The sequence below is a fragment of the Microbacterium sp. K36 genome (assembly GCF_004794355.1).
Classification (GTDB): Bacteria; Actinomycetota; Actinomycetes; order Actinomycetales; family Microbacteriaceae; genus Microbacterium; species Microbacterium paraoxydans_D.
In genome coordinates, this window is the sequence record NZ_SSDN01000079.1 from 1 (window position 1) to 57245 (window position 57245).

Sequence of the window (57245 nt, forward strand, 5' to 3'; positions counted from 1 at the left end):
CACGAGCATGCAGGCCCAGACGGGGCGGGTCTCGCCCGACCCTTTCGAGCCGGTGGACCGCACCGCCGCGCCGGCACCCGCGGTGTCCGCCGCGGGCCCCGTCCCCTGATCCGTGATGGTCATCATCGTCCTCCTCGTCCGGCGGTCGTCGCGGGGACCGCGCCCGTCTGCCCGCCGTGGGTCTGCCAGAGCGCCGCGGCCTCCGCACGCCGTCGGCGCTCGAGGACCGGGTCGGCGACGGGGATCGCCGCCATGAGCCCGCGCGTGTACTCGTGCTGCGGATTCGCGAAGAGCGCGTCGCGCGCGCCGATCTCGACGATGCGGCCCTGCTGCATCACGGCGACCGTCGAGGACATGTACCGGATCACCGCCAGGTCGTGGCTGATGAAGAGGTAGGTGAGGCCGAGCTCGGCCTGCAGCTCCCGGAGCAGATTGAGCACCTGCGCCTGGATCGACACGTCGAGCGCCGACACCGATTCGTCGAGCACGAGGAAGTCCGGCTCCAGCACGAGCGACCGGGCGATGGACACGCGCTGGCACTGCCCGCCGGACATCGAGCGCGGCAGCCGGTGCGCGAACTCCTCGTCCAGGCGCACGCGGTGCATGGTCTCGCGCACCTTCTCGGCGCGGGAGGCCCGGGTGCCGATGCCGTGGGCGCGCAGCGGCGCCTCGATGATCTGCGCGACGGTCTGCCGCCGGTTCAGGGCCGAGAACGGGTCCTGGAACACCATCTGCATGCGCTTGCGCAGCCGCCGCAGCTCCTCGCCGCCGAGGTCGTGCGGACGCTGCCCGTCGAAGACGACCGTCCCGCCGTCGATGCCGCCGAGCGCGAGCACGGCCTTCGACACGGTCGACTTGCCGGAGCCCGACTCGCCGACGAGCCCGACCGTCTCGCCGCGCCGGATCTGGAACGACACGTCGTCGACCGCGGTCACCCGGCGTCCGGAGCCGAGCGTGAACACCTTCGACACGCCCTGCACGTCCACCAGGACGTCGCCGGACTCCCGCGCCCGATCCACCGCGCTGATCGACCCGGCCTCGGCGAGCGGCTCCGTCCCGCGTTCGAGCACCTCCGCGGCGGTGCGGATGGGCTGCTGCACGTCCACCGTGAGGTCGACGACCGCGCCGAGGAGCGCCTGCGTGTACGGGTGCTCCGGGGCGGCGTAGATGCGGTCGACCGGGCCCTCCTCGACCACGCGCCCGTGCCGCATCACGTGGATGCGCTCGCAGAACCCGGCGGCGACGCCGAGGTCGTGCGTGATGAGCACGACCGCAGTCCCGTGGTCCTCCGCGAGCCGGTCGAGGAGGTCGATGATCCGGGACTGCGTCGTCACGTCGAGGGCCGTGGTCGGCTCGTCCGCGATGAGCACCGCGGGCCGGGACGACATGGCCATCGCGATCATGACGCGCTGCCGCATCCCGCCGGAGAACTCGTGCGGGTACTGGCCCAGACGCTCCTCGGGCAGCGGCACCCCGACCTCGGTCAGCAGCTCGACGGCCCTGGCGCGGGCGGCCGCCGCCGAGACCCGGTCGTGCAGCCGGATCGCCTCGACGAGCTGGTGCCCGATCGTGCGGACCGGGTTCAGCGACGACATCGGGTCCTGGTAGACCATCGCGATCTCGCCGCCGCGCACGCGGGTCATCTCCCGCGGGCTCAGCGTGAGCAGCTCACGGTCGCGCAGCCGGATGCTGCCGCCGAGGGTCGCCCCGTCGTTCAGCCGCATGATCGACAGCGCCGTGAGCGACTTGCCGGAGCCGGATTCGCCGACGAGGCCGATGCGCTCCCCGGGCCGCACCGCGAACGTGATGCCCTGGACGGGCATGACGTCGCCGTAGGAGACGGTGAGGTCCTGCACCTGCAGGACGGGCGTGAGGTCGGTCATCGGCCCCTCCCCTTCCGATCGCCGCCGAACTGGTCGGCGAGCACGTTGAGCAGCCAGATGGTGACGAAGATGAACAGGGCGGGGAACAGCACGTACCCGATGGACTGGTACATCTTCTGGTAGCCCTGCTGCACGAGCGTGCCCCAGGTGGCCTCGGGCGGCGCGATGCCGAGCCCGACGAAGCTCATCGACGCCTCCAGGAGGATCGCGTTGGCGGCGTTGATGGCCGCCTGCACGACGATCGGCCCCTTGGCGTTCGGGAGCACCTCGGCGAAGAGCAGCCGGCGCCGGGTCGAGCCGAAGGCCACCGCCGCAGTGAAGTAGTCCTCCTGGAGTTCGCTGAGCACCGACGACCGCACGAGCCGCGCGGTGGTCGGTGTGAGGAGCACCCCGATGATGACGGCGAGCTTGACGGGGTCGGCGCCGAAGGCGGAGATGAAGACGAGCGCGAAGAGGATCTGCGGGATCGCCATGACCGTGTCCGCGAGGCGCATGAGGATCTCGTCGACCCAGCCGCGGGCGAACGCCGCCGCCATACCCCAGGCGATGCCGAGCACCATGGCCACGAGGGTCGCGCCCCCGGCGATGAACACGGTGAGCTGGCCGCCGTAGAGCACGCGGCTGAAGAGGTCGCGGCCCAGCTCGTCGGTCCCGAAGAGGTGCGCCGCCGAGGGACCGGCGAACCGGTCGGACGACTGCGCCGCGGGGTCGTACGGGGCCAGGAGCGGGGCGAGCACGCAGGCGAGGACGATGATCGCCAGCAGCCCCAGCGGGATCCAGGAGGCGACGGCGAACCGCCGACGAGGACGCGCGGAGCGCAGCGCGAGGGTGAGGGTGTCAGCCACGGCTGCTCCTTGCACGAAGACGCGGGTCGAGCACCCCGTAGAGGAGGTCGACGATGAGCGTGGTGAGGATGAACATCGCGGAGATCAGCAGCACGACCGACTGCAGCACCGCATAGTCCCGCTTGAAGACCGCGTCGATCGCGAGCGAGCCCAGTCCGGGGACGCCGAACACGTACTCCACGATCACCACGCCGCCCAGGGTGTAGCCGACGATCAGGCCGAGCATCGTGAGCCCGGGGATCAGGGCGTTGCGGAGCGCGTGGCCGAGCACGACGCCGCTCGCCGACTGTCCCTTGCCCTTCGCGGTGCGGATGTAGGGGGCGTCCAGCACCTCGACCATCGAGGCCCGGAGGAACCGCATGAGCAGCGGCGCCGCCGCGAAGGCGAGGGTGAGGCCGGGGAGGATCATGCGCACGAGGTTCTCGGCGGGGTCCTCCGCGAACGGCGTGTAGCCGCGGGCCGGCAGCACCTTGAGCTGCACGGCGAACACGACGATGAGCACGATGCCGATGAGGAACTGCGGAAGGGCCATGCCCGCGGTCGAGATCGCGGTGAGCACCCGGTCGACCACGCCGAGCGGACGCAGCGAGGCGAACACGGCCGCCGGGGTGGCGATGAGCACGGCCAGGAGCACGCCGATGAGCGTCAGCTCCAGCGTCGCGGGAAGGCGCTGGGCGATGAGCTCCGTCACCGAGTACTGGTTGAAGTAGGACTGACCGAAGTCGCCCGTGAAGACGCCGCCGATCCAGCGCAGGTACTGCTCGATGACGGGGGCGTCGAGGCCGGCCTCCTCCCGGAGCCGGGCGATGGTCTCGGCATCCACGCCCGGCGTCGAGCCGAGGCGGGTGATGACGGGGTCGCCCGGCAGCAGCCGGAGCACGACGAAGACGAGGAGCGAGGTGGCGATCAGCATCGCGATGCTGATCGCCACCCGCCGGAGGACGGAGAGGACCACGTCAGCCCTTCAGCTGCGCGCCCTCGAGGTGCAGCTGTCCGCCGCCCTCGACCCACACGCCGTCGACCGCCGTGCTGGTGGCGGTGACGACCGTCGACTGCAGGGGCACGATGAGCGGCACCTGCTCGTTGATGATGGTCTGCACGGTGCCCCACTTGTCGGCCCGCGCAGTCTCGTCCGGCTCGGCCACGGCATCCGCAAACGCGGTCTGGAAGTCGGGGTCGACCCAGTTGCACTCGCACCGTCCCTCCAGGTAGAAGTTCAGCGAGTAGGCCGGCTCGGGCGGGGTGGACTGGAAGTTCGGCACGATGTATCCGGGGTAGCTCTTGCCCGCGGGGTAGAACGCGTCGACCCAGGTGCCGATGTCGTTGTTGTCGATCTTTAGCGTGATGCCGATCTCCTTCAGGCTCGCCTGCAGGATCTCGCCGCTCGTGTTCCACTCGGGGTACTGTCCGGCCACGCCCCACCAGGTGAGCGTGCTGCCCTCGGTCACGCCGGCCTCGGCGAACAGCTCCTTCGCCTTGTCCAGGTCGTAGGAGTAGTCGGTCAGCTCGCCGCCGAACCAGGGGTTCACCTCGCCGAGCGCGTTGTTCGTCGGCGAGACCGTGCCCTGGCCGTAGTAGGCGGCGTCGAGGATGGCCTCGCGGTCGATCGCGTAGGCGAGGGCCTGCCGGGCGCGCACGTCGTCGAACGGCGGCGACGTCGTGTCGATCTCCCACGACGGCCACTGGCTCGGGTTCTCGGGCTTCACCAGGGCGATGTCGCCGCCCTCCAGCCCCGCCACGTCGCCCTGCGGCACGGACCACAGCACGTCGATGTCGCCGGAACGCAGGCCGGTGACCGCGGCGGTGGACTCGGCGGCCTTCACGATCGTGATCTCGTCGAGCGCCGGGGCCTCGCCGAAGTACTCCGGGTTGGGGACGAGGGTGAGGCTGTCGTCCGGCGTGAAGGCGTCCACGACGTAGGGACCGGTGCCGATGGGCTCCTTGTCGATGGTGTCGAGCGCGTCGACGTCGATCATCTTCACCCAGACGATGCCCGCGGGGAAGGTCGCGATGGGCTCGGACAGCGTCACCACGACGGTCTTCTCGTCCGGCGCGGTGACGTCGGTGACCATGGAGATCTTGTTCTTCTCCTGCGTCGCCGTGTCCGGGTCGAGGTAGTAGTCGAACGCGGCCACCGCGTCGTCGGCGGTGAAGTCCTCGCCGTTCGAGAACGTCACACCGTCACGGAGCGTGAAGGTCCAGGTCTTCTGGTCGGCGGACGCCTCCCAGCTCTCGGCGAGATCGCCGACGACCTCGCCGGACTCGTCGGTCTTGGTGAGGCCGTTCCACAGCAGCGGGAACAGCACCTCCTCCCACGCGAACGTGCGGATGGCGGGATTGAGCTGCGGGATGCCCTGCGCGGCGGCGACGGTGAGGGTGCCGCCGTCCTGCGCCTGGCCGTCGGGGGTGGATGAGGTGCTGCAACCAGCGGTGATGAGCGCGGCGGTCAGCAGCATCGCTGCTCCGCCGAGCCGAACACGACGACGCGACATGGGTGCCTCCAAGGTCGGGTGGTGCTTCGGGTAAGGGTGTTGCGCTATAGCATGTAGCAAAAGGCAAACGGCGTCTAGAGCGAACCAGGCCGGCGGGGTCACGTTCTCGTCACGACCGCCGGCCCGGACCGGTCACCGGCGGGCGCTGGACGCTTCGACGGCGAGCGCGGGCGCCGTCGTGAAGTCCGTGCGGCGGCTGAGCACGAAGGCGATCGTCGCTCCGAGCAGCGTGAGCCCCGAGATGAGGAGCAGGCCCCACACCGCCGACCCCGTGGTCTCGCTGATCCAGCCGATCGCGTAGGGTCCCGCGAAGCCGGCGAGGTTGCCGACCGAGTTGATGAAGGCGAGGCCGGCCGCGGCCGCCGTGCCGGTGAGCACCATGGGCGGCAGGCTCCAGAACAGCGGGGTGGTCGAGAAGAGCGCCGACATCCCGACGCACAGCGCGGCGAGCGCGAGCACCGGCGTGCCCTGCGCCGCGACCGCCGCGATGAGCGACAGGGCGGTGATGCTGAGCGTGATGCCGATCTGCAGCGGGATGTTGCCCTGCTTCCGGGCGGCGCGCTCCCACGGCAGCATCACGAGGGCCGCGCACAGGTTCGGCAGCGCCACGAGCCAGCCGGTGGTGGCGTTCGAGAAGTCGCCCATGCTCTTCACGATCGTCGGCAGCCACATCCCCAGCCCGTAGGCACCGAACACGACGCCGAAGAAGAGCACGATGAGCGTCCAGAGGCGGCCGTTGCGGAAGACCTCGCCCAGCCGCAGGCGTCCGTGCCGCTGCTCGGTCGCCTGGGTCTCGGCGGCGAGCGTGTCGGTGATCCAGCGCTGCTCGGCGGGGGTCAGCCAGCGCGCGTCCTGCGGGCGGTCGGGGAGCCAGAAGAACACGACGAACGCGAGCAGGACTGCCGGGATGCCCTGCAGCAGGAAGACGAGCTGCCAGCCGTCCAGGCCCCACAGCCCGTGCAGCTCCAGCATCCAGCCGGACAGCGGCGCGGCGACCGCGTTGGCGATCGGGTTCGAGAGCACGAAGACGGCGAGCACCTGCGTGCGGTACTGCCGCGGGAACCACAACGTGAGGTAGAGCAGCACGCCGGGGAAGAACCCGGCCTCCGCGATCCCGAGGATGAAGCGCGCGATCGCGAACTGGGTCGCGTCCTGCACGAACGCGGTCAGCGCCGCGACGATGCCCCAGGAGATCATGATGCGGGCGATCCACTTGCGGGCGCCGAACTTCTCCAGCAGCAGGTTGCTCGGCACCTCGAACAGCAGGTAGCCGATGAAGAAGATGCCCGCCGCGAAGCCGAATGCGGCCTCGGTGATCTGGAGGGCGGCGGTCATCTCCAGCTTCGCGAAGCCCGCGTTGTTCCGGTCGATGTAGGCGACGAGGTAGAGCAGTCCGAGGAACGGACCGAGCCTCCAGATCGCCTTCTTCATGGCGGCGGCTCCCACCGCGTCCTCCGCGGCGCGCGCCTGCGCGAGCGTCTCTCTACCGGACATGACAACTCCTTCGTCATCGTTTTCGGGCTTTGCTATAGCATCTAGCACCGCGCGGCTCCTGTCCAGTCCCGGACTCATGCCATAGCATCGACCGAGCGAAGGAGCCCCGCTCGACGAGCACCGGGCCGCGCGAGATCGAGAAGGGCCCCGGATGCGCAGCGTGTCGGATCAGAACATCGCCGAGCAGGTCACGGACGAGCTCCGGGCGGCGATCCACTCCGGAGAGCTCGCCCCGGGCGAGCGCCTCGTGGAGCGCAAGCTCGCCGACCGTCTCGGCGTCAGCCACATCCCCGTGCGCGAGGCCCTGACCCGGCTCGCCGAGGAGCGCCTCATCACCCGCGAGCCCCGCCGCGGCGCCCGCGTCGCCCAGCTCAGCGCACAGGACCTGGAGGAGATCTCGAGCCTGCGGATCGTGCTGGAGCAGTTCATGGCGATCCGGGTGCAGGAGCGGTGGAACGACGAGTCGGCGGCCCGGCTGGAAGCGATCATCCAGGCCATGGCGGCGGCGGCGCCGGGCGACGTGGCCGAGGTCCTGCGCCAGGACCGCCTCTTCCACGAGACCCTCGCCGACCTCGCCGAGCACCGGTTCCTCGACGAACTCAGCGCCCAGCTCCGTGGCCGGATCGCCGGGTTCATCCAGGCGGCCAACTCCGCCCTCGACCCCGCCGAGCAGGAGGAGCACGTGCGCAGCCACCAGCAGATCGTCGACGCCATCGCGACCGGCGATCCAGAGCAGGCGCGCGCGGTGATCGCCGAGCACGTGACCAGGGCCGTCCGCCGCATCACGCCGTCGGCCGAGTGAGCGCCGCCGTGGCCGCACGCACCATCGTGCTGACCGGAGCCTCGGACGGGATCGGCGCCGCCGCCGCCCGCCAGCTCGCCGGATCCCCGCACCGCCTGCTCCTCGTGGGCCGTTCGCCCGACAAGATGCGGGCCGTCGCGGACGAGACCGGCGCGGAGTGGTTCACCGCCGACTTCGCGCGCCTGGACGACGTGCGCGCGCTCGCCGCCCAGCTCGCGGACGCCGTGGGTGCAGCGGGCATCGACGTGCTGGCCAACAACGCCGGCGGCATCTTCGGCGACCGCACCCCCACGGTCGACGGGCACGAGAAGACGATGCAGGTGAACCACCTCGCCCCGTTCCTGCTGACGAACCTCCTGCTCCCGCAGCTGCTCGCCGCCCGCGGCGCGGTCGTGAACACCTCCAGCGTCGCCCATCGCCTCTTCGGGCACCTCGACGTCGACGACCTCGACAACACCCGCCGGTACTCCCCGAACAAGGCGTACGGCGACGCCAAGCTCGCCAACGTCCTGATGGCGAAGAGCCTGCACGGGAAGTTCCATGCGCAGGGACTCAGCGCGGTGGCCTTCCACCCCGGCACCGTGGCGACGAACTTCGCCGCCGAGTCGTCGAGCATCATGCGCCTCGTCTACCGCACCCCACTGCGCCGCCTCGTCCTCATCGGCAGCGACCGCGGCGGCGCGACGCTGCGCTGGTTCCTCGAGGGCACGCCGGGCGAGACCTGGATCTCCGGCGGCTACTACGACGAGCGGGTCCTCAGCACCCGCGTGAACCCGCAGGTGCACGACCCCGCTCTCGCCGAGGCCCTCTGGCGGCGCAGCGCCGCGCTCGTCGGCGTGTCCGGGGGCTGAGCGCCGTCTACGCTGGGGCGATGGCGCGCCTCGATTGGACTCAGCTCCCTCCCGCTCTCCGAGCCCGGGTCGAGGAGTTCGCCGGTTCCCCGGTGGCCCGGGCGCAGTCGCAGGACGGCGGCTTCTCCGCGGGACTGGCCTCACGGCTGACCTTCGCCGACGGACGGCGGCTGTTCGTCAAGGCGGTGCAGGAGTCCGCGGAAGGCACGTTCGCGCTCTACGTGCGGGAGGCCGAGGTGCTCGGCGCGATTCCCCGCTCCCTCCCCGCCGCGCACCTTGTCGACGCCTTCACCGCGGACGGGTGGGCGGTGCTTCTCATCGAAGACGTCGAGGGTCGTCATCCGGAACGCTCGGCCACCGCGCCCGACACCGCGCACGTCTTGGATGCGATCGCCGCCCTGGCCACCGCCGAGGCGCCGCGCACGCTTCCCCGCCTCGCCGACGAGTTGCACGACGACTCCGGATCCTGGCGACGGCTCGAGGAGGCCGGGCTCCTGGAGACGACGACGCCGTGGTGCGCGCAGAACGTCGACCTCCTCCGCACGGCGGCGGAACGCGTGGGCACCGCGGTCGCGGGCGATCGGCTCCTGCACGCCGACCTCCGGGCCGACAACATCCTCATCGAGGCCTCCGGCCGCGCACGGCTGCTCGACTGGCCGTGGGCGGCCCGCGGCGCGGGGTGGGAGGACGCCCTCCTCTACCTGCTCGACCTCCGCGTCGAGGACGCCGCGGCCGAGGTCGATCCCCTGCTCGATCACCCCGTCTTCGCCGGGTCGACCACGCAGGACCATGTCGCCCTCCTGTCCGCCGCAGGCGGCGCCTGGTTCGAGAAGTGCCGTCTTCCCGCGCCGGACGGGATGACGACGCTCCGCGACTTCCAGCGCCGGGAAGCGGTCATCGCCACCGACTGGATCGCCGAGCTCGTCCGCTGATCGCCCCCGAGGCGTGGGCCTCGGCCGTCACCCCTCGGGCTGCGCGCCCGACTCGCCCGCGTGGACGCGTTCGCCCTGTCGGCCGAACAGGCTGAGCACCTCGGCGGGCTCCCCGTCCGCGCTCCCGAACCAGTGCGGCACGTGCGTGTCGAACTCGGCGACCTCACCGGCTCCCATGCGCAGATCGCGCGTGCCGAGGATCAACCGCATGGTGCCGCTGAGCACGTAGAGCCATTCGCGCCCCTCGTGCGCCCGGGGACGCGGATTCACCTGACTCCCCGGGATGAGGATCTTCCAGGCCTGGACCGGACCGGCGTGCGGGGTCAGCGGCACGACGATCCGGCCGTGCACGCGGCGCGGCTTCAATCGCACGCGCGGATCTCCGACGTCGGGCGCCCCGACGAGGTCGTCCAACGGCACCCGGTGGGCGCGGGCGAGCGGGAGGAGAAGCTCGAGGCTCGGTCGGCGTTGCCCGGTCTCCAACCGCGAGAGCGTGCTCGTGGAGATCCCCGTGGCGTCGGCCAGGTCGGTCAGCGTCATCCCCCGCTGCTTCCGGAGCCACCGCAACCGCGGGCCCACGCCGTCGAGCGTCGCGTCGATCTCGTCCCCCTGCACGTCCTCAGTCTGGCCGCATTTCCCAGGAGCAGCAAAGAAGTTTGCCGGCCCGGCACCTCCGGGGCGACTCTCCTGGCATGAAGAGATTCGATGTGCTCATCGTCGGCGGCGGTGCCGCCGGCCTCAGCGCCGCCCTGGTCCTGCTCCGCGCCCGACGCACGGTCGCGATCGTCGATGCGGGGGAGCCCCGCAACGCCCCCGCGGCGCACCTGCACGGCTTCCTCTCCCGGGACGGCGCCGCGCCCGCTGCGCTGCTCGCGAGCGGTCGCGACGAGGTCGCGGGCTACGGAGGCACGATCATCGACGGACGCGTCGCCGAGCTGTCCCCGGGCTTCACGGCCACCCTCGACGACGGGCGACGGCTGGAAGCCCGACGGGTGCTGGTCACCACGGGCCTGCGCGACGAGATCCCCGACATCCCTCGTCTGCGGGAGCGCTGGGGGCGCGATGTGCTGCACTGCCCGTACTGCCACGGGTACGAGGTGCGGGATCGCGCTCTCGGGGTGATCGGCGGCACGGCTGCGTCGGTCGCCCACGCGCTCCTCATCGCCCAGTGGTCCGCCGACGTCGTCTACTTCCCCCACACCCGGCCGCTCACGGACGACGAGCGGGAACGTCTCGACGCGCGCGGCGTCCGGGTGCATCCGGGCGAGGTCTCCCGCCTCATCGTCGAGGCCGACCGCCTCCAGAGCGTGGAGCTGAGCGACGGCACGCACGTCGAGCGCGCCGCGGTGTTCGTCCGCCCCGAGATGCGCGCTCACGACGCCCTCCTCCACGTTCTCGGCTGCGAGACCGACGAGAACGGGTGGGTCCGGCACGATGCCGGCGGGCGCACGAGCGTGCCAGGGGTCTCCGTCGCCGGGAACGTCGCCGATCCGCGCGCGCAGCTCATCACCGCGGCCGGGCAGGGCTCCGCCGCCGCGATCGCTCTCAACGCCGACCTCACCGACGACGACCTCGCCGCCCAGCTCGCGACCCACCGCGGCGCCTGACCCCCGAGAGAGAAGGAACACAGCAATGTCCACAGCACCCGCCCCGACGGCGACCCCCGTCCCCCCGCCCACGCAGCACCAGCTCGCGCTGATGATCTGGATCGCCGTCTTCCCGACCCTCACGGTCTTGAACCTCGTCCTCGCCGCGCCGCTTTCCGGACTCCCGATCGTCGTGCGCACGCTGGTGCTCGTCACCATCGCCGTCCCCCTCGTGATCTACCTGGAGACGCCGCTGCTGCACCGCGTCCGCCGCCGGATCCACGGTCTTGTGACGGCGCGTCGGCGAAGGTAACGTTCTCCCGTTCCTGACGAGAGAAGGCGACGATGCCCCGGACAGATCGACCCCGTTCCACGACGTCCGTGTGGCGCCGCAAGCCCGTCAGCGACATGACGGAGGAGTCGGGCGGGAGCGGTCTGTTCCGGACGCTCGGGCTCTGGCAGCTCACCGCGATCGGCGTGGGCGGCATCGTCGGCGTCGGGATCTTCTCACTCGCCGGACTCGTCGCCCACGGCGATGCGACGACTCCCGCCGTGGGTCCCGCCGTCGTCCTCTCCTTCCTCATCGCCGGGCTCGCGTCGGCAGCGGCCGCGCTGTCGTACGCGGAGTTCGCCGGCATGATCCCGCGGGCCGGTTCCGCCTACAGCTACGGCTACGTCGCGCTCGGCGAACTCGTCGGCTGGTTCATCGGCTGGGACCTGCTCCTGGAGTACGTCGCCATCGTGGCCGTCGTCGCGATCGGCATCTCCGGCTATCTCGACGCATTCCTCTCCGGATTCGGGCTGGAGCTGCCGACCGCGATCACGGAGACCGCCGACCAGCCAGGGGGTGTGGTCAACATCCCGGCCATCCTCATCTGCCTGTTCGTGACGTTCCTGCTGAGCCGCGGCACCCGCACGTTCGGCCGCTTCGAACTCGTCGCCGTGGCCATCAAGATCCTCCTCGTGGTGTTCATCGTCGTCCTCGGCGTCTTCTTCATCGACCCCGCCAACTACGATCCCTTCCTGCCGAACGGCTTCGGCCCCGTCTTCACCGGTGCCGCGACGGTGTTCTTCGCGGTGTTCGGCTACGACGCGATGAGCACGGCCGCCGAGGAGGCGAAGGACGGGCGTCGGCACATGCCGAAGGCGATCATCCTGTCCCTCGTGATCGCCATGGTGCTCTACGTCGCCGCGACGCTCGTGCTCACGGGCATGCAGAACTACCAGGACATCGATCCGAAGGCGGGCTTCGCCTCGGCGTTCACGGGCGTGGGGCTCCCGGTCGTCGCCTCCGTCATCTCGGTGTTCGCCGTCGTGTCGATCCTCACCGTCATGCTCACGTTCCTGCTCGGCGCCACCCGGGTGTGGTTCAGCATGAGCCGCGACGGACTGCTCCCCGGCTGGTTCGCGCGGGTCGACCGCCGCGGCGTCCCGCAGCGGGTCACCTGGATCGCGGGGCTGGGCGCGGCGTTCTTCGCGGGGGTGTTCCCCATCCGCGCCGTCGCCGACCTCACGAACATCGGCATCCTCGCCGCCTTCGTCGTCGTCTGCATCGCCGTGATCGTGTTCCGCTACACCAAGCCGGATGCGCCGCGGACGTTCCGGCTGCCGTTCATGCCCGTGGTCCCGATCGTCGGGGTGGGCTTCTCGCTCTTCCTCATCTCGCAGCTCCACCCCGAGACGTGGCTCCGGTTCGGGGTCTGGCTCGTGATCGGACTCGTCGTGTACTTCGCCTACAGCCGCCGGCACTCGCTCCTGAACCCGGACAGCCCCCGGCACCGCCCGGGCACGACTTCGGAGACCCCCGGCGACACGCCGTAGGCGGGGCCGGGGAGGCGGCGGGTCGCGCCGCAGCTCCGAAGTCGTGCCCGGCGGGTCAGCCGACGACGAGGTTGGCGGTGTCGACGACGCGGTCGCCCTCGGCGGGGAACGCCGTGCGGGTGACGCCGGCCTCCACGTTGCCGGTGTGCAGCAGCGTCGAGCCGGTGCCGAAGGCGTCGTCGCGGAGCTCCAGGGCGCCGCCCTCGAACCGGTTGCCGACCGCGCGGTAGTGGGTCGCGCCGCTCGTCACGGCGACATGCGTGGTCGCCCCCTCGGCCCGGAACGTGCTGTCGGCGAGCGTCAGGTGCAGCTCGCCCGCACCCGACCGCGACACCGTCGTCCCGCCCTTCGCCGACACCTCGGATCCCGCGATCTCGACGACCTGACGATCCTTCGAGGCCGCCGCGATGCGGGCGTTGCGGAGCGTGGAGCCTTCGACGCGCAGCTTCGCCGTCGCCGAGGAGATGGGGGCGGCGTCGTCCGGCGCGGTGAGGGTCGAGCCACGGAAGGTGACCGCACCCGGCCCGTTGATCTTCATGCCGCCCACCCGGTCGAGCACGGTGTCGACGAAGGTCACGGGCGTCTTCACCGTCGCATTGGTGAGCTCGCCGGGAGCGACGAACGTGAAGTGCGAGTCGGCGATCACGGTCGGCCGGGCGGAGTTGTCGGAGGCCTGGGTGATGACGAGCGTGTCCGAGGCGGTGCAGCCGCGCAGCTGCGCACCGTCCGCGTTGATCCACAGCATCCCGGAGCCCGACAGCGAGGGCTTGCCGATCACCTGCACGTCCTCCAGCGTCAGGTCGGTGATGCGCACCCGCGCGACGAACCACGAGCACACGTGCTTGCGGACGGTGATGCGCTTGGCGGCCGAGCCCCACGCAGCGCCGGAGTTCGCGAACGTCATGAGCCCGGAGTTGCCCGTGTAGGTGAGGTCGTGCTCGTACTGGCCGTGCGTGACGAACGGACCCTGGTCGTCGCCGTCGCCGTGGCAGTTCTCCACGAGGCAGTAGGCGCTCGCGGTGAAGTCGTTGAGGTGCCGGGCGTTGGCGGTGTGGCAGTTGGCGACGTACCCGTACAGGCAGTAGATCTGCTGCGTCAGGTAGCCGGCTCCACCCCACGTGACGGAGGTCGGGTTCTTCAGCGTGCAGCTCTCCGTGGTGAAGTACGTGTTCCACCGGCGCTGGATCAGCGGCCAGAAGGTCGCCGTGCCGTCGATGTGGTCCACGTCGCAGCGCACCGCGTACTCGAAGGCCAGCGGGTGCGACCCCGTGTACTCGTCCGTCCCCTTGCCGAGGAACTTCAGGTTCGACACCGTCACGTCCTGCACCGGCTTCACGTGCCGCCAGGTCATCGTGCGGTCCTTGCCGAGGGGCCAGCCGTTCTTGTAGTTCACGCGGATGTGCCGGCCGTCGACGATCTGGGTCACCTGGACCAGCCGCTGCAGCTCGCGCTCCCAGCGACCAGACAGCGCGTTGACCTCGGCGGCATACCACTCCCCGACCGCGAAGAACGACGAGTCCGCGACGGGGAAGATGTCGGCGAGGTCGGGCACGTCCTCGCCGAGCTTCGCCTCCTGCACCGAGTCGGTCACCTCGCCGCGGAAGAACATGACGGCCGCGAAGGGGTCGTCCTTCCCGGCGTTCTCGATGCCCTCGGTCGTCATGAGGTGGTGCCCGAAGTCGAAGGCGATGTTCGACCGGGAGAACTTGTGACGACGCACGAAGTTGAGGTCGGTGTGCGCCTCCACGCGCCGTACCCGGGCGTCGCCCACCATCGCGTCGAGCGCGTCGTCCGCGGGCGCGGAGGCGTCCATGATGCCGAACTTCCGGAAGTCGACCGTGCCGTCGTGCACGAGCACCCAGGCGCCGCCCTTCGGCCCCGCGAGCACCGTGCCGCCGTTGGCCGCGGAGGCGTCCTTCTTCACGAAGCGGTAGAGCCCGTCACCGCCGTCGCCGGGGGCCGCGTAGCCGCTCGTGCGCACGAGGTCGCCGTCCTTGCCCTTGCGCGTCGCGAGGGCGGTGGCGACGCCTCCGTGCGCGACGTTCTTCGAGCCCGACGACTCCTGCGGCACGACGGGTCCGGCGGCCTGGGCGGCGGCGGGGGCGCCGATCGCGGCGACCCCGCCCAGGGCGGCGGCGCCGAAACCGGCGAGCAGCATCCGTCGACTGCGCATCGCCGCGGTCTCGGTGGTGGTGTCCAGCTGGGTCATGCTCATCCTCCTTGCGGCGTCCTCGCCGCGGTCAGGCGTCCGGCCCTCGGCCGGATCGCGGTCACCGATCAGTCCCCGATCCCCAGCGCTCTCCGAGCGGATGCTCAGAAGTAGTCGCCCGCCGTGAAGTGGCGGATGCCGTCCACCCGGGCCTCGCGGCGCAGCGGGCGGATCATCCCGGTGCGGTCGTCCTGCCGCACGGCCGCCGGAGCGAATGCGCGGACAGCGCGCTCCTCCGCCGCCAGCGCGGGGACGGCCAGCTCGCAGGTGCGGACGCCCGCCGCGGCCCAGTCCGCGGCCACGGCCTCCAGCACCGCGTGACGCACCCCGGCCGGATCGGCCGCAGTGGGATCGGTCGCGCTCTCGTGCAGCAGCCCGACGCCGTCGCGCACCTCCGCCACCGCGTACCCGACCGTCGCCTGCGCCTCGTCGAGCCGGTACAGCGTCGCGCCCCGCAGTCGCACCTCCGCCATCGTCCAGTCGCGGTCGCCGCGCACCGGGGCGAGCACGACCGCACCGGTGCGGGAGCGCTCGTAGACCTCGCGCAGCGGGCCGAGGACGCCGAGTCCCACGGACTCGCGCACGACCGAGGCGGGCTCCACGGCCGTCGCCGACGCCGCCCACGGTCCGGCCATCGTGCGGGGCATCGAGAAGGTCGTGAAGCCGCTCGACCGGTACACCTCGGGGGTTCCGGTGAACAGCAGGGCCCAGTCGGCGTCACCCGCCGCGTCCAGGGTGGCGGCCACGAGCCGGTGGGCCAGTCCCCGGCCCCGAGCCCGCTCGGCGACCGCGACGCTGCCGATCGCGTGCACCCGCGCCACCGCGCCGTCCGACTCCCGCAGGCTCTTCGGCAGTCCGTAGATCGACCCGCACACGCCCTCGTCGTCTTCCGCGACGAGCGTGTGGCTCAGCCTCTCGTCGTCCACGAGCCACTGGTCCGGCGCGAGGGGCGGCGTGAAGGCGGCCGCCCACAGTGCCGCGAGAGCGGGCTGGTCCTCCGCCCGCGCCGACCGCACGACCACGGCGCTCATGCCATCGAGGAGAGCTGGGCGCGGTCGACGGCGTGTGCGAGCGGACGCCCCGCGGCGAAGGCGTCGAGCTCGTCGGCGACGATCCGCCCCTGCCGCAGCCGGCCCTCCCTGGTCCCGGCCGCGCGGTGCGGAGTGAGCAGCACGCGCGGTGCCGAACGGAAGGGACTCTCCGCGGACAGCGGCTCCTCGTCGAACACGTCGATCGCCGCACTCAACCGGCCACGACGCAGTTCGGCGAGCAGGGCGGCCTCGTCGACCAGCCAGGACCGCGCCGTGTTGACCAGGCCCGCCCCGTCCGGCATCAGCGCGAGCTCGCGCGCACCGATCAGGTGATGCGTCTCCGGCAGGGTCGGGGCGTGCACCGCGACGATCTGCGCACGGCGGAGCGCCTCGTCGAGCGTCACGAGCTCCGCCCCGAGGGACGACGCCTCGGCCGCGTCGAGCGTGGGATCGACGAGCAGCGGCTGTGCGCCGAGCGCACGGAGGAGCTCGAGGTACGCCCGCCCGGTCCGGGAGGCGCCGATGACCGCGATGGGCGCGCCGAGGATCTCGTGCTGCACCCCGACGGCCTCCGCGTCCCACCAGCCGTCGCCGGCGCGCAGCGCGTCGTGCATCTCCGGCACCCGGTGCAGCAGGGCGAGCGTGAAGGTCAGCGAGACCTCCGCCACCGACCGGGCCATCCCCGCCCCGGCCTGCGTCACCCGCACGCCGCGGTCGAACAGCGCGTCGGTCGCGAACGGCTTGATCGTGGCACCCGTGTGCGCGATGAGCTCCAGCTTCGGGAGCGTGGCGAGCACGGCGTGATCGAAAGGACCCACGCCCCAGCTCGTCACCACGACGCGCGCCTCGTCGAGCACCGCACCCGCGAGCCGGTCCACCCGCACGAACGTCCCGCCGAGCCGCGCCGCGACGGCCTCCAGGCGCGCCGAATCGTCGGGCGAGAAGAACTCGGCGAACAGCTCCGCGGAGACGACCGCGACCACGGTCGGAGCGCTCGTCCCGGCGGTCATCGCAGCCAGGCCTCGAGGTTCTCGGCGATGAACGCGTCGTCGTTGAGCTCCGGGTACGCCTGCCGGACGCGGGCGATCTCCTCCGCCTGTCCCGGGGAGAGGCCCTCGGCCGGGTCGAGGCACCAGGTGCCCTCGAGAAGCCCCTGCTGGCGGAGCATCTCGTGCACCCCGGCGATGACCCCGTGGAAGTCGTTGCCCGGGTCGAACACGGCCTGGTTCACGTCCACCATGTCCGAGGCGCGGCGTCCCACCTCGCGGTAGGCCTCCGCGTCTCCCGCCAGGGCGCGATGCACCCGCTCCAGCAGCGCGACCGCCGCGTGCGTGCCGACCGCCCACTGGCCGAGCAGCCCGCCGACGAACCGGAGGGTGCGCCGCCCGGACGGGGAGTCCACGTGGAACTCGGAGAGCAGGTCGGCGACGATCGCGTCGTCGTTGCCCGTGTACAGCGCGATCTCGTCGGCGCGCCCCGAGGCGGCCACGCCCCGCACGAGCTCCAGCGTGCGGTAGCGGTCGAAGGGAGCAGCCTTCACGGCGACGACGGACGGGATCGCGGCGAACTCCCGCCAGAACTCGCGGTCGAGCACCGGTCCGCCGATCGCGGTCTGCAGGTAGAAGCCGACCAGCGGCAGCACCTCGCCGACGGCGCGGGCGCGGTCGAGCAGGGCACGCTCGTCCGCACCCGCGACGCGGGGACTCACCAGCACGGCGTCGTAGCCGAGGGAGCGGGCGAGCTCCGCCTCGGCGACCGCCTGGGCCGTGTCGCCCGCCACGCCGGCGATGCGCACGAGGGTCGCGTCGTCGCGGGCGTCCATCTCCTCCGCGGCCAGCGCGAGCACCGGCTCGAAGAGCGCGTGCTCCGGGTCGCGGATCTCGAACTGCGTCGTGTGCACGCCGACGGCGAGGCCGCCGGCCCCGGCGTCGAGGTAGTAACGGGAGAGCGCCCGCTGCCGCCGCTCGTCGAGCGTGCGCGCGGCGGTGAGGGCGAGCGGATGCGCCGGGATCACGGCACCGCGGGCGAGGGTCGCGGCGGCCTCAGGGCGCAGCGACGGCACGGTCGCCGTGTGTGCTGCGGCGTCGGTCATCAGAACTTCCCGTCCCGCACGGCCCACTTCGTGGGCTTGGCGATCATCGGCAGTCCGTCGCGGATCCAGCCGGCCTGCATGCGGATGAGCTCCTCGGCGGAGACGGACGGATAGCCGAACAGGGCCATGCACCGGCGGGCGTCGCTGAGCAGCGCGGTCGGCTGCGGCTCGTCGACGATCTCGACCTCCCGCTCGAACAGCGCGCCGAAGCGATGGGCGATGGAGGAGACGCTGAGCAGCTCCGGACCGGTGAGGTTGATCACGAACGGCTCGGTGGAGGCATGCACGAGGCTGCGCAGCACGACCTCGTTCGCGTAGCCCTGCCAGATCACGTTGACGTTGGCGGTGGCGACCGAGACCGGCTCCCCCGCGTGCACGGCGCTGCCGATGTCGGCGAGCACGCCGTAGCGGAGGTCGACGGCGTAGTTCAGGCGGATGATCGCGACCTTGGTGCCGCGCTCCTGCGCCCCGAACTCGAACACGCGCTCCCGACCGAGGCAGGACTGCGCGTACTCGCCGATCGGCGCGGGCGTGGTCTCCTCGGCGGCGCCGCCCGAGGCGGCCGGGACGAACGGGTACACGTTCCCGGTGGAGAGCACCGAGATCGCGCTGTCGCGGTAGCGGCGGGCGATGCGGTCGGGAAGAGCCGCGTTGACCTCCCACGCCCAGGAGGCGTTGGTCGCGGCGCCGAACTTCGCGCCCACCATGAACACCACGTTCGGGGCGTCGGGGAGACCGGCGAGGTCGTCGTTCTCGATGAGGTCGAACGGCACGACGCGGACCCCCGCGGCCTCCAGGCGCTCGCGGATGGCGGCGTCGCCGAAGCGGGAGACCGCGTACACGGCGTCGTCCGTGCGGCCGGCGGCATCCAGGCCGCGCCGGGCGAGCATCGCCAGGGTCGGTCCCATCTTGCCGCCGGCACCGAGGATCACGAGGTCTCCGGAGCCCTGGGCGAGGTCGGCCACGAGCCCGTCGCTCGGGGTGGCCAGCGCCTCCTCGAGCTCGGCCTCGGAGGCGAATGCGTACTGCGTCATTGTCGTGCGGTTCCCTTCTTCTCAGCCCTTGATCCCGGTGCCGGTGACGCCCTCCTGCACGTACCGCTGAGCGATGAGGTACGCGAGGAAGATCGGCAGCAGCGCCACGACGGAGCCGGCGAGCATGGTGCTGAGCGGCACATCCTGCTGCTGCAGCGACGAGATGCCCACGGTGAGGGTGAACATCGAGTTGGACTTGGCGATGATGAGCGGCCAGAGGAAGTCGTTCCAGTGCCAGAGGAAGACGAAGATCCCGAGCGTCGCGAGGATCGGCTTGCACAGCGGCAGCACGATCCGCAGGAAGATGCGGAACTCGCCGGCGCCGTCGATGCGGGCGGCCTCGAAGAGCTCGTCCGGAAGGCCCTGGATGAACTGGCGCATGAGGAAGACCGCCTGCGCGTTCGCGAGCGTCGGCAGGATGAGCCCCCAGTACGTGTCGATGCCGCCGAGGTTCGCCATGAGGATGAACGTCGGGATCAGCGTCACGTGGAACGGCACCATGACCATCGCCAGGAACGACCAGAACATGACCTCCTTGCCGCGGAAGCGCTTCTTGGCGAAGGCGTAGCCGGCGAGCGCGGAGAGGAACAGCACCGCCACGACCGAGACGAGCGAGTAGACGAGCGTGTTGAACAGCCAGACGAGGATGTTCTGCCCGCCGAGCACCTGCTCGTACGCCTCGAAGGAGATGTCGTTCCACGGGAGCAGCGAGCCGGGGAGCTCGACGAGCATGCCCGGCTTCAGGCTCAGCACGACCATGGCATAGAAGGGGAAGAAGCTGAGGATCCCGGCGAGGCTCAGCCAGATCCAGCGGATGGCGATGCCCCAGCCGGTCGGCTCGAGCGCGCGGAACGAGCGGCGTTTCCGCGCGGCGGGACGCGTCGCGGGCGGCGTCGTCTGCGTCGGCGGCTGCAGGAGGGCGGTCATTTCTGCTTTCCGATCACGAGGCGCTGGATGAGGGCGACCACGAGGGTCATGATGAACAGGGCCACGCCCACCGCGGCCGCGTAGCCGTAGTCGAAGTAGCGGAAGCCCTGGTCGTAGAGCATGTAGACGAGCGAGTAGCTCGCGTTCGCCGGCCCGCCCTGGGTCATCACGTAGATGACGTCGAAGACCTGGAAGGCGGCCGTCGTCTCGATCACCGCGAGGAAGAAGAAGGTCGGGCGCAGGTGCGGGAGGATGATCCAGCGGAAACGCTGCCAGGCGTTCGCGCCGTCGACCAGCGCCGCCTCCTCCAGCTCGCGCGGCACGTCCTGCAGGGCGGCGATGAGGATCATCATCCCGTAGCCGAACCGGGACCAGACGCCCACGACGACGATCGCGGGGATCACGAGCACGGTGCTGCCGAGCCAGGAGCCGCCGAGGCCGAGCGGCGTCATCAGGGCGGACCAGGGACCGTTGGCGGAGAAGATCCAGACGAAGATCGAGCCGGCCAGCACGAGCGAGGTGATGACCGGGAGGAAGAAGATCGAGCGGAAGAACCGGGCGCCGCGGAAGGCGCGGCGCACGCCGAGGGCCATGATCGTCGACAGCACGAGCGCGATCGGCACCGCGAAGACCGTGTAGATGAGGGTGGTCCCCAGCGCCCGCCAGAACAGCGGGTCGGCGACGAGGCGCTGGAAGTGGTCGAGGCCGCGCCAGGCGATCTCGCCGGAGATGTCGTAGTCGAAGAAGCTCAGCGCCACACCCGCGATGCTCGGGCCGAAGCGGAAGGCGATGAACAGCAGGAAGGCGGGGAGCACGAACAGGAACGCGACGCGCGCTTCCCGTCGGGCGAGCACCCGGGCGACCCGTCCTGCGGGCTTCGGCGCCGTGGTGGCCGTCGTCATTGTCGATTCCTCACGTGGGGGGCGGAGAGAGGGGGCGTGCGGCGGGTACCCGCACGCCCCCGGGGTGTCACTTCTGCAGCAGCGGGGCTGCGGCGGCCGCGGCGTCCTTGAGGGCGTCGGCCGGGGACTTCTGGCCCAGCAGGGCGGCCTGGATCTCCGGCGAGAGCACTCCCATGAGCGCACGGGAGCTGGCATCGAGCTCGCCCACCGTGGTGTCGGGGACGTACTTCTCGACCTCGCCGAGGAGCGGGTCGTCGGCGTACAGCGGCTCGGTGGTGCTGAGCGCGGAGAAGTAGCCGGCGGCCTTGAGGTACGGCTCGACGACGTCGGCGCCGGTCGCGAACTCGGCGAACGCGGCCGCGGCCTCGGGGGCCTTCGAGCCCTTGAGCACGGACAGCGAGCCGACGGTGCCGTAGGCCACGGACTCCTTGTCGGTCAGCGGCGCGAGGACCTTGACGTTCTCCTCGCCCCAGAACGGCGCGACCTCGGTCACGGCGTTGTTCCAGGTGCAGGCGACCTTGCCCTGGGCGATGGCGGTCTGCTCCAGCGGGACGTTGGTGGTGAGGGCCTCCGGGTCGAGCGCGCCCTCCTCGGCCAGGTCGGTCAGGAAGGTGAGCGCCTCTTCGCCGGCCTTGCTGTCGAAGCCGACCTCGCCGTCCTCGGTGTAGACCTCGCCGCCGGCCTGCCAGAGCAGTGGGTAGTAGGTGAGGTTGAGGGTGTTCTCGGCCGACGCCGGGTAGTTGAGGGCGTACATGCCCTTGTCGATGAACGCGGGAGCCATCTCGGCGATGTCGTCCCACGTCTCCGGGTACTCGGTCACCCCGGCGGCCTCGAACGCGGCCGCGTTGCAGATCAGCGGCTGCGCGCTGGTGAGGATCGGGGCGCCGAGGATGTCGCCGCCGAGCGTGACCGACTCCTTGACGTTGGGGAGCAGGTCGCCCTGGCGCTCCTCGCTGAGCAGGTCGTTCAGCGGGGCGATCGACTTCTGGTACGCCGCGAGCTGGTCGGGGATGAGGTAGACGACGTCCGGTCCCTTGCCGGCGGCGATCGCCGTCTGCAGGGCCTCGTCACGGTTCGCCCACGGGAAGATCTCGTACTTCACGTTGACGTTCTCGTTCTCCTTCTCGAACGCCTCGATGGTCGAGTCCCAGAAGTCCTTGTGCACCGCCTCGTCGGCGATGACGGGGTAGAGCCAGACCGTGATGTCCTGCTCGCCCTCTGCGGTGTTGCCTCCGCCGGCCGAACATCCGGCCAACAGGGTGGCGGCCGCGACTCCCGCGACGACGCCGGTGATCTTGCTGACGCGCATGGTGCTCCTTTGCGTAAACCGTGCTGAGTACGGTTCATTATGACATTGGCTTTGGATAATTCGTCAAGCACAAGTTCTCAGAGCCTTGTTTCGGCCGTGTTTCTCGGCCGTGAACAACAATCCCCGATCTGAGAATCGGGTGTGCTAATTTGATCGCACCAACGGCGGAGACGAAGGAGGGACCCGATGGGCGCGACCAGTCCGCTCTCGATCGTGGCGCGGTCCGCACTCCGGCTGCGCGACGCCGGACCGGCGACCGTCAGCGACCTCTCCCGGTCGCTCGAGGTCTCCCGCACCTCCGTCGAGAACGCCGTGGCGGTGCTCTCCGACTCGGGACTCCTCGTCGACGCCCCGGCGCAGAACGGCGGCGGCGCGGGGCGACCGGCCCGCCGCTACTCCTTCCACGCCGCCGCCGGCGTGGTGGTGGGCGTGGACATCGGCGTCGCGAGCGTGCGCGTCGTCGTCGCGGACCTCGCGGGCGTGGTGATCGCCCAGCGGGCGTTCCCCGGCGTCGCGGAGCAGCCCGACGGCCCGGCGAAGCTCGCCGCCGTGATCGACGACGTGCGACGCACGCTCGCCCCGCTCTCGCTGCCGCGGACCGGCCTGCGGGCGATCGGCGTCTCCCTGCCCGGCATCGTCGACGACGACGGGCGGGTCACCACCTCGGTCGTCATCCCGGAATGGTCCGGCATCGACATCGGCTCGCAGCTGCGCCAGGCGTTCGGCTGCCCCGTGGCGGTCGACAACGGTGTGCGGCTCGCGGCCGTCGCGGAACATCACCTCGGCGTCGCGCAGCTCGTCGACGACGTGATCTATCTCTCGGTCGGCAACCGCATCGCCATGGGGCTCATCCTCGGCGGCCGCCCCCGTCGCGGCATCCACAACGCGGCGGGAGACATCGGCCGCCTCGCGTTCCGGGGCCTGAACACCGAGACCGGGCAGATCTCGTGGCGCACCGCCCCGACGGCCGCCGAGGTGTTCGCCCTGGCGCGCAGCGGGGAGCAGGCCGCCCGGGAGGAGCTCGACGGCTTCATCGACGAGCTCGCCCACGGGATCGCGACGCTCATCATGACGGTCGACCCCGCCATGGTCGTGATCGGCGGCGGGCTCTCGGCCGCGCACGAGCAGCTGCTCGACCCCCTGCGCGCCGCCCTGACCGGCCATCTCGGTCTGCCGTTCCAGGTGCCCGTCGCGGAGGCGCGGCTGGGAGCGGAAGCCGCCGCCCACGGCGCCGTCGTGCATGCGTTCCAGCGGCATCCGGGCGACATCTACGGCATCGAGGACATGCCCGCCCCACCGATCACCCCCCTGCCGCACGACCCCGCGGCCGGCGACGACCCCGAGGAGAAGCAGTGAGCACGTTGAAGGTCGGACTCATCGGCGCGGGCGGGATCTCCCGCGTGCACGCCGATGCCTGGCGCGCGCTCGGCGTGCAGGGCTTCGTCACCTCGAAGGAGGGCGCGGAGGAGATCGCCGCCGAGTACGGCTTCGAGGTCGTGGCCGACGTCGATGCGCTCCTGGAGCAGGTCGACGTCGTCGACATCGTCACACCGAGCAGCACTCACGCCGACTTCGCCCTGCGCGCGATCGCCCGCGGGATCGACGTGATCTGCGAGAAGCCGCTCGCCGCGACCGCGGAGGCCGCCGCCGAGGTGACCGCCGCCGCAGCCGCCGCGGGGGTGCGGCTGTTCCCCGCCCACGTCGTGCGCTACATGGGGGAGTACGCCCGGATCAAGGCCGGCCTCGACGCCGGGCAGATCGGCATCCCCGCCGTGCAGCGCTTCCGTCGTCTGGGCGCCGCGCCCCAGGCCCCCTGGTTCTTCTCGGAGCGGGCGGGCGGCGGCGTCATCCGCGACCTCATGATCCACGACATCGATCAGGCGCTGTGGTTCGCCGGGCCGGTCGACAGCGTCTACGCGGTGCAGAACCCGCCGACGGTCGACGACCGCGTACCGGCCCCGGTCACGGCTCATGTCGTGCTCACCCACCGAAACGGGGTCATCAGCCACGTGCACGCGAGCTGGGTGCAGCCGGGCATGCCGTTCCGCACGAGCGTCGAGGTCGCCGGGTCCGAGGGGCGCCTGCGCTACGACAGCGCCGAGGACCACACGCTGCGCACCGACGCCGTGCTCGTCGAGGGCGCGACCGACTACCTCCCGCCGATGTCGCCGGAGGAGAGCCCGTACTACGCGGAGATCGCCGACTTCGTGGCCGCCATCGCGGAGGGACGCGAGGCCGCCGTCACCCCGGACGACGGGATCCGGGCGGTCGCGGTCGCCGAGGCCGCCTACGCCTCGATCGCCTCCGGAGCCCCGGTCGCCCTCCCCGCTTCGTCCCCCGCCGTCGCCGTTGCCGAGGAGGCCACCCGATGACCGCTCCCCGTCCGCTGCGGATCGCCGTGCTGTCTTTCGCGCACACGCACGCCCTCAGCTATGTGCACGCGCTGCAGCAGATGCCCGGCGTCGAGCTGATCGCCGCCGATCCCGACGGCGCCTCCGCCCCGGACGACGCTCCGCGCGGTGCCGCTCTGGCCGCGGAGCTCGGGGTCGCGTACGTCGAGACCTACGACGAGGCCTTCGCCTGGGGCCCGGACGCGGTCGTCGTGGCCGCTGAGAACTCCCGTCACCGTGCCCTCGTCGAGCAGGCCGCCGCGGCCGGCGTGCACGTGCTGTGCGAGAAGCCGCTGGCGACGACGGTCGAGGACGCGATCGCGATGCGCGACGCCTGCGACCGAGCGGGCGTGATGCTCATGGTGGCGTACCCGGTGCGCTTCTCCCCCGCGGTGCGCGACGCCCTCGCCGAGCTGCGCAGCGGACGCCTCGGGGCGATCCTCGGCGTCACCGGTATCAACAACGGCAAGCTCCCGCAGGACCGGGCCTGGTTCACCGACCCCACGCTCGCCGGCGGCGGTGCCCTGGTCGACCACGTCGTGCACTGCGCCGACCTCCTCGACGATCTCCTGGGTGAGCGGGCGCAGACCGTCCGCGCGGTGTCGAACAGCATCCTGCACGGGGAGCGCGACCTCGCGGTCGAGACCGGGGGCCTCGTGACGATCCAGTACCCGAGCGGGGTGATCGCCACGATCGACTGCTCGTGGAGCTGGCCGCTGAGCTCGCCGACCTGGGGCGGCCTCACCCTCGAGGTCGTGGCGGAGCGCGGGACCGTGACCGTGAGCCCCTTCGCGAAGGGCGTGGCCGGACACGATGTCCACGGCGAGACCTGGACCCCGGTCGGGGCCGACCTCGACGCCCTGCTGCTCGAGGAGTTCGTGCGGGCCGTGCGCGCGGGCCGTCAGCCTCAGCCCGACGCCGGAGTCGGCATCCGCACCGTCGAGATCGTGAAGGCCGCGCAGGAGTCCGCTTCCCGCGCCGGCACCCCCATCCCCCTCTGACCCCCGCCCCGCCGCACCCCCCGGCACCTCGCGGGATCGAAAACGCTCCCCTTCCGGTCTCCCCCGGCACCTTTCCCATCCCGCACCCTTCTCCGCGCCCCGAGTTTCCACCTCGCGGGATCGAAAACGCTCCCCGCTCCGACTCGTCAGGAACGTTTCCCATCCTGCACGCGGTCTCGAACCCGGGCCCGCCGTCCCGGGTGCGTCCTCACCCGTCCGCCCACCCCCGCCACGGTGCGGGATCAAGAGAGCACCTCCCCGGCCCACCCCCGGCGCGTTTTCCGTCCCGCACGTGCCGGGTCCCGCCGTGCGGGATCAAAACCGCGCCTTCCGCTCCCGTCCCCGGCCCGTTTCCGGTCCCGCACCCATCGGCACGGCCGAGTCCCCGGCTCGCCGGGTCGACACGTGCCCGATCGAGAACGCGCCGGACTCAGGGCCCGCGGGTGGGTTTCCCGTCCCGCATGGAGACGGCACGTCCCACTCCCGGCCCTCCCCCAGGTACACCGTGCGCGCATGGCCGCCTCCCCGCCGCTTCCGTGGCGGGCGAGCGCGCGGGCATGAATCCGGCGCGGCGGGCGTTGTACCCGAGGCCGCAGCGACACGGAGGAGACATCATGCGCATCGACCTCGCCGGGAAGACCGCCCTCGTCACGGGCTCCACCCAGGGCATCGGACTCGCCATCGCCACGACTCTGGCCGACGCGGGAGCACGGGTCGCGGTCAACGGCCGGAACCCCGAGACCGTATCGTCGGTCATCGCCGCGCTGCAGGAGGAGAATCCGGACCGGAGCCTCGTCGCCGCGCCGGGAGACGTCACCACGGAGGACGGCGCCGCCCGCGTCCTCGCCGCCACCGGAGACGTCGACATCCTCGTGAACAACCTCGGCATCTTCGGGGCAGCCCCCGCGCTCGACATCTCCGACGAGGAGTGGCGCCGGTACTTCGACGTGAACGTGCTCGCCGCCGTCCGGCTCATCCGCGCGACCCTGCCCGGCATGAAGGAGCGCGGCTGGGGCCGGGTGCTCGACATCGCGAGCGACTCCGCGGTCGTGATCCCAGCGGAGATGATCCACTACGGGATGTCGAAGACCGCACTGCTCGCCGTGTCCCGGGGCTTCGCGAAGGAGGCGGCCGGCACCGGCGTGACGGTGAACTCGGTGCTCGCGGGCCCGACCCACACCGGCGGCGTGGAGGACTTCGTGTACTCGCTCGTGGATCCGCAGCTGTCGTGGGAGGAGGCCCAGCGCGAGTTCATGCGCGTGCACCGCCCCCAGTCCCTGCTGCAGCGGCTCATCGAACCGGAGGAGATCGCGAACATGGTCGCGTACCTCGCGTCCCCGCTCGCCTCGGCGACGACGGGCGCCGCCGTCCGGGTCGATGGCGGTTACATCGACGCGATCGTCCCCTGACCCTTCGAATCGCGCACTTGGCGGCATCTGCGGCCGGAATGGGGCCATTCGGGCGATTCGAAACAGAGGGGTAAGCTGGCCCCCGGAGAAGCACGGAAAGGCGGTGATGGCGATGTCCGACGATAGTAACGACGCCGCCCTCGCTGCGTCGCGCTTCCCCGCACTCACGCGTTGAGCTCCTGCTCCGCGTCCGCGACTCTCGCCTCGCAGTCATCGGCGGCGTCTCCCGCCCCCTGACGAATCCGCACGGACCCTCGCGTCCGTGCGCCCGCGAGAACGGAGCCGCATCATGGCGCTCATCGACAACGGCGTGTACGTCCACGGACGTCGCGTGGAGACCCCGAAGAACCTGGACGAGACCTACCGGATGCTGGATGCCGCCGGCGGGATCGCGTGGATCGGCCTGTACCGGCCGAGTCCGGAGGAGGTCGCGTCCGTCGCCCGCGAGTTCGATCTGCATCCGCTCGCCGTCGAGGACGCGCTCTCGGGGCATCAGCGCTCCAAGGTGGAGCGTTACGGCGACACCCTCTTCGCCGTGCTGCGTCCCGCCCGCTACCGCGACAAGGAGGAGTCGATCGAGTTCGGTGAGCTGCACCTGTTCATCGGCCCCGACTTCGTGGTGACGATCCGCCACGCGGAGTCGCCGAACCTCGCCGCGGTCCGCCGCCGGATGGAGGCGAACCCGGAGCTGCTCGCGATGGGACCGGAGGCGGTCTTCTACGCGATCCTCGACGAGGTCGTGGACGAGTACGAGCCCGTCGTGGCGGGCCTGGAGAACGACATCGACGAGATCGAGGACCAGCTCTTCGGCGACAGCGACGACGACGCCCTCTCCCGCCGCATCTACGAGCTCTCCCGCGAGGTCATCAACTTCCAGCGCGCGGTGCACCCGCTCAGCGGCATGCTGGAGTGGCTGCGCCGCGGGTCGGAGAAGTACCGCATCGACGAGGAGCTGCAGCGCTCCCTCCGCGACGTGCTCGACCACACGATCCGCGTGAACGAGCGGGTCGACTCATTCCGCGCGATCCTGGAGAACGCCCTGACGGTGCAGTCGGCGCTGGTCGCCCGGCGGCACTCGGAGGCGGGGCTCGCCCAGAACGACGAGATCAAGAAGATCTCCTCGTGGGCGGCCATCATCTTCGCCCCCACGCTCGTGGGCACCGTCTACGGGATGAACTTCGACGTGATGCCGGAGCTGCACTGGGCGTTCGGGTATCCGATGGCGATCGGGGCGATGGCTGCGTTCGCGGTCGGGCTCTATGGGGTGTTCAAGTACAAGAGGTGGCTCTGACACGCAGGCCGTCACGCCGGTTCAGGCTGTTGATTCCAAAAAGCGCCTGAACCAGCGTGACCGCCTGTCTCAGCGCACAGCGATCATGGGGAAGGCGGGCTCGTCGCCGGAGGTCGCGGGGATCTGCAGCTGGGCCTTCTCCGCCGAGTCCAGCGTGAGGGTCCATCGCAGCCCGCGGGCCGTCCGCTCGACCTCGCCCACCGTCGGCACCGGGATCTCGACGTCCCCGAAAGCCGTCAGATCGATGTCGACGACCGCCCGTCCGCCCGCCGCCCCGGCATTGGCGAGGTCCAGGAGGATGAGCGTGTCGTGCGTAGCCCCGGGCTGCGGGGAGAGCTCGACCGAGTAGCCGATCGCCGACTTCGTGTGCACCGAGAACCGGACCGGCGCGGTGGTGGCCGAGGTGTCGCTGCCCACGATCGTCCTGGCCACGACCTCGTAGGTCCCCTGCGTCAGCGGCGCATTCACGGTCCAGGTGCCGTCGTCGCGCACGGTCACGAACCGCAGGAACGGCGTCACCTCCCCGTCGCGCACGTCCACCCGGACCCGCGAGCCCGGCACGCCGGTACCCGAGATGGTCGTCGTGGTCGCGGTGACCGTGGCCCCGGCCTTCGGGGTGAGGATGGTCGGCGTGGCCGGGGAGGTGCGGATGACGATGGGGGCCCTGGCCTCGCCGGCGATCAGGGTGCTCGGCCCGGCTGGAGCATCCGCGGGGAGGGGGAACACGGTCGCGAACCGTCCCTGCGCATCGGTCTGCACCGGCGTGGTGGCGGTGCCCACGCGGAGCTCGACGGTGCTCCGCGGCGGATGTCCGCTGCCGGTCACCCGAAAGGACTGCCCGGTGAGCGCCACGCGGGAGTAGACCCCGACGGCGGGGACGGAGGTGCCGATGTCGGCGTCCATGAGTCCGGCGCCCACCCGATCCGGTCCCTCGTCGGCGACGCCGTCGGCCGTGGCCCTGATGCGACGCGCGACCTCGTCGGGAGTGAGCGTCGGGTCGGCGGCGAGCATCCGAGCGGCGAGCCCCGCGACGTGCGGCGAGGCCATGGACGTGCCGGGGAACTGGGCGTAGATCGAGCCGTCGTCCTGGCGGGTCACCGCGGACCACACGACTCCGGGAGCGGTGACGGTCACCTTGCCCGCTCCGTAGTTGGAGAATCCGGCCCTGACGACGGCGCCGCTGGTCTCGTCCTGATCGGCGGCGGCGACGGAGATCACGTCCGGCAGTCCGGCCGGGGCCTTCAGGCACGACGAGTCGACGGGGCGCGGCTCCGGGGCACCGTCGTCCGGGCTGAGGACGTCCGTGGTCATCGTGGCGAGGTCCTGCGCCTCGTTCCCCACGGCGGCGACGTTGACCACGCCCTGCTCGTGCGCATAGGCGTACGTGCGGCGGAGGGCTTCCAGTGCGGCGGCCTGTGTCTCCTCACCGGCGCACCAGACGTACCAGGGGTCGACGTAGTAGCTGTGGTTCACGACGGGGATGTCGTGTCGGACCGCCCACATCGTCGCGCAGATGCTGGCCTCGGGGTAGATGTGCCCGGTCTGGTTGTCGACCTTGATGGCGGCGACGCGCGCATCCGGGGCGATGCCGCGGATCCCGGAGCCGTTGGCGGCGCCGGCGATGCTCCCCGCCACATGGGTCCCGTGGGCTCCGACGAGCCCCGCGGCCGGCTGCCACGCGGCAGGCCGGGTGTCCGGGACGCCGTTGATCCCGCAGCCGACGGAGAGCGCGGGGTCGATGCGGTCGGCGAGGTCGGGGTGTCCCGCGTCGATGCCGTTGTCCGCGACCCCGACGACCACGCCCGCCCCGCCCGGGGTCGTCGCGCCGACGGCGACGGTGTCCCACGCGGTGCCCTCGGCGGGCATGGTCTCGGGCTCGTCCGTGACCCCGGCTGCCGATACCGCCGGCTCGGGAAGGCGGTCCGGCATGGTCGACGTGCGGGTGGGGCCGACGGACTGCACCCACGGCTGGGCGCGGAGCTGCGCCGCGAACTCTCCTTCGGGCGCCCGGACGACGGTGACCCCGATCTCCGGGTACGAGATCAGGAGCGTCCCTCCCGCGTCGGCGATGGCCGCGCGCAGCGTCTCGTCGCTCGCTGCACCGGGGGCGGTGTTCACGACCCAGTTCAGAGCGGGTGCGTCAGGGGCGACCTCCGCCGCCGCCGGAAGCGCGGATGACGGGATCGCCAGGGCGAGAGCAGCACCGACGGCGAGCGTTACGCCGATGCCGCGGGAGAGGGGACGGATCACAGCAGCCTGCCTTTCGAACGCGGCCGGGGGCCGTCGAGTCGGGATGGTCCGGTGAACAAGAGACGGAGGGGGCGGATCGATTACGCGCGTCCGAGATTCCGGTCGCGGAAGAACCAGGGGCCACGGCGCGCGAGATGCGCGAGACTGGAAGCATGGCGCTCGATCTCCTCCTGTCCCGCATCGTCGAGAGCGGTCTGCTCGAAGACCCCGTCTCCGAGAACGGTCTCGTCTACGGCCGGGCGAGCCTGGACGCCGCCGGCACCGTCGTGAACGTGAACGTCGACCCCGAGCTGGAGGGCGACGAGACCGCGGAGGACCTGGATCCGGACGAGCTCGTCGCTGCCATCGCGAAGGTGCTCTCGATGAGCGAGAAGCGCTGGCGGGCGATCGTCGAGGAGGTCGCGCTCGACATCGAGGACGCGGTGCAGGACGAGCCCGTCGTCGAGCAGATCGACCTGCGGGACGACCTCGAGGCCACGTCGGTCGTCGTGTTCGCGGATGCCGTGCTGCTGGCGTTCGTCGCCCCCAAGCAGTTCCCGGAGTCGCGCATCCTCGTGCAGCTCGACGAGGAGCTGGAGGTCGACGGCATCGAGGTGCGCGAGCCCGACGGCACCGAGGTCATCGACGTCGACACGCTCGACGAGCTGATGGACCTCATCAGTCGCGCCGACCGGGACTGACTCACCCGCACGCGGAAACAGGCGAACGCGCGAGCACAGGCCACCCCCAGAGGAGGGGCCTGCACCCGCGCGTCCGCCTGAGGTCCGGCTAGCGCGCGCTGCCGTAGTAGGTGACGTTGGGGAAGGCGAAGCCGTCGCCGTTCCCGTTCCAGACACCGGTGAAGGTGATCACGACCGTCTCACCCGAGGCGAGGGGTCCCTTCCAGTCGATGCTGTCGCCGCTCACGGTGACCGTGCCGCGGTTGGCGGTCACGCTCGACGGGTTCCAGCTGGAATCGTCGAGGATGCCGGCGAGCGTGTACGCGATCTCCGCGTTCGCCGAGTCGACGTTGCCGTTGTTGCCGAACTCCATCCGGTACGTCACGGCCTGACCCGGCGTCGGGTCGGTCGGGTTCGAGTTGAACGTGTACTGGAAGAACTCGCGCTTGACGGTGTCGGTGTCGGTCGCGCAGACGTTCGCCGCGTTCCCGGCGACCGCGCAGGCCTGGTTGGTCAGCGCCCCGGGAGGAGCCGACTGGTTGACCTTGGCGTTCACCTTCAGCGTGACCGACTGCCCGGGTGCCAGCGTGCCGAGGTTGGCGGTCACGGTGCGCCCGGAGGCACTCACCGTCACTCCCGACGGACCGCTACCCGAGACGAAGTCGAGACCGGCCGGGAGCGGGTCGCTGACCACGACGTTCGTGGCTGCGCCGTCTCCGGTGTTCCGCACGACGATGTCGTAGGTGAGGTCCTGACCGAGCTTCACATCACCCTGACCGTCGTTCTTGCTGATGGTCAGCACCGGCGTCGTCTTCTTGGTGATGGTGGTGTCATCCCAGTCACACGCCTGGTTCGTGGAGGTTCCCACGGCGCACGCGTTGTTGCGCAGGTTCCCGATCGGCGTCGCATCGCCGACGGTGGCCTTCACGGTGATCGTCGAGGACGCCCCGGGAGCGAGCGATGGGATCGTCCCCTGGACGCGCTGCCCGGTGACCGAGACCGTCCCGGTCGTGCCGGCGGTGTACGCCGCAGTGATCCCGGTGAGCCCGGCCGGCAGGTCGTCGCTGACGACGACGTTGCTCGCCGCACCGGTGCCGGTGTTGCGCACCACGATGTCGTAGGAGAGCTGGTCGCCGATCACGGCCGTGTCACGGTGGTCGTTCTTGTCCACCGTCAGCGCGGGCGCCGTGGGCTTGTCCACGTCGATGTCGATGCTGTGCAGATCGCTCGGCACCTTCGTCCACGACGGCACGAGGCCCAGGAACGCGCCCTTCGAGCGCATGCTGAGCTGGAACTCGACCTTCGAGACCGTGCCGTTGACCTGGACCGTACCGGTCTTGGCGGTGAAGGACGTCGAGGTGATCGTGTTCGAGGTCACATCGAGGTTCCCGCTCACGGTGCTCAGGCTCACCCCGGAGGTCTTCAGCGTGTACTTCGCCGAGGACTGCACGACGCCGCCGATGGAGTAGACGTCACCGCCGAGGTTGGCGAGGGTGATCTTCGGGTTCGTCACCTGCTGGCCGAAGTCGATCACGACGTTCCCGCGGACGCACTCGATGCCGTTCTTGCAGGGGTACCCCTCGTTGAGGCCGATGACGTTGAGCCCGAGCTCCCCGCCGTCACGGACCGTCGCGAGGTCGACGGCGTTGCCGGAGCCCTTGATCTGCACCTTGTCGGTGGTGGTGATGCGGGCCGTCGCGCCGGCGGCCGACGCGGTACGGGTGTCTCCCGATCCGCTCCAGCCGTTGACGTCGGCCGCCGAGGCGGCGGGGGCACCCGCGAGGGCGCCCGCCGCCAGAGCGGTGAGCACCCCCACGGTCAGCGCACCCCGAAGAAAGGATGTCTTCTTCACAGGTCTCTCGTCCTCCGTCTCTGTCCGGCGCCCGTCACCGGGTCGCCGAGGGACGACGGCGCAGCGCGAACGCGCCCGCGGCTCCGACGGCGATCACACCGGCTCCGGCCAGCCCGACGGCCGGATCGGCCACCGGTACCGGGGGACGCTCGGCGAAGGTGTGGCCGTAGTTGTAGGTGAAGCGGTGGTCGTCGGTGAAGACGCCGCCGGTGTAGAGCACCTTGGCGCTGTTGGTGATCTGCGGACCCCAGTAGTCGGCGTCGACGGTGAACGTCGCCATCGGGGTCACGATGCTGGTGCCGCCGTCGTGCGTGACGTTGAACGTCCAGACGACGTTGCCTCCGACGAGCTGACCCCCGGCGGTCGCCGACACGAAGGTCGTGTGCGCCGGCACGGGCAGGATCACCTTGTAGACGCCGTCGATCTGCTCGTCGTTGACGAGCTGCACGATGGCTCCCTCCTTGATCTCCGACCCCGGGGTCACACCCGTCTGCGCCGTCTGCGTGGCGCGGCCCAGGTAGCCCCGCGTCGAGGCCTGGCCGTCGACGTCTTCCGTGCTGCGGACCGAGGAGACCCCGCCGCTGGACGTGGTGCTCGGGGAGTCCGGCTCGTCGGCGGCCATGGCCCCCTGCGCGCCGAGGAGCGAACCCCCGACGATCAGCAGGCCGACGCCGGCGCTGCACGCGGTCTTGAGGATGCTCTTCATGATGAAGCCTCTTTCTTGATGTGGACACGACGAGCAGAGTGCTTCGCCGCGAATGAGACGGAGGGGGCGACGGTCGATTACGTCCGTGGGCGACGAGTATTCCGGCGCTGAGGGGCACGGACGCCGATGATCAGGAGCATGACGACGAGTCCGACGACGTAGCCGAGCACGCCGACGAGCGACCCTACGAAGACATGGCTCACCTTGTACCCGGGATCGAGACCCCAGGTCTGGGTGGCCCAGCCGATCAGCACGAGCCGCAGCATGTTGACCGCGAAGACGATGCCCCACATCGCCGCGAGCCCGCCGAAGAGCCGGCTCCACCGCACGCGGGTGAAGGCGAGGATCACCGCGGCGACGACGGTGAGGGGGAGGCCGATCAGCAGCGCCGTGCACTCGACCGTGATCTGCAGGGCGATCAGGTCTCCGTTCGGGGTCCAGACGAGGTAGTGCTCGCCGATCGCTGCACGCTGGCCCTCGACGAACGGCGAGAGCAACCACGTCGCGACGACGGCCTCGATGGCGCGGAAGGAGGTGTTGACCGCCAGGAGCGCTCCCCCCGCGGCGAGCATCAGCAGCGCCACGACCACGCGCGCGGCACGGTTCGACGGCGACACCCGATCCAGTCGGCGAGCGCGGAGGGCGGGCAGGGTTTCGGTGACGGTGGTCATCAGGCCTCCACGGCGACGGATCCGTTGACGACGACGTGGGCCTCCGCATTGCGGCGTGTCTTGGCCCAGCCGTTCTTGCCCCGGACGATGCGCAGGAACGCCCGCGCGATGCAGATGTACATGTAGTAGACGTAGAGCCAGACCCCGAGCCCCCACCCCAGCGCCGTCAGCCAGCTCGCCTGGGGTTCGCAGCGGATCTTGTAGACGAATCCCCAGACGGCGAACGGGGCGACGGAGAAGGCGAACAGGAGTCCGAGGACGCCGAGGGTGTCGCCGAGCGCGACCTGGAAGAGCTCCGGCTGCTGCACCCAGTACCCGACCTGGGCCCCGAAGAGGATGAGGAACGAGAGTCCGCCGAGCATCTGGAGGAACGGCAGCACGAGGTAGTACACCGTCTCGATCACCCCGGCGTTGTCGACGTACGGCGACTTCACCACCTCGCGGATGTACTTGACGCACTGGATGTTCCCCTGCGCCCACCGGGTGCGCTGCGTGAGCAGGCGACGGATCGAGGGAAGGGCCTCCTGGTTCACGTGCGTGTCGTAGACGTGGCGGACCTGGTAGCCCGCCAGCACGACGTGCACGCCCAGCTCGTAGTCCTCGAGCAGGGCGCCGTGCCACGGCTCGCCGAACGTGTCGCCGATCGCGTCGAGCACGGACAGCCGGGTGAACTGGCCGTTGCCTCCCAGACCGACCGTCCCCGTCTTGGCCCGGAGCGACTGCATCGCGGCGATCGTGGTGCGGAACTCGAGATCCTGCATCCGCAGCAGGAACCGCGCGAACATGTTGGCGAACCGGCCGCCGTGCGGGTACGGCTTCGGGTCGTCGCGATTCTTCATCCACACCGCGATCTGCGCCGCCCCCACGCTCTCGTCGCCGAAGATGTCGTCGGCCGCGCAGATCTCGAGGGCGTTGGGCTCCATCTCGCCGTCCGCGTCGATGACGACGACGACGATCCGATCATGGTCGGCGTCGGCGGGGAGCCAGGCGAGGAGCTGATGGTAGGCGGCGTTGAGGGCGTCGCCCTTGCCGGTCCGCGCCTCGGGTCGCCGCCGCTGGACGAGATGCACGTGCTCGTCGGCGTCGGCCCAGCGGGTGACGATCGCCGCCGTGGCATCCTCGCTGTCGTCGTCGATCACCCAGACGTGGGCCCCGGGGAAGTCCCGCCGCGCCCGCGACACGGTGGTGTCGATGACCGCCTCCTCGTCCCGACACGGGATGAAGAAGTGCCATTCGAAGTGCGCCGGGTCACCGGGAACGGTCTTCGGATAGCGCAGATAGGGGATGAGGATGAACAGGACGTACGTGACGAACGCGACGCCGAGCAGGACCGTGAACGCGTTGAGCACCGGGAACATCAGGGAGTCCTCCCCCGCACGGGGTCCTCTTCCGGCGCGACGGATCGGCGGATCGGGCGAGGAGCCGGCGACGGTCGCCGCAGCAGGTGGGTGCGCAGGAGCAGTCCCGCCCCCACGGTCACCGCGATCCCCGCCGCCATGACCACGGTGGTCATGGATTCCGGCCCGGTGGCGGCAAGGGCGCCGACTGTGGCGAGCGGGGTGGTCAGGGCGTTGCTGTACATCAGGACTCCTCGGGGCGGGGCGGGGCGACGGTGGTGCGGATGTGCGCCGCGATGCGCGCAGTGGCCTGGCCGTCCCCGAAGGGCGACGGCACGGCGGCGAGTCGGGCGAGGGTCGGCTCCACCGCATCCAGCAGGGTGGCTGCGGCAGCGGCGAGCTCCTGCGGTGAGACCAGCCGCGTGAAGGATCCCAGCGCCTCGGGGCGCTCGGTCGAGTCCCGGACGACGAGGACGGGGCGCCCGATCACGGTCGCCTCCTCCTGGATACCTCCGGAGTCGGAGACCAGCAGGGCGGCATGCGCGGCGAGCGCGAGGAACCGCTCGTAGGGAAGCGGCTCCTCGGCGATCAGCGCGTCCAGGAGATGCGTGGCGTCCAGCGTGGTGAGCATCGCCCTCGTGCGGGGGTGCACCGGGAACACGACGGGCCACCCCGATGCCGCGATGGCGTTGAACGCGCGGAGGGTGGCCAGGAGGTTCTCCGGGGTGTCCACGTTCTCCTGGCGGTGCAGCGTGGCGAGCACGTAGCCGGCGGGGGCGAGCCCGAGCTCGGCGAGCACCTCGGCATCGCCGTCCGCCCCGGCGCGCTGCGCACGCACCGCCTCCACCACCGGGTTGCCGGTGACCAGGATGCGCGCATCGTCGATGCCCTCGGCGAGGAGGTTGGCGCGGTTCGCCTCGGTCGCCGCGAACAGGTCGTCGGCGATGTGGTCGACCATCACCCTGTTGTGCTCCTCGGGCATCCGGCGATCGTTCGCCCGGAGTCCTGCCTCGACGTGCCCGAGGCGGACTCCGGCGGCGTTCGCGGCCAGAGCGGCGGCGAACGTCGCGTTCGTGTCCCCCTGGACGACGACGTACCCCGGCTCGAAGCGCGTGATGGCCTCGGCGATCTGCTCGGCGGCGCGCCCGATCTGGGCGGCCCGCGGGAGACCTCCGACGTGCAGCTGGAGGTCGACCCGCTCGATCCCGCAGGCCCGGAGGAACACCCGGGACATCCCCGGGTCGTAGTGCTGACCGGTATGGACGACGAAGGCGGCGTCTCCCAGTTCCCGGACGAGGGGGGCGAGTTTGATGATCTCGGGACGGGTCCCGAAGACGATCATGACGGAGCCTTTCGGCAGCGGAACGGACGAAGTGGACTGTGAGAAGTGCATTTCTGGGTACCTCGATCAGCCCCCGGAGGGAGGTCCCCCGTGGCTGACGCGATCAGTGGTTATCGGTGGGTCGCGCGACGCGCGGAGACGATGAGGAGCAGAGCCCCACCTGCCAGCAGCGCGATCGCGGGGAGGACGGAGAGCGGCGTGCCGCCGGTCTGGGCGAGCCCTGCGGCCGCAGGGGCACGGACGACGGTCGCCGCGCACGACCACTGCGCGTCGTCCGCGCAGGCGTGCGCCGCCGACAGCGGCGGCAGCGCAGGGAGGCCGGACAGATCGTCCGGGACGGCGATCCCGGCCTGGACCGCTGCCGCCCGCAGACCGGCGATCATCGACTCGTCGTAGGTCACGGTGGCGCGGTTGACGATGGTGCCCTCCGCATCGCGCGGCAGCTGGGCACGCAGGGTCATCGTGGCGGACTCCCCTGGTCCGAGCTCCGGTACCACCCAGCCCACGCGGTCCTGCACGGCGACGCCCCCGGTCGAGGCGGCGATGAGCCGCGCGCCGTCCGGGAGATCGTCGACGACGGGGATCTGGGTCGCGGTACCGGGGCCGACGTTCGACACGGTGATCGTGTAGTCGAGGATGGATCCGGCGACCGCCGCGGATTGCGCGACCGTCTTGTCGATCTCGAGCGAGGCGAGCGCGGCCACCGCGGTCAGGGCGCACGCCTGCTGCGGGTCGTCCGGGCACGGGGTGGTCACCGTCGGCGCCGGGGTTCCGGCAGGCGCATCCGCAGGGTTCTGCACGGTGGCGCGGTTGAGGAGCTGCGCCTCGTCCAGGCCCCCCGGGGTGGTTCCGGTCACGTGCAGCGCGACCTCGCCCCCGGCGGGCACCTCGGGCAGCGTCCAGCGGACGGTGCCGTCGGCGACCACGCCGCCCTGATCGGCCGAGACAGCGGTCAGGGCCGGCGGCAGGAGGTCGGTCACCGGGACGTCGGTCGCCGGACCCGTGCCGACGTTGGCGACGACGAGGGTGTACGTCAGCACCTCGTCATGGCCGGCGACCTGCTTGTCGACCGTCTTCGCGAGCGACAACGCCGGCAGGGCGGCGACCGTCGTGGCGGCGCAGGCGGCACCCGCGTCGTCCGCACACGGCGTCGCCGACGTGGGTGCGGGCGTCTCGGCCGGGGCATCGGCGGGATTCTTCACCACCGCGCGATTGACGAGCGTGCTGCCCGCACCCGCGCGATCGACCGTCCCGAGGACGTGCAGGGTGCTGGTGCCCCCGGCGGGGAGGGCGTCGATCGTCCACGTGACCGTGCCGTCCCCGACGACGCCGCCCTGATCGGCCGTCACATCACGCAGCCCGGTGGGAAGGGTGTCGGTCACGGGCACCTGCCGGGCGTCCGCCTCGCCGGAGTTCCGGACGGTGATGGTGTAGTCGAGGGTGTCGCCGGGCGCAGCGGCCGCCTTGTCCACGACCTTCGCGATCGAGAGACCGGCGAGCTTCGGGTCCGGTGTGGCGGTGGCCGTGATCCCGAGGGCGTAGCCGTCGGTCGCCGTCGTCTGCGTGCCGCCGAGGGCGAAGCGGGCGACGTCGAAGACGATGCGCGTGATCTTGGTGCCCGGGACGGTGAAGCTTCCGCAGCCCCCGGGGCGCGAGGCCGCGGTGCAGGAAATGCGCAGGTCGCCGCGGACGTACCCGTCGCCTCCGTCCACGAAGGTCGCGCCGTCGGAGACGACCGCGCGGGTGGCGCCGCCGTCGGCGGAGGCGAAGCGCATGCCATCCGCGATGGCGATCCCGCCGAGCCCGGTACCTCCGGTACCGGCGCCGAACTCGGCGATGTGGATGGCGGGATCGTCGACGGGGCGGTCGAACGTGATGGTGAGCTGTCCTTCCCCGCACCGCGACGCCGTGCCGCAGTTCGCCTTCGAGTGCACGTCGAGCGTCGCGAGGTCCTTCGCCGAGACACCGGCGGCGTACATCGCGTCCGTGCCGCTCCAGGTGCTCAGCGTCTTGCCCTCGCCCCCGAAGATGCGCGAGCCGCCCGACAGTGTCGCCGTGGCGACCGTGCCGTCCGGCAGCGTGAACCTGCCGGTGTTCGCGTCGACGATGGTCGCCGCTCCCGTCGCGGCGGTGGCGGGGGCCGCGGCGACGACGGCACCGAGGGCGAGCAGCAATCCGAGCACGAAGGCGCCCGATCGTTTCCTCATGGCGATGTGATTCCAATCTCGATCTCTTCATCCGCTGGTATCCGGAGATGGCGGACTCCTACAGGACAGCGATGCGCAGGGGTGATTACGCGCGGTTCCGAAATCAATCCACGATGACCACCTCAGCCGTCGCGGCCCCGGAGACTCCGGCGATGTTGGACTGCGCGAAGCTCAATGTCACCGCGGTCCCCGCCGGGACCGGGTAGGCGTCGACCTCGAAGCTCGCCTGCCACCGTTCGTTCGCCGCGCAGGTGCCCGCCGCGAGCGTGGCGCCGTATGCGGACACCGTCAGGTCGGCGCCCGCCTCGCAGGCCACGGTGACAGACAGGAGCTTGGTGCGTGAGACCTGGCCCGGGACGGAGATGAGGACCGGCGGGCTCGGCACGGTCGCCTCGGGAACCGGGTCCGGCGCCGGCTCCGGATCCGGATCCGCCGGAGGCTCCGCCGGGGCCGGCTGCTCGGATTCCACCGGAGGCTTCGTCGTCTCGACGGGCGTCGCCACCGGGGCAGGGGCCGCCGAGGGCGATGCCGTCGGGGTGGGCACGCTCCACGTCACGACCTGACTGGCCGCGGGGGTCGCGACCACCGCGGTGCCGCCCACGACCGTGGCGACGACGGTCGCCGCCAGAGTCGTCGCGGCGACCGCGGTCACGATGGCGACGGTGGCCTTCGCCGCTGCGATGCCGGCGACCGGAGCAGCGATCGCCGGCGGCAGCGGTGCGGCGCTGGCGGAGAGTCCCGCCGAGGTCAACGACTGCCAGATCTGGGCGCCCGCCCCCACGGCGATGCCGGCGGGGAACAGGACCGACAACATGCGCGAACTGGCATGACGGGCTTCGTCGGCCTTCGCGCGGCAGTCGGCGCACTCGTCGAGGTGGGCGTGCACGCGGGCGGTGTCTCGAGGGGTGAGTCGCTGGCGGGCGTGCGCGCCCAGCTTCCCCATCGTCCACTGGCACTCTCGCGATGCCGGCGGACGGGCGGCGACGTGCGCGGTGATCCAGGCCTGCCGGAGCCCCTCTCTGGCGCGGAAGGCGAGGACCGCGGCGGCGCGCTCGCTGATGTCGAGGCGCTTGCCGATCTCGTGCATCGACAGGTGCTCGACCTCGCCGAACCACAGCACGTCCTGCCAGCGTTCGGGCAGGGCCAGGATGGCCTGGGAGACGAGGGAGGCGTCGAAGTCGGCGTCCGCTGCGGCATCGGTGCTGTTCGGATCCTCCACCGCCTCGATGTACTCGATCGGCACTTCGCGACGAGCACGGCCCCAGCTGATGGCGAGGTTGCGCATGGTGGCGAACAGGTAGGGCTTGAACGCGGCCGTCGGACCCTTCCCTGCCTGGATCGCCTGGTAGATGCGGGTGAACGACTCCGCGACGAGGTCGTCGGCATCGGCCGACCACCAGTAGCTGCGCGCCACAGCCGCAGCCGCGGGCGCAAACCGCTCCCACAGTTCCGCATAGGCCTGCTCGTCCCCCCCGCGAACACGGCCCAGCAGATCGGCATCGCGTTCTCTCTCTTCGTCTCTGCGTTCGTCGCTCATGGTGTTCCCTTCCCCCCAGGGCATCTGTCGGCGAGGTGACGGACCTCGCCCGTGCGTTCTCGCGCCGACGCGGGGTGCGGCCGACAGACGTCGGCAGCACCCCGCACGGCGCGTGCGATCAGTGGTTCCCGCGGCGTGCGCGTCGCGCGGCCGCCAGTGCACCCCCCATCCCCAGCAGCAGCACCCCGGCGACCAGACCCGTGATCGCGATCTCCCCACCGGTCGAGGCCAGCGACGTGCCCGGAGTTCCCGGCGTGGTCGGGGTGCCGGGCGTCGTCGGCGGCGTGGTCGGCGTCGTCGGCGGCGTGGTCGGCGTCGGCGGCGGCGTGGTCGGCGTCGTCGGCGGCACGACGGACACCGGGTTCTGCACGCTCACGGCGACGGTCTCGTCCCCTACGGTGAACCGCTCCGGGCTGATCGTCGGAGTGCCCCAGGCGATGCCGGCCACCGACTGGGGCGCGCGCTCGCGGACCGTGACCTCCGCACCGAACGGCAGCGCCGGGCTCGTCACCGGCGATCCCGCCTCGAGCGTGAGCACCCCGGAGCCCGCCGGGAAGCCCCGGCCCGCCGGATACGCGTACTCCAGCACGTACCGGGTCTCGGCAGGGATCTGCTCGGTCGCGGCCGCCTCACCGGCGAGGGTCTTCAGCGCCGTGAACCGCCCGACCCGCGTGCCGTTCCCCGTCCCCGAGCCCCCGTGGCGGGTGACCTCCGATGTGACCGTCGACGAGGTCTCGGTGCCGACCCGGATCTCGGCGGCGTTGCGGTAGCTGCCGGCCGCGCCGTCGTCGGTCACGCGCGAGAGATAGTGCACGTTGTAGAAGGCCCCCTCGCGGGCGGTGAAGGTCACGGTGGTGCCGTCCGCGGAGACGGTGTAATCGGAGGCCGGGGCCTCGGTGATCGGCCCCGGCACGACCAGGCCGCTGGGAAGCGTCTCCAGGCCGGTCGCCACCCAGAGCGACGGGTAGCGCTCGCCGGCGGCGGATTCGCGCAGGAGTTCCTGATCCGGACCGATGACGTCGGTGACGACGACCTCTTGACCCGCGACCATGCCCTTCGCTCCCGCACCGACGGCGACGTCCCAGGCGATGGTGTCGGAGGAGTTCTGATACTCCCCGCTCTTGAAGTTGGTCCGACCGCGGAAGTCGCAGTCCGTCGAGCACGCGAAGGGGTCCGGTTTCACGTCCACGGCGGCCGTGACGTCGCCGAAGTCGTAGGTGACCGTGGTGGTCTCTGTCACCTCGGTGGTCACCGTCGCCCAGAAGGAGAAGCCACCGGAGAGACCGACGGGGTGCTCCTGCAGGTAGGTGCTGTCGATGTCGCAGACGAGCTGGGTGGCGGTCGTCACGCAGCTCCCCGCCTCCTGGCCATCGTCGTCGAGCAGCGGGAACGCGTCCGGCAGCCCGCGGAGACCCTCCGGAAGATCGACGACGAACCCGGCCGGTGCCACGGGGTCGTCCGGCAGGGACCACGTGCCGGTGAGCTCGGCCTTGGTACCACTCGCGACGGCCTTCTCCGTGAAGGCGAGCGACGACACCGTCGCGCTGGTCGTGTACGGCGGTGCCGCCGTCGCGACGACGGGGGCGAGCAGGGCTCCGACGATTCCTCCGACGATCACGGCGAGGGCGGCGACGCGGCGGGCGACGCGGCTCCTCCGCCCCGAGCGGGGACGGACGGGTGGCGAATGGGTCAGCATGTGTTCCTCCGGTGACAGCCGCGCGCACGCGACGTGGGCACGGTCGAAGATGAGACACGGCGAAGCCCGGCGTACTACGCGGGCTCCGCAGGATTGCGGAACTCGACGACGCTCGCCGCGCGCGTCTCCACGCCGCACGGAGCGGCGCACCCTTGCTCGCGGCGATGCCGCGAGCTCTCCCCCGGCCCGCAAGGTTCCCCTCCCTCGAACAGGCCGCGAACGACGGTACCCCTCCTGCGGCGGATCGCAGGTGTTCGCAGCCGCGCGTATATCGGCGTTCCGGAATGGGTCAACGGAGCGCCCCCGAGACCGGGGATGTGCGGCGGGCCGGGGGAGCAGCCCGCCGCACGAGGGACTCGATTTCTCCACATCGTCGGGTTGGGGATTCGACGATGTCCTGGGCCGCGGATCCCGTCCGCGCTCACGTGCCCAGCCTCGCCCCTCGGGAAACAGGACGGGAACGATGCCGGCGCATTACGCCACCCCGTCAGGAAGCAGGTCGCAGGCGACGGATAAGCTCTGAGGCGTGCCGATCGCCCCTTCCGCCTCCCCCGCCACCGCCTCCGACGACCTGGGCCGCCTCGCCGCCGCCCTCCGCGACCCCGCACCGTTGAACTGGATCATCACCGGCGACTCGATCACCCATGGCCTGGTGCACACCCAGGGCGGGCGCAGCTACCCGGAGCACCTCCACGAGCTGATCAGGGGCGAGCTCGAGCGCGTCCGCGACATCGTCCTCAACACCGCGATCAGCGGCAACCGGATCGTCGACATCCTCGACGACTGGGAGCGTCGGGTCGCCGGCTGGCAGCCGGACGTGGTCACCCTCATGGTCGGCACCAACGACGCCTCGGACGGCGGGCCGCGACCGGTCATCTCGCCGGACGACTACGCCGCCTCCCTGCACGACTTCGTGCGCCGGGTGCGCGGGCTCGGCGCCATCCCGGTGCTCCAGACGCCGCCCGCCATCGACGTCCGCAATGCGCCGGAGCGGGCGCGGATCGCCGACTTCGCCGAGGCCGTCCGCCGGGTCGCTTCCGCGGAGGACGTGATCCTCGTCGACCAGCACGCCCACTTCGCGGAGCTGGGCGGCGGCGGCGTGCCGTGGGGCCTCATGAACGACCCGTTCCACCCCAGCGCGGTCGGACACGCCGCCCTCGCTCTGGAGCTCGCCCGCGTGCTCGGCATCGCGCCGGAGGGTCCGCGCGCCCGCACGACCGCCCTCCTGGAAGGCATGGTGGGCACGGCCCGCGTCTCCGGCTGAGACGCCCGGATTCACCCGGCCGGGGTGACCGCTCTGGACGGCGGTCACGACGCGACGCTAGGTTGAGCGCATTCACATCCGACAGTGAGGTGGGGGCATGTCGCACGTCGTCGCAACCGGGGCCGGCAAGGCCATGATGGAACGTCGGAACGATCCGACGCACGAGTACATCCTGAAGCTCACCGGCAAGGAGCGGCCTCGAGTCCTCTTCGTCGGCACCGCCACGGGCGACGACACCGCCTACATCGTGAGCTTCTACTCCACGTACGACTCCGACAGATGCGCGCCGCATCACCTGCCGCTGTTCCACCGCGCGGTCGACGACCTCGCCGGCTTCGTGAAGGGCTTCGACGTCATCCATGTCGGCGGCGGCAACACCGCCAACATGCTCGACGTCTGGAAGCGTCAGGGCCTCGATGAGATCATGCGCGAGATGTGGGAGGACCCCTCGTCGAACGTCGTGTTCACGGGAGGCAGCGCGGGCGGCATCTGCTGGTTCGAGGGCGGCACGACCGACAGCTACGGGCCCACGCTGCAGGTGCTCCCGGAGGGCCTGGGCTTCCTGCACGGCAGCTTCTGCCCGCACTACGACGCGGAGGACCAGCGCCGGCCCCTCTTCCACGCCTCGCTCCTCAGCGGTGAGCTGTCCACCGGCTATGCGGTGGGCAACCTCCAGTCGCTGCACTTCGAGAACGGCGAGTTCGTCACCGCGGTCAGCCCGGTCGAGAACCCGCTGGCGCTGAAGGTCGAGGCGGTCGACGGGGCGATCGTCGAGACCGAGCTGCCGGTGGAGGTCCTCACCGGATCGGCGCCGATCGTGAAGGGGCCGTCGTCGTGAACGACAGCGTCTGGATCCTCGTCGCCGAGCTCATCGTCGTCGTCCTGGCGATCTTCATGGGCACCCGCACGAGCGGGATCGGCCTGGGCGTGTGGGGCCTCGTCGGCGTCGCGGTGCTCGTGTTCGTGTTCGGGGAAGCCCCCGGCAACGCCCCGGTCGACGCCGTGTTCATCGTCATCACGGTCATCACCGCGGCCTCGACCATGCAGGCCGCTGGCGGTATCGACTGGATGGTGTCGGTGGCCGCCAAGGTCATCCGCAAACGCCCGAAGTCCGTCGTGTTCCTCGCGCCGGCGATGTCGTTCCTCTTCACGGTCGGCGCGGGCACCGGCAACATCTTCTATCCGCTCCTGCCGGTGATCTACGACGTCTCGTACCAGCAGAAGATCCGGCCGGAGCGGGCGCTGTCGGTCTCGGCCGTCGCCTCGCAGGTCGGCATCCTGTGCTCTCCGGTCTCCGCGGCCACCGCATCGATGGTCGTGCTGCTCGCACCGCAGGGCGTCGATCTCGGCGGGCTGCTCCTCATCATGTGGCCAGCCTCGATCGCGGGCTTGCTCGTCGCCGCGCTGGTCATGATGCGCCACGGCAAGGACCTCGAGGACGACCCGGAGTACCAGAAGCGCCTGGCGGAGGGACAGATCAAGCCGCCCGTGGTCGACGCTCACGAGAACAAGCTCCCGGCGACCGCCGTGCTCTCGGCCTCGCTGTTCCTCGCCGGCGTCGCGGTGATCGTCTTCTTCGGCCTGTTCGAGAACCTCCGTCCGATCATCGGCACCGATGACGACGGCGATCCGCTGCGCCTGAGCGTCACCGTGATCATCGAGGTCGTCATGGGCATCATCGCCGCGCTGATCTTCGTGTTCTGCAAGGTGAAGGCCGCGGACGTGCCGAAGCAGTCCACCTTCCCCGCCGGCATCGTCGGCGCCATCGCCCTGTTCGGCATCGCCTGGCTCGCCAACACGTTCGTCGCCGCGAACCAGACCCTCATCGTCGACGGGCTGGGCTCGGTCGTCTCCGGCTCGTCCGCCTTCCTCGGAGCCCTGCTGTTCGCGCTGGCGCTCTTCGCGGTCGCCATGCTCACGACCAGCCAATCGAGCGCCACGAACGCGATCGTCCCGATCGGCATCACGATCGGGCTGCCCGCCTCTCTGCTGGTGGGACTGTGGCCGGCGGCGATGGGCATCTACACGCTGCCCGCCAACGGCAGCCAGGTGGCCACGGTCGCGTTCGACCAGACCGGGACGACGAAGATGGGCAAGTTCGTCTTCGACCACTCGTTCCAGCTGCCGAACCTCGTCTACGTCGGCACGGCCATCGTCGTCGGGGTGGCGCTGTCGTTCCTGTTCTGGTGACATGACCGACGTCGTCGACCGTTCGGCGCTGCGGCAGTTCCTGCTGGGGTTGGCGCAGGGCATGAACGCGTCGGCGGAGTCCGTCGACCGCATCCGGGACACGATCGCCGAGGTCGCCACGGCGTCGGGCGGCGACGGCGCCGACTTCGTCGTCCTGCCGACCATCATCATCGTGGAGACGGGGGACGCGGAGGAGCAGCGGGTCGCGTTCCGCTCGGCCACGAATGCCTCGTTCCGCTTCGACCAGATCGCCGCGCTGTACGACCTCATCGCACAGGCGAAGACCGGCGAGGTCGACCCGCTCGACGGCATCCGACGGCTCAACGAGATCGGCGCGATGCGTCCGCGCCTCGGCTGGTTCACACGGACGCTCGGCCATGCCATCCTCACGACCGGCCTGGCCCTCCTGCTCGCACCGACCTGGCAGGGGGCCCTCGTCGCCTTCGTGCTGGGATTCGGGATCGGTCTGCTCAAGCTCGTGCGCTCTCCCACGCTGCAGCTCGTCATGCCCATCGCCGCGGCGTTCGTGTGCGCGGCTGCGGTGTTCCTCCTCGCGGAGGTCATCGAGATCGGCGACCCGATCCGCCTGCTGATCGCCCCGCTGGTCACCTTCCTCCCCGGCGGTGTGCTGACCACGGCGACGGTCGAGCTCGCAGCGGGACAGATGATCTCCGGCGCGTCCCGCCTCATCTACGGGTTCGTGCAGCTCGCGCTCCTCGCCTTCGGCATCCTCGCCGCGGGCGCAGTGGTAGGCGTCTCGAGCGATTCGTACGAGGCCCTCGACGCCTCCTCGTCGTACCTGCCCTGGTGGGTGCCGCTGCTCGGCATCCTCGTGTTCGCACTCGGCAACTACCTGCACTTCTCCTCCCCGCCGTCCACGTTCGGGTGGGTGCTGCTCGCCCTGGTCGTCGCGTACCTCGGCCAGTGGGCGGGAACGGAGTTCATCGACCCGGCGGTCGGCGGGTTCCTCGGTGCGGTCGCCGTGACGCCGGTCGTGTTCTGGATCGCCGGGCTCCGCCACGGAGCCCCCTCGCAGCTCACGTTCCTCCCGGCGTTCTGGCTGCTGGTACCCGGAGCCGCCGGACTCGTGGGGCTCACCGAGGCGGTCGCGACCGACAACGGCCTCGCGGACTTCACCGCGGCCCTCGTCTCCGTCATGTCGATCGCGCTCGGAGTGCTCATCGGCACGGCGCTCTACCGCGTCGTGCACCATGGCGCGGAGGAGTTCGTCCAGTTCGCCGTCGCCCCGCCGCCCGCGGAGGACGAGGAGCCCGCGCCGACGCTGTGGCACCGCCTGTCTGCCCCGCTGCGACGCCTGCGCCGCCCCCGTCGCTAGCGGTAGACCTCGCGACGGTGGCCGGCGTGCACGACGACGACCGTCAGGATCCCGTCCTCGATCCGGTAGAGCACCCGGTAGTCCCCGTAGTGCGAAACGTACAGAGCAGCGCGGACAGGACAGGTGGCAGAAGGGCGTCGGGCCCCGCGCCGCGGAGGCGACGCGGGGCCCGGTCCGGGTCAGAGCGTGGCGAGGATCTCCTTCATCTCCGCGATCTCGGCGGTCTGCGCATCGACGATGTCCTGCGCGAGGGCGACGGCGTCGGCGTTCTCGCCGTCCGCCACCTCCGCCTCGGCCATCGCGACCGCGCCCTCGTGGTGCGCGATCATCTGCTCCAGGAACAGCCGGGACGCCTCCGGGCCTGCGGCGGCCTCCAGCGCGGCGAGGTCGTCGTCGCTCATCATGCCGTCGCCGTGGTCCATCGCGGCCGGGTCACCGGCCTCGGCACCCCAGTCGTCGAGCCAGCCTTGCATCTTCTCGATCTCCGGGCCCTGAGCGGCCTTGATACGTTCCGCGAGGTCGGCGACCCGGGGGTCGACGTCGTCCTTCGCGAGCACGATGTCGGACATATCGACGGCCTGCTCGTGGTGGACGATCATCATGGATGCGAACATCGCGTCTGCCTCGTTCGCTCCGGTCAGCGGGGCGTCCGAGGTGGAGTGATCCATGCCGGAATGGTCGGCCGGCCCGGCAGGTGCGGTCGAGGCGCACCCGGCGAGGGCGAGGGTTCCGGCCAGCACGAGGGCAGCGGCGGCAGTGGTTCGATTCGTCATTTCTCTCTCATCTCTGTCTGTCGGAAGGGCGTCCGCGGACGCGGAGCCCGGGCGCATCGGCGCCGATCAGGTCCGACTGATGCAGAGGACGTGGAGTGAGGGAGGGCGAAGCGGAGCGGCGGCCGCGTCCACGGACGAGCGGAGAGCGCGCAGCAGAGGTCCGGCCAGGGCAATGCGTGAGGGACGGAGCAGCAGGAGCAGCCCGCCGAGCAGCGCGAGGACGCAGGCCGCGCCGCCATCGCCCGCGGGATCCGCGGGCGCGATCGCCGTCTCGGCGCCACCTGCGGCGTGCGCCGACGACACCGACGGGTGCTCGGGGGCCGAGACGCCTGCCATCGCGTGGGCTCCGGCCGTGCCGTGCGTGTCGAGCGCGTGCATGCCGAGGAGCCCGAGCACGACGCCGCCCACGAGGACGACGGCGAGCAACGCCCCCTGGAGCACGCGACGACCGACCATGCGCTCATAGTACCCCGTAGGGGTATGCCGATCAGTATGCCGGCTCAGCGGGCCACGCCGGCGCGACGCAGCAGACGACGCACCGCGAGGATGACACCGGCCACTGCGAGCTCGCCGACCACCCGTCCCGACAGCGTGCCGATGAGCACCGGTGGAACGAGGTGCTCCGGGGAGAAGACGGGGAGGGCGACGACGAAGAGCACGACGCCGGTCACGGCACCGGCGAGCAGGACGCGACCAGGGCGGACCACCGCGCCGCGCCGGAACGGCAGCGCCAGGTCGAGGACCACGCCGCCGAGGACGAGCGGCACGACGCCGAGCAGCCCGATGGGCGACACCGCGACCGTCAGCACCCCGGTCACGAAGGCGGCCAGTGTCGCCATGCCAGGGACCCGGGTGACGACACGGGCCAGGAAGGGCAGTGCGGTGTGCACGGCCGCGACCAGGGCATACGCGGGAGGGGAGGCGGCGGCGAGCACGCTCGTGATCGGCACGACGGCCAGGAAGACGAGGGCCTGGACCGCGCCGAGCGCGGCGCTCACGAGGAGGGCGCTGGTGGGCACGCGGCGGGAGGACACGGGGACTGTCGGACCACTCACCCCTCCGAGCCTAGAACCGCGGGCGGGTTGGATATCGTAGGGGTGGGGATGCGTACCTGGGGAGGGACGATGCCGGCTTTCGGCGCGCAAGGGGACAAGAGGTTGCCGCGGGTGTCCGCGCACGTCATCGGACGTCCGCGGGTGAACGCCGCGCTGGACGAGGGAGCTCCGCTCACACTGCTGCGCGGAGCCGCGGGCTCCGGGAAGACCACCGCCCTCGTGGGCTGGGCCTTCACCTCCCCCGACCGCGTCGTGTGGCTCACGGCCACGCCCGCCCTGGCGACGAGCGCGGCCCTCGCCGCCGCCCTGCTGCGGGTTCTGCACGGCGCGGGCGACGCCGTCGGCGGCCGTCATCCTGCCTCGGAAACGGGGGAAGGGTGGCCAGCCGTCGCCCAGTACCTGTGCGATCACGAGGAGCCTCTCGTCCTCGTGCTCGACGACGCCGCCGCGCTCGACCGGGATGCGGTCTTCGACCTGTGCCGCACGGTCGCCGTCCCCCCGCACGTCCGCCTGGTCGTGGCCACGAACCGCCCCAGCCCCTTCGACAGCGACGGCATCGGCCTCGTGATCGACACCGCGCTGATCTCTCCGGAGGACCTCGCTTTCGACGCGGACGAGATCCGCGGCGCGCTCGACGTCGATGAGGACACCGCCCTCGCCGTGCGGGAGGCGACCGAGGGGTTCGCGGCGGTCATCCGTGCCGTCGCCCTCCGCGGCCGTGTCCCCGACGGCACGACGATCGTCGAGGTCGCGACCGCGGCGGTCGACGACTACCTCCGCAGCCGCATGGAGGAGGGCACGTTCGGTGCCGGCGTCCTCGAGGGCCTGATCCGGATCAGTATCACGGACACGGTCGATCTGCCGTTGGCGCAGGCTCTCAGCAGTGATCCGGACATCGGCGCCGCCCTCGACGAGGCCGAAGCGTTCGGCTTCGGGCGGTGGTCGACGGAATCCGGGCGCCGGACCTTCACGATCGCCGCGCCGGCTCGCGCCCTTCTGCGCCGCGACCTCCTGGAGCGCTTCCCGGCCGAGATCCGCCTGCTCCGACGCCTCGCGATCGAGGGTGCGCTGCGGCGCGACGCCCCCTTCGAGGGGCTCCGCCTGGCGATGGAGGAGGACGACCTCCACCTCGCCGCCCACGTCATCATGTCGGGCTGGAGCCACCTTCTGGATCACGACGGTCGCCGGGTCGTGGCGCTGCTGGGCGACCTGCCCCTCGCTCGGCTCAAGCAGGAGCCGCTGGTGGCGATGCTGCTGGGCATCTGCCTCAACGCCAACCGACTCCGACGGGTGCGCGGCCTGCAGCTGCTGCGGATGGCGATCTCCGCCGCGAACGCCCGGCGGAGCGCCCTCTCGCCGACGGAGCGCCTGTTCATCTGGACCGCGGAGAGCGCGGCGCTGCGGGTGGTCGGGATGCCCGAGCGGGCCGGGCAGGTCGCGGCCCGCGCGCTCGCGCTGTACACGGAGACCTCGGAGTCGCAGTGGCAGCAGTACGCGATCGAGATGCCGCTGCTGTGCACGCACCTGGGGATCTCGCTGTACTACGGCGGTCGCCGGGAGCAGGCCCTCCGCCTCTTCGCTGAGGCCGCCGCCCTCGCCGCGTCCCAGGGCACGGGCAACGCCTTCCACGCCGTGAGCCTGCTCAGCGGGATCCACGCCCTCAACGGCGACCTCCCGGAGGCGCGGCACTACGTCGAGATCATCCGGGACGGCTCGTGGGACCCCGCGCTGCTGGACGGGTACCGCGGCACGTTCTACCGCGTCGCGGAGGCGATGCTCGCGGTCGAGGAGGGCGACCTCGCTGCGGCCAAGCAGCACGTGCGCGCCTTCCTGCCGCACCGGGCGACGAGCGAGCACTGGACGACGATGGCGGCGGTGGAAGCATGGATCGCGCTGCACGACGGCGATGCCGCCGGCGGGCTGGAGCGCCTGGAGTCGTTCGCCCGGATGCGCGGGCGCGAGGCCGGATCGACGTCGGCCCGCCAGACGCTGAGCCGCCCCCGGATCCTGCTGCACCTCGCCCTCGGCGACGTCCGTGCCGCGCGCGGCGTCAAGCAGCGCGACGCCGGGACGGACCGGTTCGGCACCCTTCTGGAACGCGCCAGGATCGCTCTGATCGACGGTCGCGCTCCGGATGCGGTGCGACTGCTCGCCGCGACGCGCCTCGAACCGACGACCTCGCGCGAGCGCGCCGAGGCCGCCGCGGTGCAGAGCGCCGCCCTCCACCGGGTCAGCCCCGCCGCCGCGCAGGCCGTGACCGAGACCTTGCACGCCCAGCTCGCCGATCGAGGCCTGCGCACTCCGCCGGCCCTGCTCGGCGCCGAGGACTTCGCCGCCGTCCGGGCCGACCTCGCCCCGGTGGGCGACCCGCCGCTGCCCACCCGCTCGGCGTTGCCGTCGTTCGCCGCCCGCCCGAGGCTCTCCTCGCGGGAGCAGGTGGTGCTGCACGCGCTCACGACGGGGGCGCCGCTGCCCGAGATCGCCGCGGAGCTGCGGGTCTCGCCGAACACCCTGAAGACGCAGCTCCGCAGCATCTACCGCAAGCTCGACGCGGCCAACCGCACCGAGGCCCTCGAGCAGGCCGCCCGGCACGGCCTCCTCCCGGGATGACGAAGGCCCCGCCCGTCGGAGACGACGGGCGGGGCCTTCTGCGGGAACCGCTAGCTCTGCATGCGGCGTCGGCGCACCAGCAGCAGCACCGCACCGCCGATCAGCAGGGCGATCGCGAGCCCGAGGATCCACGGGGCCAGCTGTCCGCCGGTGAGGGCGAGCGGCGTCAGCACCCGGTTCTCGGTCGTGCTCGTCGGCGGGGTGATCGTCTCCCCGCCAGGAGGCGTGGCCGTGGCGGTCGCCACGTTCCGCAGCGTCGCCCCCGCCGCGTCGGCGTGCACGGTCACCGCGTAGGTGATCACGACACGCTCCCCTTCGGCGAGGCTGCCCGTCCAGTGCAGCGTCGTGCCGTCGATGATCGGCGCGGCCACCGCACGGTCCCCCACCGTGGCGGTCGCCGTGCCGCGGAGGTCGGCATGCCGCAGCACTCCGGCCAGGTCGTCCGTGACGACGACCTCGTCCAGACCCGTCTCGCCGGTGTTGGTGCCGGTGAGCGTGTAGGTCACGACGCTGCCCGTCGCGACGGCGGAGCCGGACGCGGGGTCGGACGACTTGACGAAGGTGAAGCCGGGGGTCCCGACGGGGTTCTCCGTCGTCACCGGCGGCGGGGTCAGCTCGGCGCCGCCGGGAGGCGTGGCCGTGCCCTCGACGGTGTTCGCGATGATCGCACCGCCGGCATCGCCGTGCACGGTCACCGAGTAGGTGATCGTGACGCGCTGGCCGACCGCGAGGTCACCGGCCCAGGTGAGCTCGTCGCCCGCGACGACGGGCTCAGGCGCGGTGCCGTCGCTCAAGGTCGCCGTCGCGTCGCCGTTGTACGCGGCGTGGGCGAGCACGCCCGACAGGTCGTCGACGATGCGGACCGGAGCCAGAGCCGTCTCCCCCGTGTTCACGCCGGTCACCGTGTAGGTGACGACGCTGCCCGGGTCGACCCGGGTGCCGGACGCGGGATCGGCGAACTTGCGCAGCTCGAAGCCGGGCTTGTTCACGGGATTCTCGGTCGTCGCCGGCGGCGTCTCGATCGGCGGCACCCCACCCGGCGGGGTCGCCGAGCCGGAGACCGTGTTCTCGAGGACGGCGCCTCCCGCATCCGCGCGCACGGTCACCGAGTACGTGATCGTGACGCTCTCGCCGACCTGCAGCGCCCCCGTCCACGACAGCCGGTCCGCGGCCACCGTCGGCGCGGTCGTCGCCGTGCCGCCGATCGTCGCCGTCGCGTCGTCGTTGAAGTCCGCGTGCGCCAGGACACCGGAGAGGTCGTCGTCGATGGTGACGGGGTCGAGGGCCGTCTCCCCCGTGTTCACGCCGGTCAACGTGTAGGTGAGGACGCTACCCGGGTCGACCGCCGTGCCCGCAGCCGGGTCGACGCTCTTCGAGACGGAGAATCCGGGCTCGTTGACCGGGTTGGTCGTGACGCCGGGCGGCGGGGTGATCGTCGATCCTCCCGGCGGGGTCGCCGTCGCGGACGCCGCGTTCTCGATCACGGTTCCGACGCCCTCGGCGCTCACGGTCACGGAGTAGGTGACGGTCACGGTCTGGCCGACCGCGAGCACCCCCGTCCACGACAGCTCCGTGCCGTCCAGGGTCGCGGCACCCGTAGCGGCACCCGCGATGCTCGCCACAGCGTCCGCGTTGAACGTCGCGTACGGCAGCACACCCGACAGGTCGTCGGTGATCGTCACCGGGTCGAGCACCGTCTGGCCCGTGTTGACCGCGGTCAGCGTGTAGGTGAGCACGTCACCGGGGTCGACAGCGGTACCGGCGGCGGGGTTGACGGTCTTGGTGAACGCGAAGCCGGGCTCGTTCACGGGGTGCTCCGTGCTCGACGGCGGCGGCGTGATCGGCGTGCCGGGAGTCGTGGGGCTCTCGGGGTCGCTCGGGTCGGCGGGGATCAGCGGGGTCGCCTCTCCGGTCGCCGTGTTCGCGATGGTCTCGCCGCCGGCGGTGGCGTCGACGGTCACCGAGTAGGTGATCACGACGTCCTGGCCGGGGCGCAGCACGCCGTTCCACGAGAGGGCGCCGTCGGCCACGCGGACGTCGCCGCGGGTGGCGGACACGTCGTCGTTGTAGGACGCGTGGGCCAGCGCCGCGCGCAGGTCGTCGCCGATCTCGACCGGGTCGAGGACGGTGTCGCCCGTGTTGCGGCCGGTCACGGTGTAGGTGATCACGCTGCCGGGGTCGACGCGCGTGCCCGTCGCCGGGTCGGCCGTCTTGGTGACGGTGAACCCGGGGGTCGCGACGGGGTGCTCCGTCGTCGCCGGCGGGGTCTCGACCGGGGTTCCCGGCGTGGTCGGGCTCTCCGGGTCGGTCGGGTCGGTCGGGATCAGCGGGGTGCCCTCACCGGACACCGTGTTGCGGAGCAGCACGCCGGTCGCATCCTCGTCCACGGTCACCGTGTAGGTGATGTCGACGCTCTCGCCGGGAGCGAGCGTCCCGGTCCAGGTGAGGGTGGTGCCGGAGAGCGCGACGGATCCGGACGAGGCCTTCGCGTCGCCGCCGTACTCCGCGTTCGCGAGGACGGCCGAGAGGTCGTCGACGATCGTCGCGGGGTCGAGGACCGTGTTGCCGGTGTTGACGCCCGAGACCGTGTAGGTGAGGGTGTCGCCCGCGCGGACGGCGGTGCCGGAGGCCGGGTCGGCCGACTTCGAGACCTCGAAGCCCGTGTCGACGACGGGGTGCTCCGTCTCCGCCGCGGGCGGGACGATCGGGGTCCCCGGGGTCTTCGCTCCGGAGGGGTCGGCGGGGTCGGTCGGGATCTGCGGCGTGGCCGATCCGGTGACGACGTTGTGCAGCAGGGCCTTCTCGACACCCGCATCCACCGTCACCGTGTAGCGGATCGTGACAGATTCTCCGCGCGGGATGGCCCCGGTCCAGGTGAGGGTGGCGTCGGCGACCCGCACGGAGCCGCGGTCGGCCGTGACGTCGTCGTTGTAGCCGGCGGAGCCGAGCACGCCGGACAGGTCGTCGACGATCTCCGCGGGATCGAGGTCGGTGTCGCCCGTGTTGGTCCCGGTGATCGTGTAGGTGATCGTGTCACCGGCGGACACGGCCGTGCCGGAGGCGGGGTCGGCCGACTTCGAGATCGTGAAGCCGGAGCCGATCACGGGGTGCTCGGTGGTGACCGTCGGCGGGACGATCGGCTCACCGGGAACCTGCGGCCCGGTCGGGTCGCCCGGGTTCGGGGTGGTCGGGGTGCCCGATCCGGTCACGCTGTTGCGAAGGATCTCGCCGGAGGTGTCGTCGCCCACGGTCACCGAGTACGTGATCGTCGCGGTCTGTCCGGGCTGGAGCGTTCCGGTCCAGGCGAGGTCGTTCCCGGTCAGGGTCGCACCGCCCGTGGTCACGGTCGTGCCGCCGACCGCGGTCGTGATGTCGTCGTTGAACGCGGCGTTCGCGAGCACGCCGGAGAGGTCGTCGGTGACGGTCACCGGGTCGAGGACGGTCGCGCCGGTGTTCGTGCCGGTGACGGTGTACTCGATGGTCTGTCCCGGCTCCACCACGGTGCCTGCGGCGGGATCGGAGGTCTTCGCGACCTCGAAGCCGGCGACCGGGTGCTCGGTGGTGACGGCCGGAGGGGTCGTCGGGGGCAGGCCCCCGGGTGGGGTGCCGGATGCGGTGACGCGGTTGGCGATGCGCTCGCCCTCCACGCCCTCGTCGACGACGACGGAGTAGGTGATCGTGAGCACCTGCCCGGGCTCGAGGGCGCCGGTCCAGGCCAGGTCGTCGCCCGTGACGGTGGCGGCGCCGGACGACACCGGGTCACCGTCGATCGCCGTCGCCACGTCGCCCTGGTACTCGGCGAACGCGAGCACACCCGACAGGTCGTCGGTCACGGTGACCGGGTCGAGGCGGGTGTTGCCGGTGTTCTCGGCCTGCACCGTGTAGGTCAGTCGCTGGCCGGCCTGCACCGCAGTGCCGTCGGCGGGGTCGGAGGTCTTGCGGAGCGCGAGGTCCGGCGCGAGGCGCACGTTCGTGTACGTGCACGTGACGTCGGTGCCGAGCGGCCCGGCCGGCTGGGTGACCTGTCCGTCGGCGGAGACGGCCACCGGGGTGGTCGAACCGTCCGCGTTCACCTGCCGGCAGACGAGGGAGGCGTCGTACTTCGTGAGGTCGGTCGAGCCCGCCGCCGACTCGGACAGCCGGAAGGTGTCGCCCTGGTTCGTGAAGACGGGGCCGGCGTAGTCCGGCTGCAGACCGGAGCGGTCGCCTCGGGTGACGGCGTCGGTTCGCGCGACCTGGTAGCCGACCGGCGACTGCACGCGGAGCCCGAACTGGTCGGTCCCGGCGTGACGGCCTTCGGGGAGGTCCTTCTTCAGCGTCAGCGTGTTCGGGAACGTGCAGCTCGCCATATCGGTGGGCGAGAAGGTGCCGAGCTGGGTCGTGTTGACCGTCTGCCCGCGCGGCAGGTCGACCTCGATGATGCGGTTGCCACCGCCGGAGACCGAGACGAAGATGTGGCCGAGGTTGCCGAACGCGATGCCGTTGCCCTGCACCCCGGCGCCCATGTCGTGCACCTGCTTGGCGTCGATCGTCGCGGTGCTCGGTTCGAGCGTGGCCGGGAGGTCGGAGGAGTAGATGAAGTTGTCGGCGACGAGCACGAGCTGACCGGAGGCGCTGAAGGCCATGTCGCCGTTGGCGCCGAACGCGCTGCTGCCCGCGGTCGGACGCAGCGTGCCGACCTGCGTGTAGGTCTGCGGCGTGACGTCCTCGTTCCACGCGTAGAGGTTGATGGCGCCGTTCACCGTGCCGCTGGCGAAGTAGTAGACGCCGGTCACGGGGTGCACGGCGCCGCGCAGCACCGAGGAGTTCAGCGTGAACGTCGTCCGCGCGGTCGTGTCGGTGACACGGTCGTGCTTGGCCAGCGTCTTGGTACCGGCGGCATTGGTGACCGTGTAGGCGTACCGCCCGTTCGACGAGAGGCCGAGGGCGTTGTTGGAGTGGTTCGCGCCGAGGTTGATGGAGCCGAGCGTGCCGCCGTCGCCGGGGGCGCCGCCCTGCTCGTTCACGGCGAACTCGCGCACCTCGGTGGCGCTCTGCACGTACACCGCTCCGGGCGTGCAGAGGAACGGCTCCGCTGCGGCGGCCGGTGCGGCGGTCAGCGTCCCGCCGATCACGACCATCGACGACGCGACGAGCGCCGTGCTCACGGCTCCGCCGATCAGCTTCCTCATTCGGCCCCGCCGGCGGCTGCGCCGCTCCAGCGGAAGACCCTCGGACGTGCGGTCCTCGCGGGCAACACGGAATCCCATGACTGCTCTCCCCATTCATCGCGTTCCGGCACGCATCCGCGCACACGGAAGCCCCCGCCCCCTCAGGCGACCGCCGAGCACCCTTCGGGCAGGGTGGACTCGGTCCGGGCCTCCGCCAGCCTGCCCGGCCGCCACGGAACCCCCCGGACACCCCCGGGGAATTCACCCCTCCTTTTCACCCCTTCCCCCCTCCCCCTCTCCCCTCTCCCC

The 57245-nt window shown here is 71.4% G+C and carries 45 protein-coding genes and 1 pseudogene; 17 read left to right on the forward strand and 29 right to left on the reverse strand.

The genetic code is table 11. From position 1 onward, the window contains the following. Window positions 1-122 precede the first annotated feature (122 nt). From DW296_RS09305 to DW296_RS09325, 5 genes are all read right to left on the reverse strand, one after another. On the reverse strand, window positions 123-1883 hold the full coding sequence (locus DW296_RS09305) for a dipeptide ABC transporter ATP-binding protein (protein WP_136051999.1): 1761 nt from the start codon (window positions 1881-1883) through the stop codon (window positions 123-125). Further along, window positions 1880-2728, reverse strand: coding sequence for an ABC transporter permease (locus DW296_RS09310; protein ID WP_205807921.1), 849 nt, complete (start codon window positions 2726-2728; stop codon window positions 1880-1882). The genes DW296_RS09305 and DW296_RS09310 overlap by 4 nt, the downstream gene beginning before the upstream one ends. Further along, window positions 2721-3683, reverse strand: a complete 963-nt coding sequence (locus DW296_RS09315; RefSeq protein WP_025104137.1) for an ABC transporter permease — start codon at window positions 3681-3683, stop codon at window positions 2721-2723. The genes DW296_RS09310 and DW296_RS09315 overlap by 8 nt, the downstream gene beginning before the upstream one ends. A gap of 1 nt (window position 3684) precedes the next feature. Continuing rightward, complete coding sequence (locus DW296_RS09320; protein WP_136052001.1) at window positions 3685-5220, reverse strand: ABC transporter substrate-binding protein; 1536 nt, start codon at window positions 5218-5220, stop codon at window positions 3685-3687. A gap of 132 nt (window positions 5221-5352) precedes the next feature. Further along, window positions 5353-6714 carry an MFS transporter gene (locus DW296_RS09325; protein ID WP_025104139.1) on the reverse strand — a complete coding sequence of 454 codons (1362 nt, stop codon included), beginning with the start codon at window positions 6712-6714 and terminating at the stop codon, window positions 5353-5355. Between the two features lie 151 nt (window positions 6715-6865). Between DW296_RS09325 and DW296_RS09330 the strand changes: the two genes are divergently transcribed. Genes DW296_RS09330 through DW296_RS09340 form a run of 3 tightly spaced genes read left to right on the forward strand, consistent with a single transcriptional unit; the run spans window position 6866 to window position 9299 of the window. Continuing rightward, window positions 6866-7516 (forward strand): GntR family transcriptional regulator, encoded by a 651-nt coding sequence (locus tag DW296_RS09330; RefSeq protein ID WP_060922906.1) that lies wholly within the window; start codon window positions 6866-6868, stop codon window positions 7514-7516. Window positions 7517-7524: 8 nt separating this feature from the next. Continuing rightward, window positions 7525-8367, forward strand: a complete 843-nt coding sequence (locus DW296_RS09335) for an SDR family NAD(P)-dependent oxidoreductase (RefSeq protein WP_136052002.1) — start codon at window positions 7525-7527, stop codon at window positions 8365-8367. 20 nt (window positions 8368-8387) lie between these two features. Beyond that, window positions 8388-9299, forward strand: coding sequence for a phosphotransferase (locus tag DW296_RS09340; RefSeq protein ID WP_136052003.1), 912 nt, complete (start codon window positions 8388-8390; stop codon window positions 9297-9299). Window positions 9300-9326: 27 nt separating this feature from the next. Here the strand turns inward: DW296_RS09340 and DW296_RS09345 are convergent, their stop codons facing one another. After that, a complete protein-coding gene (locus DW296_RS09345) occupies window positions 9327-9914 on the reverse strand; it encodes a helix-turn-helix domain-containing protein (protein WP_240743049.1) in 588 nt (195 codons plus the stop codon). Between the two features lie 77 nt (window positions 9915-9991). On the opposite strand from DW296_RS09345, the gene DW296_RS09350 reads away from it, so the two are divergent. The 3 genes from DW296_RS09350 to DW296_RS09360 are packed head-to-tail and all read left to right on the forward strand — an operon-like array spanning window position 9992 to window position 12706. Next, window positions 9992-10906, forward strand: a complete 915-nt coding sequence (locus DW296_RS09350) for an NAD(P)/FAD-dependent oxidoreductase (RefSeq protein WP_029989520.1) — start codon at window positions 9992-9994, stop codon at window positions 10904-10906. A 25-nt stretch (window positions 10907-10931) separates the two neighbouring features. After that, a complete protein-coding gene (locus tag DW296_RS09355) occupies window positions 10932-11198 on the forward strand; it encodes a hypothetical protein (RefSeq protein ID WP_136052004.1) in 267 nt (88 codons plus the stop codon). 32 nt (window positions 11199-11230) lie between these two features. Further along, window positions 11231-12706 carry an APC family permease gene (locus tag DW296_RS09360; RefSeq protein ID WP_126894533.1) on the forward strand — a complete coding sequence of 492 codons (1476 nt, stop codon included), beginning with the start codon at window positions 11231-11233 and terminating at the stop codon, window positions 12704-12706. A 55-nt stretch (window positions 12707-12761) separates the two neighbouring features. Here the strand turns inward: DW296_RS09360 and DW296_RS09365 are convergent, their stop codons facing one another. The 8 genes from DW296_RS09365 to DW296_RS09400 all read right to left on the reverse strand — a co-directional run bounded on the left by DW296_RS09365 (window position 12762) and on the right by DW296_RS09400 (window position 22210). Then, entirely contained in the window at window positions 12762-14915 is a 2154-nt protein-coding gene (locus tag DW296_RS09365) for a peptidase C14 (protein ID WP_136052005.1), read from the reverse strand. A gap of 104 nt (window positions 14916-15019) precedes the next feature. After that, a complete protein-coding gene (locus DW296_RS09370) occupies window positions 15020-15946 on the reverse strand; it encodes a GNAT family N-acetyltransferase (protein WP_136052006.1) in 927 nt (308 codons plus the stop codon). After that, window positions 15943-16956, reverse strand: coding sequence for a hydroxyacid dehydrogenase (locus tag DW296_RS09375; RefSeq protein WP_136052007.1), 1014 nt, complete (start codon window positions 16954-16956; stop codon window positions 15943-15945). Before DW296_RS09375 ends, DW296_RS09370 begins: the two co-directional genes overlap by 4 nt. Continuing rightward, a complete protein-coding gene (locus tag DW296_RS09380) occupies window positions 16953-18038 on the reverse strand; it encodes a dihydrodipicolinate synthase family protein (protein ID WP_136052008.1) in 1086 nt (361 codons plus the stop codon). The genes DW296_RS09375 and DW296_RS09380 overlap by 4 nt, the downstream gene beginning before the upstream one ends. Further along, a complete protein-coding gene (locus DW296_RS09385; RefSeq protein WP_136052009.1) occupies window positions 18038-19072 on the reverse strand; it encodes an NAD-dependent epimerase/dehydratase family protein in 1035 nt (344 codons plus the stop codon). Before DW296_RS09385 ends, DW296_RS09380 begins: the two co-directional genes overlap by 1 nt. Before the next feature lie 21 nt (window positions 19073-19093). Beyond that, on the reverse strand, window positions 19094-19999 hold the full coding sequence (locus tag DW296_RS09390; RefSeq protein WP_136052010.1) for a carbohydrate ABC transporter permease: 906 nt from the start codon (window positions 19997-19999) through the stop codon (window positions 19094-19096). Then, the gene (locus DW296_RS09395) at window positions 19996-20901 is read right to left on the reverse strand and encodes a carbohydrate ABC transporter permease (protein ID WP_101847765.1); all 906 of its coding nucleotides are present in this window, start codon (window positions 20899-20901) and stop codon (window positions 19996-19998) included. The genes DW296_RS09390 and DW296_RS09395 overlap by 4 nt, the downstream gene beginning before the upstream one ends. A 67-nt stretch (window positions 20902-20968) precedes the next feature. Continuing rightward, complete coding sequence (locus DW296_RS09400) at window positions 20969-22210, reverse strand: ABC transporter substrate-binding protein (protein ID WP_102208546.1); 1242 nt, start codon at window positions 22208-22210, stop codon at window positions 20969-20971. A 186-nt stretch (window positions 22211-22396) separates the two neighbouring features. Here DW296_RS09400 and DW296_RS09405 point away from each other — a divergent pair, with 186 nt between their 5' ends. From DW296_RS09405 to corA, 5 genes are all read left to right on the forward strand, one after another. After that, entirely contained in the window at window positions 22397-23566 is a 1170-nt protein-coding gene (locus DW296_RS09405; protein ID WP_136052011.1) for an ROK family protein, read from the forward strand. After that, the gene (locus tag DW296_RS09410; protein WP_136052012.1) at window positions 23563-24582 is read left to right on the forward strand and encodes a Gfo/Idh/MocA family protein; all 1020 of its coding nucleotides are present in this window, start codon (window positions 23563-23565) and stop codon (window positions 24580-24582) included. Before DW296_RS09405 ends, DW296_RS09410 begins: the two co-directional genes overlap by 4 nt. After that, a complete protein-coding gene (locus DW296_RS09415; RefSeq protein ID WP_136052013.1) occupies window positions 24579-25601 on the forward strand; it encodes a Gfo/Idh/MocA family protein in 1023 nt (340 codons plus the stop codon). Before DW296_RS09410 ends, DW296_RS09415 begins: the two co-directional genes overlap by 4 nt. 614 nt (window positions 25602-26215) lie before the next feature. Beyond that, entirely contained in the window at window positions 26216-27010 is a 795-nt protein-coding gene (locus tag DW296_RS09420; protein WP_136052014.1) for an SDR family NAD(P)-dependent oxidoreductase, read from the forward strand. A 289-nt stretch (window positions 27011-27299) separates the two neighbouring features. Beyond that, a complete protein-coding gene (corA, locus tag DW296_RS09425; protein WP_025104158.1) occupies window positions 27300-28301 on the forward strand; it encodes a magnesium/cobalt transporter CorA in 1002 nt (333 codons plus the stop codon). A gap of 69 nt (window positions 28302-28370) precedes the next feature. Here corA and DW296_RS09430 read toward each other — a convergent pair whose 3' ends face one another. After that, entirely contained in the window at window positions 28371-30551 is a 2181-nt protein-coding gene (locus DW296_RS09430; protein ID WP_136052015.1) for a S8 family peptidase, read from the reverse strand. A gap of 152 nt (window positions 30552-30703) precedes the next feature. Here DW296_RS09430 and DW296_RS09435 point away from each other — a divergent pair, with 152 nt between their 5' ends. After that, window positions 30704-31231 carry a cytochrome C5 gene (locus DW296_RS09435; RefSeq protein ID WP_136052016.1) on the forward strand — a complete coding sequence of 176 codons (528 nt, stop codon included), beginning with the start codon at window positions 30704-30706 and terminating at the stop codon, window positions 31229-31231. Between the two features lie 88 nt (window positions 31232-31319). On the opposite strand, the gene DW296_RS09440 is transcribed toward DW296_RS09435, so the two are convergent. From DW296_RS09440 to DW296_RS09480, 9 genes are all read right to left on the reverse strand, one after another. Further along, on the reverse strand, window positions 31320-33062 hold the full coding sequence (locus DW296_RS09440; protein ID WP_136052017.1) for a DUF7927 domain-containing protein: 1743 nt from the start codon (window positions 33060-33062) through the stop codon (window positions 31320-31322). Window positions 33063-33096: 34 nt separating this feature from the next. Continuing rightward, entirely contained in the window at window positions 33097-33768 is a 672-nt protein-coding gene (locus DW296_RS09445) for a hypothetical protein (RefSeq protein WP_136052018.1), read from the reverse strand. Window positions 33769-33845: 77 nt separating this feature from the next. Beyond that, window positions 33846-34439 (reverse strand): exosortase/archaeosortase family protein, encoded by a 594-nt coding sequence (locus DW296_RS09450; RefSeq protein ID WP_136052019.1) that lies wholly within the window; start codon window positions 34437-34439, stop codon window positions 33846-33848. Continuing rightward, entirely contained in the window at window positions 34439-35797 is a 1359-nt protein-coding gene (locus DW296_RS09455) for a glycosyltransferase family 2 protein (RefSeq protein ID WP_136052020.1), read from the reverse strand. Before DW296_RS09455 ends, DW296_RS09450 begins: the two co-directional genes overlap by 1 nt. Further along, window positions 35797-36021 carry an LPXTG cell wall anchor domain-containing protein gene (locus tag DW296_RS09460; protein WP_136052021.1) on the reverse strand — a complete coding sequence of 75 codons (225 nt, stop codon included), beginning with the start codon at window positions 36019-36021 and terminating at the stop codon, window positions 35797-35799. The genes DW296_RS09455 and DW296_RS09460 overlap by 1 nt, the downstream gene beginning before the upstream one ends. Then, entirely contained in the window at window positions 36021-37118 is a 1098-nt protein-coding gene (gene wecB, locus DW296_RS09465; protein WP_240743050.1) for a non-hydrolyzing UDP-N-acetylglucosamine 2-epimerase, read from the reverse strand. The genes DW296_RS09460 and wecB overlap by 1 nt, the downstream gene beginning before the upstream one ends. A 110-nt stretch (window positions 37119-37228) precedes the next feature. Further along, window positions 37229-39325: a DUF11 domain-containing protein gene (locus tag DW296_RS09470; protein ID WP_136052023.1), complete on the reverse strand. Its 2097-nt coding sequence runs from the start codon at window positions 39323-39325 to the stop codon at window positions 37229-37231. A 103-nt stretch (window positions 39326-39428) separates the two neighbouring features. Beyond that, window positions 39429-40862: a sigma-70 family RNA polymerase sigma factor gene (locus tag DW296_RS09475; RefSeq protein ID WP_168429007.1), complete on the reverse strand. Its 1434-nt coding sequence runs from the start codon at window positions 40860-40862 to the stop codon at window positions 39429-39431. A 118-nt stretch (window positions 40863-40980) separates the two neighbouring features. Further along, the gene (locus DW296_RS09480; RefSeq protein ID WP_136052025.1) at window positions 40981-42558 is read right to left on the reverse strand and encodes a DUF5979 domain-containing protein; all 1578 of its coding nucleotides are present in this window, start codon (window positions 42556-42558) and stop codon (window positions 40981-40983) included. 526 nt (window positions 42559-43084) lie between these two features. On the opposite strand from DW296_RS09480, the gene DW296_RS09485 reads away from it, so the two are divergent. The 4 genes from DW296_RS09485 to DW296_RS09500 all read left to right on the forward strand — a co-directional run bounded on the left by DW296_RS09485 (window position 43085) and on the right by DW296_RS09500 (window position 47348). After that, window positions 43085-43822 (forward strand): SGNH/GDSL hydrolase family protein, encoded by a 738-nt coding sequence (locus DW296_RS09485; RefSeq protein ID WP_136052026.1) that lies wholly within the window; start codon window positions 43085-43087, stop codon window positions 43820-43822. Between the two features lie 97 nt (window positions 43823-43919). Further along, entirely contained in the window at window positions 43920-44660 is a 741-nt protein-coding gene (locus tag DW296_RS09490) for a Type 1 glutamine amidotransferase-like domain-containing protein (RefSeq protein ID WP_025104161.1), read from the forward strand. Next, window positions 44657-46012, forward strand: a complete 1356-nt coding sequence (locus DW296_RS09495; RefSeq protein ID WP_136052027.1) for an anaerobic C4-dicarboxylate transporter family protein — start codon at window positions 44657-44659, stop codon at window positions 46010-46012. The genes DW296_RS09490 and DW296_RS09495 overlap by 4 nt, the downstream gene beginning before the upstream one ends. 1 nt (window position 46013) lies before the next feature. Next, complete coding sequence (locus DW296_RS09500; protein WP_136052028.1) at window positions 46014-47348, forward strand: threonine/serine ThrE exporter family protein; 1335 nt, start codon at window positions 46014-46016, stop codon at window positions 47346-47348. On the opposite strand, the pseudogene DW296_RS09505 reads toward DW296_RS09500, so the two are convergent. From DW296_RS09505 to DW296_RS09520, 4 genes and pseudogenes are all read right to left on the reverse strand, one after another. Beyond that, window positions 47345-47503, reverse strand: a pseudogene (locus DW296_RS09505) (type II toxin-antitoxin system RelE family toxin); the annotation flags it as partial. The gene DW296_RS09500 and the pseudogene DW296_RS09505 sit on opposite strands and share 4 nt — an antisense overlap. 24 nt (window positions 47504-47527) lie before the next feature. Then, window positions 47528-48121 (reverse strand): DUF305 domain-containing protein, encoded by a 594-nt coding sequence (locus DW296_RS09510; RefSeq protein WP_136052029.1) that lies wholly within the window; start codon window positions 48119-48121, stop codon window positions 47528-47530. 66 nt (window positions 48122-48187) lie between these two features. After that, window positions 48188-48577 carry a DUF6153 family protein gene (locus DW296_RS09515; RefSeq protein ID WP_136052030.1) on the reverse strand — a complete coding sequence of 130 codons (390 nt, stop codon included), beginning with the start codon at window positions 48575-48577 and terminating at the stop codon, window positions 48188-48190. Between the two features lie 44 nt (window positions 48578-48621). Further along, window positions 48622-49176 carry an ECF transporter S component gene (locus DW296_RS09520; RefSeq protein ID WP_168429008.1) on the reverse strand — a complete coding sequence of 185 codons (555 nt, stop codon included), beginning with the start codon at window positions 49174-49176 and terminating at the stop codon, window positions 48622-48624. Between the two features lie 111 nt (window positions 49177-49287). On the opposite strand from DW296_RS09520, the gene DW296_RS09525 reads away from it, so the two are divergent. After that, window positions 49288-51786: a helix-turn-helix transcriptional regulator gene (locus DW296_RS09525; protein ID WP_136052032.1), complete on the forward strand. Its 2499-nt coding sequence runs from the start codon at window positions 49288-49290 to the stop codon at window positions 51784-51786. A 50-nt stretch (window positions 51787-51836) separates the two neighbouring features. Here DW296_RS09525 and DW296_RS09530 read toward each other — a convergent pair whose 3' ends face one another. Beyond that, window positions 51837-56957: a DUF7927 domain-containing protein gene (locus DW296_RS09530; RefSeq protein WP_240743051.1), complete on the reverse strand. Its 5121-nt coding sequence runs from the start codon at window positions 56955-56957 to the stop codon at window positions 51837-51839. Window positions 56958-57245 lie beyond the last annotated feature (288 nt).

Bases quoted from the DNA above. Each gene is read 5' to 3' on its own strand.
- DW296_RS09470 (WP_136052023.1), bottom strand. From the start codon at position 39,325: ATGAGGAAACGATCGGGCGCCTTCGTGCTCGGATTGCTGCTCGCCCTC.
- DW296_RS09375 (WP_136052007.1), bottom strand. From the start codon at position 16,956: ATGACCGCCGGGACGAGCGCTCCGACCGTGGTCGCGGTCGTCTCCGCG.
- DW296_RS09415 (WP_136052013.1), top strand. From the start codon at position 24,579: ATGACCGCTCCCCGTCCGCTGCGGATCGCCGTGCTGTCTTTCGCGCAC.
- DW296_RS09450 (WP_136052019.1), bottom strand. From the start codon at position 34,439: ATGACCACCGTCACCGAAACCCTGCCCGCCCTCCGCGCTCGCCGACTG.
- DW296_RS09455 (WP_136052020.1), bottom strand. From the start codon at position 35,797: ATGTTCCCGGTGCTCAACGCGTTCACGGTCCTGCTCGGCGTCGCGTTC.
- corA (WP_025104158.1), top strand. From the start codon at position 27,300: ATGGCGCTCATCGACAACGGCGTGTACGTCCACGGACGTCGCGTGGAG.
- DW296_RS09490 (WP_025104161.1), top strand. From the start codon at position 43,920: ATGTCGCACGTCGTCGCAACCGGGGCCGGCAAGGCCATGATGGAACGT.
- DW296_RS09390 (WP_136052010.1), bottom strand. From the start codon at position 19,999: ATGACCGCCCTCCTGCAGCCGCCGACGCAGACGACGCCGCCCGCGACG.
- DW296_RS09420 (WP_136052014.1), top strand. From the start codon at position 26,216: ATGCGCATCGACCTCGCCGGGAAGACCGCCCTCGTCACGGGCTCCACC.
- DW296_RS09305 (WP_136051999.1), bottom strand. From the start codon at position 1,883: ATGACCGACCTCACGCCCGTCCTGCAGGTGCAGGACCTCACCGTCTCC.
- DW296_RS09395 (WP_101847765.1), bottom strand. From the start codon at position 20,901: ATGACGACGGCCACCACGGCGCCGAAGCCCGCAGGACGGGTCGCCCGG.
- DW296_RS09325 (WP_025104139.1), bottom strand. From the start codon at position 6,714: ATGTCCGGTAGAGAGACGCTCGCGCAGGCGCGCGCCGCGGAGGACGCG.
- wecB (WP_240743050.1), bottom strand. From the start codon at position 37,118: ATGATCGTCTTCGGGACCCGTCCCGAGATCATCAAACTCGCCCCCCTC.
- DW296_RS09330 (WP_060922906.1), top strand. From the start codon at position 6,866: ATGCGCAGCGTGTCGGATCAGAACATCGCCGAGCAGGTCACGGACGAG.
- DW296_RS09355 (WP_136052004.1), top strand. From the start codon at position 10,932: ATGTCCACAGCACCCGCCCCGACGGCGACCCCCGTCCCCCCGCCCACG.
- DW296_RS09480 (WP_136052025.1), bottom strand. From the start codon at position 42,558: ATGCTGACCCATTCGCCACCCGTCCGTCCCCGCTCGGGGCGGAGGAGC.
- DW296_RS09435 (WP_136052016.1), top strand. From the start codon at position 30,704: ATGGCGCTCGATCTCCTCCTGTCCCGCATCGTCGAGAGCGGTCTGCTC.
- DW296_RS09380 (WP_136052008.1), bottom strand. From the start codon at position 18,038: ATGACCGACGCCGCAGCACACACGGCGACCGTGCCGTCGCTGCGCCCT.
- DW296_RS09360 (WP_126894533.1), top strand. From the start codon at position 11,231: ATGCCCCGGACAGATCGACCCCGTTCCACGACGTCCGTGTGGCGCCGC.
- DW296_RS09510 (WP_136052029.1), bottom strand. From the start codon at position 48,121: ATGACGAATCGAACCACTGCCGCCGCTGCCCTCGTGCTGGCCGGAACC.
- DW296_RS09385 (WP_136052009.1), bottom strand. From the start codon at position 19,072: ATGACGCAGTACGCATTCGCCTCCGAGGCCGAGCTCGAGGAGGCGCTG.
- DW296_RS09405 (WP_136052011.1), top strand. From the start codon at position 22,397: ATGGGCGCGACCAGTCCGCTCTCGATCGTGGCGCGGTCCGCACTCCGG.
- DW296_RS09370 (WP_136052006.1), bottom strand. From the start codon at position 15,946: ATGAGCGCCGTGGTCGTGCGGTCGGCGCGGGCGGAGGACCAGCCCGCT.
- DW296_RS09320 (WP_136052001.1), bottom strand. From the start codon at position 5,220: ATGTCGCGTCGTCGTGTTCGGCTCGGCGGAGCAGCGATGCTGCTGACC.
- DW296_RS09475 (WP_168429007.1), bottom strand. From the start codon at position 40,862: ATGAGCGACGAACGCAGAGACGAAGAGAGAGAACGCGATGCCGATCTG.
- DW296_RS09350 (WP_029989520.1), top strand. From the start codon at position 9,992: ATGAAGAGATTCGATGTGCTCATCGTCGGCGGCGGTGCCGCCGGCCTC.
- DW296_RS09365 (WP_136052005.1), bottom strand. From the start codon at position 14,915: ATGACCCAGCTGGACACCACCACCGAGACCGCGGCGATGCGCAGTCGA.
- DW296_RS09445 (WP_136052018.1), bottom strand. From the start codon at position 33,768: ATGAAGAGCATCCTCAAGACCGCGTGCAGCGCCGGCGTCGGCCTGCTG.
- DW296_RS09530 (WP_240743051.1), bottom strand. From the start codon at position 56,957: ATGAGGAAGCTGATCGGCGGAGCCGTGAGCACGGCGCTCGTCGCGTCG.
- DW296_RS09400 (WP_102208546.1), bottom strand. From the start codon at position 22,210: ATGCGCGTCAGCAAGATCACCGGCGTCGTCGCGGGAGTCGCGGCCGCC.
- DW296_RS09340 (WP_136052003.1), top strand. From the start codon at position 8,388: ATGGCGCGCCTCGATTGGACTCAGCTCCCTCCCGCTCTCCGAGCCCGG.
- DW296_RS09500 (WP_136052028.1), top strand. From the start codon at position 46,014: ATGACCGACGTCGTCGACCGTTCGGCGCTGCGGCAGTTCCTGCTGGGG.
- DW296_RS09460 (WP_136052021.1), bottom strand. From the start codon at position 36,021: ATGTACAGCAACGCCCTGACCACCCCGCTCGCCACAGTCGGCGCCCTT.
- DW296_RS09515 (WP_136052030.1), bottom strand. From the start codon at position 48,577: ATGGTCGGTCGTCGCGTGCTCCAGGGGGCGTTGCTCGCCGTCGTCCTC.